We start from the raw sequence: 56,428 nt of genomic DNA, 5'->3' as shown, positions 1-56,428 counted from the left end.
CCCGTGGCCGCTCGCGCGGGGCCGCGCGGGCTCCGGCCCGTCCGGCCCGTCTTGGCCGCGGGGGCGCGCCGGCGACCACGCGAAGCCGAGCGCCCCGCCGAGCACGCCGAGCAGCATCCCGACGAGGAAGCCACCGAAGTTCGAGGTGAGGAACGACGCCAGCGACAGCAGCACGGCGAGGATGCCGAAGAAGCTGCGCTGCGCGGGCTGGAACCACATCAGCGCGCCGGCGGCGATCAGCAGCGCGCCGATCAGCCAGCTCGCCACTCCGGCGATGCCCTGGTGGACGACCAGCGGCATCGGGGCGAGGGGGATCGCGATGAGCTCCGCACCGCCGAGGACGGCGAACGCGCCGCCCCAGAAGGGGCGCGTCCGCCGCCAGCGGCGGAACCCGTGGGGTGTCGTGTCCTTCATGGCCTTTAGAAGCACTCCTTGCCGAGCTTCATGCTGAGGTCGCTCAGCTTGAAGGTGCCGGCGGTGGTCGCCCACGCGACCTGCTTGACGCCGGTCAGCTTGATCGAGTCGGCCTGCTGGCCGAACATGCCGGCCGTGCCCTTCGCGCCGTTCGGGCCCTTGTCGAGCGTGCTGGCGTCGCGGCCGATCTCGATGTTGGAGAACTCGGCGTCGGCGTTGAGCTGCTCGACGTCCAGCACCAGGTCGGACGCCTGGACGGGGGTGCCCTTGTCGCCCGCGGTCAGCCGCAGCGTGAACGGCCCGACCTTGACCGACTGGCACATGTTGGTGATCGTCGCGTTCTTGATCCCGGAGACCTGCACCGGGTGCTGCGACTTGTCCTTGGACGTGTCGACGTCGCCGTACTGGACGAAGCCCGTGCCGTCGAGGGAGGCGGCGCTGACCTTGAAGCTGCTGCCGGAGACGGCGAACGAGGAGGCGATGGCGCCCTGCGCGGTCATGAAGACCAGCGCGCCGGCGCCGACCGCGGCGGGGGCGGCGATGGCGGCGAAACGCTTCCAGCGGACGCGGCCGAGGCGGGCGTCGGCGGACTCGGCGGAGTCGGTCATGGGGGCTCCTGGGGGTCGGGGGCCGGGCGGGGGGCGCCCGGTGATGCGGGTCACGTGCGTGACGGTGAGTGCAAGTTACCCTCAAGTACTTACTTGCGGCAAACCGGTACAGAGAACTCGAAGGTAAAGAAATCGGGCCGGTGACCTGCGGAATCGATCACAGTGGACGCTGGCATCCCCGTCTCGGGACGGGCCGAAATCCACTACTATAAGTAACTACTGACGGGCGTCCGGAAGCCCGTCAGAGCAAGGGTTCGCGGGGCCTCGGGCGCCGCGGGTCCAGGTCCCCGGCGGAGTCAGGTCGCGGCCGGGTTCAGGTTCCGGCGGAGAACGCGTCGAGGGCGAGCCGCAGGTCGGCGACGAGCGCCTCCAGGTCGTCGGCCGGCTCCCCGGACCGCATCCGGGCCAGCGCGTCCTCGACCCGGGACAGCCGCTCGTCCAGCGCGGGCAGCAGCCCGCCGCAGCTCGCCGCGTCCGGCGCCTCGTCCGGCCCGGCGCCGTTCTCGGCGAGGGTGCGGCGCAGCAGCGCCGCCTGCCGCCGCAGCTCCAGGTTGCTGCGGTGCAGGTCCACGAAGACCGACACCTTCGCGCGCAGCAGCCACGGGTCGAACGGCTTGGTCAGGAAGTCCACCGCGCCCGCCGCGTAGCCGCGGTAGGCCTGCTCGCTCTCCCCGCCCGCCGCGGTCAGGAAGATGATCGGGATGTCCCGGGTGCGGGGCCGCGCCTTGATGTGCTGGGCGGTCTCGAAACCGTCCATCCCCGGCATCACGACGTCCAGCAGGATCAGCGCGAAGTCGTCGCTCAGCAGCTCCTTGAGGGCCGCCTGCCCGGACGAGGCGGGCACCACCTCGACCGGCAGCGCGTCGAGCACCGCCGCGAGGGCTGTGAGGTTCTCCTCGCGGTCGTCGACGGCGAGGATCCTCGTGTCGTGCGGCACCGGACTCCTTCGCTTCGGTGACGGCCTGTGCGTTCCACCTTGTCATGTCACCACGGACGGGAACAGTGAATCGCGACAGAGTGTGAATTTCCAGGGCAGGGGCCCTCCGGGGGAGGCCGGGCGCCCGCCCGTCCTTTCTAGGGCAGCCAGCCCGGCTTGACCAGTCCCGACTCGTAGGCGAACACCACGAGCTGCGCCCGGTCCCGCGCGCCGAGCTTCACCATCGTCCGGCTGACGTGCGTCTTCGCCGTCGCCGGGCTCACCACCAGGCGGGCCGCGATCTCCTCGTTCGACAGCCCCTCGCCGACCAGCGCCATCACCTCGCGCTCCCGGTCGGTCAGCGCGTTCAGCCGCGGTGACGGGGCCGGCTCCTTCGCCCGCGCCGCGAACTCGGCGATCAGCCGCCGCGTCACTCCCGGTGACAGCAGCGCGTCCCCCGCCGCGACCGCCCGCACCGCGTGGATCAGCTCGACCGGCTCGGTGTCCTTGACCAGGAACCCGCTCGCGCCGCCGCGCAGCGCCTCGAACACGTACTCGTCCAGCTCGAACGTGGTCAAGATCACGATCTTGACGTCGCCGAGCCGCTCGTCCGAGGCGATCCGGCGGGTCGCGGCGAGCCCGTCCAGGCCCGGCATCCGGATGTCCATCAGGATCACGTCCGGGCGCAGCCGGCGCGCCTGCGCCACGGCCTCCTCGCCGTCGCTCGCCTCGCCGGCCACCTCGATGTCGTCCTGGGCGTCCAGCAGCGCCCGGAACCCCGCCCGGACCAGCACCTGGTCGTCGGCGAGCAGCACCTTGATCATTGACCGCCCCTCTCCGCGGGAGTCCCCTCGCCGGCGCCGCCGCCGGAGCAGTCCGCCGCCTCCTCCTCGGTGCCCTCGGCATCGCCGGTGAGCGGCAGCGTCGCCCGGACGGCGAAGCCGCCGCCCGGCCGCGGGCCCGCGTCGAACGTCCCGCCGAGCGCGGCGGCCCGCTCCCGCATGCCGCGGATGCCGCTGCCGCCCGGATGGTCGTCGAGCAGCGACACGCCCCGGCCGTCGTCCTCGACCCGCACCTCGATCTCCCGCTCACGGTAGGCGATGCGGACCCGGGCCGTCACCGGGCCCGGTCCGGCGTGCCGGGTCACGTTGGTCAGCGACTCCTGGACGATCCGGAACGCGGCGAGGTCGGCGCCCGCGGGCAGCGGCCGGCGCTCCCCGGTGGTCTCGGCGTCCACCGCGAGCCCGGCGGAGCGGGCGCGGGCGAGCAGGTCGTCCAGCCGGCCGAGCCCGGCGGTGGGGGAGCGCGGCGCGGTCTCGCCCTGCGCCCGCAGCGCCCCGATCACCGACCGCATCTCGGTCAGCGCCTCCTTGCTCGCCTCCTTGATCGCGGCGAGCGCGGTGCGGGCCTGCTCGGGGTCGCCGTCCATCAGGTGCAGCGCGACGCCCGCCTGCACGTTGATCATCGAGATGTTGTGCGCCAGCACGTCGTGCAGCTCGCGCGCCATCCGCAGCCGCTCCTCGCTGGCCTGCCGGCGCTCCTCCTCGGCCCGGGTGCGGGCCCGCTCGGCGGCCCGCTGCCCCGTCATCCGGACGAGCTCGGCGGTGACGAGCACCGCGAGGGACCAGCCGACGACCACGCTGACGCCGCCGACGCTCGGCTCCTCCACCGGGAACGCCCGGCCGGACGCGCCGCGCTCCCCGAACGGCAGGCCGATCAGCGCGGTGATCCCGAAGTACACCGCGACCGACACCGCCGTCCCGGCCCAGGTCACGAGCCGGTGGCCGGCGACGATCGCGCCCAGCATCGCGACGCCGACGGCCGCGAACGCCGGCCCGTACGGGTAGGCGCGCAGGAAGTACAGCCCGGTGAGCAGGCCCGTCGCCGCGAGCGTCGGCACCGGGTACCGGCGGCGCAGCAGCAGCAGCGCCGGGCCGGCGACGACGATCGCGAAGCCGAGCGCGTCCAGGTGCGTGGTGCCGTAGCCGGAGGAGCCGTCGCCCCAGCCGGGCCCGTGCCCCCAGCCGTCGCCGCGGTTCCACGGCCGGTTCCGGGTCGCGCCGTGCTGCGCCGCCATCGTCCCGGAGAACTCGACGAACAGCACGAGCAGCGGGACGACCCAGGCGGGCCACGAGGACGGCCGCGGCCAGTGCGGCCGGACCGCCCCCGGCGGCGGCGAAGTGCTCATTCCTGCACGTTAGCCACCCGCGCGCGGCGGCACGTCGGCCGGGAGGAGGCAGCGCGCCTACTCCCCGGGAGGTAGCGCGCCCGTCCGACGCGCCGGGGTCCGGTCATTCGCCGCGCAGGCGGGCGCTGAGCCACTCCAGGACGGTCGGCAGCCGGTCGCGCCACTGCCTCAGCGTCGCCGGGGCGCCGGGCACCGGCATCGTGTCCACGCGCATCGGCGGCTTCGCCAGCGCCGCGAACCGCCCGGCCGCCTCCGCGTCGGGGCCGGTCTCCGGCGCGGCGGCCAGCACCGAGACGGGCGGCGGCGGGAGGTGCTGGAGCCGCCACGTCAGGTCCTGCTCGAGCCGGTAGGCCTCGCTGCCGCCGTACGGGTCGTCCGGCCGCGGCTTCGGCGCGGCGCCCGTCCGGCCGTGCGGCGCCCTGCCCGTCCCGGTCTTGAGCTTCACGACCGTCCGGGCGTCGGCGGGGGAGCCGCCGGCGGGCTGCCCGAACCGGCCGTTGAGGGCCGCGGCGGCGGTGAACCGGTCGGAGTGCAGCATCGCCAGCCGCGCGGCGCACTGCCCGCCCGCGCCGATGCCCGCGACGCCCCAGCCCGCGCGCGCCTCCGGCAGCCGGTACGTGCCGGCCAGCGCGAGCGGCAGGTCCTGCGCGAGGAACGTCTCGGCCTGCCCGCCCGCGACGCCCGGCAGGTCCAGGCACCCGGCCGGGCGGACGCCACGCGCCGCCGGGCCGGGCGCGAACCGGCGCACCGCCCCGACCGCCGCGTAGATCATCGGCTGGGCGCGGCCCGCCCGGACCGCGGCGACGGCCGCGTCGGCCAGCCGCGCCTGCCGCAGCCACACCGTCCCGGTGCCGGACCCGTCGCCGGCGATGGAGACCACGACCGGGAGCCGCCGGTTCGCGTACCGGGGCTGGAAGTACTGCGGCGGGAGGTACACGTACGCCTGCGCGCCGAGGCCGCTGCGCGCGCCCTCGACGTCCAGCCGGTCGACCCGCCCGTCCTCGGCCGGGTCGCGCTGGTGCCCGCGCCGCTTCGGGCCGAGCTCCGTCGTCACCCGGTGCGCGAGCCCCGCCGGCGCCGACTCCGCGCCGCGGCTCGGCTGCACCTGCTTCACCGTCGCGTTCGTGGTGGTGCCGCCGAGCAGGTCGTCCCAGGTCGCGTAGAACACGAAGTACCGGTTGACCAGCAGCACGACCGCCGCGGTCAGCAGCGCCTGCGAGCCGAGCAGCAGCCCCGTCCGGGCCGCCACCGGGCGGGCGCCGCGCCCGGCGAACCGCGGCCACAGCACCACCGCGGCGACGAGGCAGGCGGCGGCCGGAACGCACACCAGGGCGAGGAACGCCGCACTGACCGGCTCCATCATTCCCCCTTCAGGTGCGCGCTCAGCCACGCGATCGACGGCGGGATGTACCTGCGGAAGGTCTTGAAGTTGTGGCCGCCCGTCGGCAGCAGCAGCTTGTCGACGACCAGCGGCGGCCGCGCCGCCCTCATGAACCGCCGCGCCGACGGGAACGTCTTCTCGCCGACGTCCGCGGACGCCACCAGCACCGACACCGGCGGCTGCGGCAGGTTCCGCAGCCGCCAGACGAGGTCGTTGCCGCGCCGGATCGCCTTGCTGCCGCCGTACAGCTCGCGGGTGGTGCGGTCGAGCAGCGCGTCGAAGTGCCCGGCCATGCTCGCGGCGGCGGAGAACCGGTCGGAGTGCAGCAGCAGGAGCTTCGTCGCGCAGAACCCGCCGGTCGAGTAGCCGGCGAGGCCCCAGCCGGTGCGGGCCCGCGCCGTCCGGTACGCGCCGGAGACCGCCTCCGGGACGTCCTGCGCGAAGAACGTCTCGACCTGCGGGCCGCCGGGTACGTCGGCGCACTCGGTGTCCCAGCCCTCCTCGACGGTCGGCCGCATCATCACGTAGATCATCGGCTGGATCCGGCCGGCGGCGAGGGCCTTCGCGGCGTCCTCGGGGATGTGGCCCTTGTCGATCCACACCATCCGGTCGGCGGCCGGGTACCCGGCGATGAGCAGGACGACGGGGAAGCGGCGCGCGGCGTAGGCGGGCTGGAAGTACTGCGGCGGGAGGTACACGTAGGCCTCGGCGGAGATCCCGGTGCGGATGCCGCGGATGTCGAGATGCTCGACCTGCCCGTCCCGCGCGGCCGAGTGCCCGCCCTTGCCGCCCGGGTCGAGGTCGGCCCGCACCTTCCGGACGGCCTGGCTCGCGGCCGCCGCCCCGGTGCCCGCGGGCGGCGGATGCGGCATCTCCGTCGACGCGCCGCCCGCGGCGCTCAGCAGGTCGCGCCACGAGCCGTAGAACAGGTAGTAGGTGTTCACCGACGCCAGCAGCGTCAGCAGGACGGCGACCTGGCAGCCGAGCAGCAGCGCCGCGCGGCTCGCGACGGCGCGGACGCCGCCGCCCGCGGCGCGCGGCCACAGCCACACCGTCGCTCCCAGGCACACCGCCGTGAGCAGCGACAGCACGGCGAGCAGGCCCGAACTCGTCAGCCCCACAACCAGCCCCCTCCGGTTCCGCGCCCGGGGGTGCGGGCGCGCAGCGGGTCGCTCTGCCGACGTACGGCGGAGCTCCGGTCGAAGTTCAGCGCACGGCCACCGGCGGTGGACCGTTCCGGTGCGACCGCCGGCGGGGCGCGGGACCGCGGGTCGGCGGTCCGGGGCCGGTTCGGGGGTCGCTGAGGAGGCGGCGGGATGTCGCCGCGATCCGGTGAGATGGCGCACAGGGCGCTCGGGCCCGCCCTCAGCCGTTCCAGCGGATCGGCAGCCGCTCGAAACCGTGACGGGCACTCGACCGCGACATTACCGGTTCCCCCGCCGGTTGCGCGACCGCCGGCCGCTCCAGCAGCGCGACCAGGAACGCCCGCAGGTGTACCCGGGCGAGGCGCGCCCCCAGGCAGGCGCGCCGGCCGGTGCCGAAGCACAGGTGCGGCCGGCCGCCCTGCGCGAACCGCTCCGGCACGAACCGCCCGGGGTCGGCGAAGACGTCCTCGTCGTGGTTGGCCGACACCAGCCACAGCGCCACCCGCTCGCCCGGCAGCAGCGGCACCCCGCCGACCTCCGTCGCGCGCCGCACCCGCCGCCGCACCTGCAGCACCGGCGTCCACCAGCGCAGCATCTCCTCGACGGCGCTGTCGATCAGCCGCTCGTCGGCGCGGTCCGCGCGGAGCCGGGCGTACTGGTCCGGATGGCGCAGCAGCGCGTGCAGGCCGCCCGCGAGGGTGTTGCGCAGCGTCTCCGGCAGGTCGTGCGCGACCTGCCGGACGAAGTCCACCGCGTCGCCGCGCGGGATCCGGTCCAGCATCGCGGCCATGGGCGGGTCCATGTCGATCGGCGCGCGGCCCGGCGCGTCGTCCGGGATCGCGTCCGGATCGCCGCGGCCCGCCTGCCGGCCACCGCGCGGTCCCGCGCCGGGCGGTCCCGCGCCGGGCGGTTCCGCCGCGGGCCGTTCGGCGCCGTACGGCTCCGGCGTCCGCGGGCCGTGCAGGACGCCGTCGTCCTCCGGCGGGAACAGCTGCGGGCGCGTGAGGGCGTGCTGGACGTCGGCGTACCGCAGCACCGCCCAGGCGCCCGGCCGCTCCGCCGCGTCCGCGTCCTGCCAGACGACCGGCGTCCGCGAGCGCAGCCGGTCGAGCCGGTCGTGCGGCACGCCGCGCGCGAACGCGTCCGCGCAGCCGAGGACCGCGGCGTCCGAGACGGGCAGCGCGCCTCCCCGTCGAGGCATGGGAACCCCTCCCTCCCAGGTGGACGCTAACGCGTCCCGGCCGCACCCCGGCTGTCCGGATTCGGCCGTCCCCCGCCACGTGTCAGCCCGCCAGCCACTCACCCGTCTCGACGCTGACCAGCCCGTGCCGGGCCGCCTCGATGACGGCCTCCCGCTGCGAGTGCACGCCGAGCTTGCTCAGCACGCTCTGCACGTGGCTGCGCGCCGTGCTGCGGGTGACGCCCATCGCCTTCGCCAGCGCCTGGGTGGACTCGCCGCGGGCGAGCCGCGTCAGCACCTCCCGCTCGCGCGGGGTGAGGAACCGCGCCACCCGCTGCGCCTGGGTGCGCGGCCGGACGGCGTCGGCCCGGGCGGCCTGGTCGACGACGACCTCCCCGGCCGCGACCCGGCGCAGCACGGTGAGGATGTCGCCGGCCTGCTGGCCCTTGTGCGCGAACCCGCGCACGCCCGCCGCGACGCCCGCCTCCAGCACGTGCTGCTCCAGGAACCCGGTCAGCACCACGAACCGGGTCTGCGGCGCGGCGGTGCGCAGCCGCGGCATCCAGTCCAGCGCGGTGCCGGACGGGAACTGCAGGTCGATCAGGCAGACGTCGGCCTGCCGGCCGCGCAGCACCGGCAGCGCCTCCTCCGGCGAGTAGGCGACGCCGACCACCACGTGCCCGGCGTCCGACAGCACCAGCGACAGCGAGTCGGCGAAGACGGCGTGGTCGTCGCAGATGATCACTCTCATGGGTGCGGCCGCCAGTCGTCGGGGTGCGGATGCGCCTCATCGGGCGACGCCTGGTCGAGGGGCGCGGGCTCGCGCGGCGGCGGAGCCGACGGCAGCAGCATCCGCACCCGCGCCCCGCCCATCTCGCAGGTGCGGATCTCCAGGCTGCCGCCGTAGCCGGAGATGAGGTCGTGGACGATGCCGAGGCCGAGCGAGGCCAGCCCGCGCCGCGCCCCGGAGCCGTCCGGACCCGCGCCGAACCCGGGGCCGTCGTCGTCGACCTGGATGACGACCCAGCCCTGGTCGGCCTCGACGTGGACGTTGACGCGGCCCTCGGCGACGCGGCACGCGTTGTCGAGCACGTTGCGGACGGCCCGCCACAGCGCGACCGGGTCCATGTGCGCCCACGCCTCGCCGCCGCCGAAGCAGACCTCGTGCGGGGTGGCGAGCCGCATGCCGGTCACGACCTCGGCGGTCAGCTCGTCGACCCGGATCCGCTCGGGGCTCGGCATCGGCTGGTCGTCGTCGTCCTCGTCGAGCCGGCGGAGCAGGTGGTCGAGCCACCGGGTCTCGCCGAGCAGCTGCTCGATCCGCGCGCGGCTGCCGTCGCCGACGTCCTCGGCGACCACGACCGCCGACGCCAGCATGATGATCGTGCCGAGCTCGTGCCGGATGTCGTGCCGCAGCCGCCGCTTCCACAGGGCGTGCTCGCCGGCCGTCTCCGGCACGGCCGGCGGATCCGGCCGCACGGGTTCGCGCGCGGCCGTCCGCCCGTCCTCGCGCACCGGGGCGGCGGCGAGCGTCCCCACGCCCGCGCCGGCACCGGGGGAGGAACGTGACCGCCCGTTGATCATGAATGGACCCCCGTCCGTATTTACCAGCACCGCCTTCGACGGTCACCCCCCGTGCCGGGTCGTGTCCAGTCAATTGACCGCAACAGACCGGTGCCTGACCGGAAGTGGACATGCCTCGATCCGGGTAAACTCGGGTCTTTCTCCGAGCGTCTAAGTCAGGATTGTCAGTTCGCCTTGTGGCATTTCCTTCATGCCTACGGCGTAGCCGCTTTGCGCATTCGGGCGGGTGCGCCCGCGGGGCCGGCGAGGGACAGTCTCGGTATGCCGACGGTCACATTTACCGGACACGCGGGGGTGTCGGTGCACGCCCGGGCGTTCCACCTGCTCGCAGACCCGTGGCTCGCTCCGACGGGGGCCTTTATCGGGGCCTGGCACCAGTACCCCAGAAACGATCACCTCGACGTCGATCGGTTGCTCGCCGCGGACTGGGTGGCGGTCTCGCACGAGCACCTTGATCATTTCGACCCCTGGGTCATCGGCCGGCTTCCGCGGCGGACCCGGATCCTCATTCCGCGCTATCCGGGCCCGGCCTTCCGGGAACGGATGGCGGAAGCCGCGGGTTCCCGCCAGGTAATCGAGATAGAGCCCTGGGAGAAATTTCCGCTCGACAATCGGGGCTCCTGGATAACGGTCATTCCGGAACTCTCCCCTATGTGCCATGACGCGGCCTTTCTCGTCGTCGCGGACGGGCGCGGCATCCTGCACTGCAACGACGCCCGGCTCACCGCCGCGCAGGCCCGCCGCGCCAAGCACCTCGCCGGCGGCCGGCTCGACCTGATGGCGCTGCAGACCTCCGGCGCGTCCTGGCACCCGATCTGCTACGAGTACCCGCCCGAGGAGATGGCCAAGGTCTCGATGGACAAGCGGGTGTCGAAGCTGCGCGCCGCGCAGCGCCTCGTCCGGCAGACGCGGCCGGAGCTCGCCGTCCCGTTCGCCGGGCCGCCGTGCTTCCTGGACGGCGAGGTCGACCACCTCAACTGGGTGCTCGGCCAGCGCGACGGGGCGTTCTGCGACCCCGAGGCGTCCACCGAGTGGCTGCGCGAGCACCTGCCGCAGCAGCGCTGGGACTTCTTCAAGCCCGGCGACACCGTCGACCTCGACACCGGCGAGGTCGTCCGGGACCCCGTCTCGGCGGAGTTCTCCTTCGCCGACGACGAGCGCCCCGCCTACCTCAAGCAGTACGCCGAGGACCGCAAGGAGCTGATCGAGGGCGTCCTCGCCGAGTACCCGGAGCCCGGCCCCGACCTGTACGACCGGTTCGTGGCCCACTTCGCGCACCTCGGCACGCTCAGCGACTACTTCCTCCGGCAGATCGCGATGCTGGTCCGGTTCGAGATCACCGGCCCGAACGGCGGGGTCTGGGACGTGGACTTCTCGCCGGAGGGGCTGACGGCCGGGAAGGCGTCCCCGGACGCCCGCCCGCACTACCGGATCACCACGGCCGGCCGCTGGCTGGACTCCGTGCTGACCGGCCGGATGGCCTGGGAGGACCTGCTCATCTCCTTCCGGCTCAGCCTCTACCGGGACCCGGACGTCTACAACGACTACCTGGTGGGGCTGCTCAAGCACGCGAACGCGCCCGCGCTGAACGCCGTCGAGGCCTACGAGACGGGACGGGACGAGAGCGAGCGGATCACCGTGGAGTGGGCCGGCGGGTGCTACGACATCCCCCGGTACTGCCCGCACGCCGGCGAGGACCTGTCGGTCGGCGCCGTCATCCGCGAGGGCCAGGTGCACTGCCTGGCGCACAACTTCGCGTTCGACCTGGCGACCGGCGCGTGCGTGAACGCCCGCGCCGCGAACCTGACGAGCCGCCGGGTCTCCTGACCGGACGGCCGTCCCGGGCCCGGGCCGGACCACGCCGACAGGGGCGTGTCCGGCCCGGGTGTTGTGCCGGGTTGTGTTAGGTTTCTTGCGGTAACTGGGGGGTTGAAGTGGTGCGCGTGAACCGCGGTGGTCGGGCGGCATTCGGTGGGAAACTGGGCGGCAAGCTGACGATCGGGAAACCGAGCCGGGCGCAGCTCGGCCTGATCGCGGTGGTGTTCGTCCTGCTCGTCGCCGGCGGCGAGGTCCTGGCCCTGAAGATGGGGGCGTTCAACGTGCCGCTGGGCTCCGACGCGCATCCCGCGGTCGCCGACCACCCCAAGCACTGACGCCTCCGGGGGCCGCCGGCGCGGCTCTCACTTCGCGGTGTTGCGGGCCTTCATGATGCTCTGCAGGTCCGGATGGGCGCCGCCGGACGCGTCCGCCAGCGACGGGCACGCCCACTCGGACTGGTGGCCCCACGAGTAGGAGATCTCCAACGGGGGACGCGGCGCGAGCTTGTCCCAGCGGGCGAGGATCTTCCGGAACTGCGCCTGCGTCGGCAGCCAGTACTGCTTGTCGCCCTTGGTGCAGCTCTGCCCGAACGCCTGCAGGACGGGTGCGACCCGCGCGCGCGGGATGCCGGCGTCGTCGGCCATCCGGACCATCCGGTCGATCGCCCCGATGTTGCAGGAGTCCTGCACGTCCGACGAGCCCTTGCAGGGGTAGGGGTCGAGGCCGTAGATGTCGACGCCGACCCGCTTCGGCGCGAGCTGCTTCATCGGCCAGTCGGTCAGCGAGATGAACGAGACCTGACCGGGCGCATTCTGCCGGATGTAGTCGGCGCGGCGCCGGATCTCGCCGGCGACCTTCGGGCAGCGCCCGGTGTCCGGCTCGTCCGACAGGTACCAGCCGTACACCTTCGGGTTGTGCCCGTACCGCTGCACCGCCCGGGTGAACTCGTCGTAGTTCAGGTCGAAGTCGCCGCAGGTGAAGTTGCCGACCCACAGCAGCGCCTGCATCCCGTCGGGGACCCCTGCGACGAGCGCGTCGTCCGGCTTGGCGTCCACCAGGTTGTAGCCGAGCTCCTTCAGCCGCGGGTAGTCCGACGGCTGGGTGTTCAGCGCGATGCGGCGGGTCTGGCCCGGCCGCGCGGCGGGGCTGCCGGGCGTCGCGGGCGGGCCGGTGTAGGGCTCGTCCCCGCCGGACGACGACCTGTGCTGCAGGTAGAGGAGGAACCCGGCCACCAGCACCACCGCGGCCGCGACGGCCGAGACCTTGAACCGGACGTCCCGGATGTCCATGTCTGCCTTTCCTGACGCGGAGTCTCCCTTTCCCTGACGCGGATGTCTACGCCGCGGAACCGGGCTCCTCGGCGGGCGTGCGCGCGGCGGTGTCCGGCGCCGGCGCGGCCGTCGCGCCGGGCGCCTCCTCGACGGTCCCGTCCGGCGCGACCTGCAGCGGCGGGATCGTGAACCCGAGGATGTGCTTGACGGTGTCCCAGAGCGCGCGCAGCGTCTGCCGCATCGACGGGTCGCGCAGGTAGACCGCGTCCACCGCGACCCGCGCCGGGACGATCCGCTCGATGTAGTTGACGAGGTCGACCTCCTCGCCGGGGCCGAGCACGTCGAAGTCGCGGAACCGGACCTCCGACACCCCGGTCAGCCCCGGCCGGTGGTCGAAGATCCACCGCGAGTCCGCGTCGTAGTGCACGGCGAGGTCGTAGGTCTCCGGGCGCGGCCCGACCAGCGTCATCTGCCCGCGCAGCACGTTCACCAGCTGCGGCAGCTCGTCCAGCGACCACTGCCGCAGCAGCTTGCCGATCCGGGTGAGGCGCGGGTCGCAGTTGGCGGTGACGGTGAGCCCGCCGACGCCCTGCCGCATCGTCCGGAACTTGTACATGGTGAACGGCCGCCCGCCCTGCCCGACGCGGGTCTGCCGGAACACCCCGGGGCCCGGGCTGGACAGCCGGACGAGCAGGTAGATGAGCGCGAGCGGGACGCTGAGCAGCAGCAGCCCGGTGACCGCGCCGGCGATGTCCAGGGCGCGGCGCGCCGCCGACGGCGCGACGCCGTCGGACGGGTCGACGGGCCGGGTGGCGAGTTCGGTGTGGTCCTCGGACATGGTCACCCCTTGCTGTGCGGAGCAGGGTCGTCGGCCGCGGCGAGGCCCGCGCCGGGCGCGTCCGGCACGGGCCCGGCCGCGGGTTCGCGGGCGGCGGTCTTGCGGACGTGCTGGAACCAGGCGAGCAGCGCGGCGGTGGTCGCGACGAACGAGACGGACGTGGCGATCGCCGCGCCGACCGCGCCGTGCCGGGGGATGAGGATCGCGCCGAGCACGACGACGACCACCAGGCCGATGCCCTGCCCGGTGGACGCGGCGCCGGGCCGCCCGACCCCGTACAGGTACGCCATGATGAGCCCGGTGACGCCGAACGTGACGACGCCGGCGAGCCGGATGTAGGTCGGCACGACCGCGTCGTCGAACACGTCCCCGAAGATCCACGGCAGCGCGGTCCCGGCGATGAGCGCGAGCGGGACCGCGGCGAGCGCCGACACGCCGAGCGCGGGCAGGATGAGGCGGGCGGTGCGGCGGGTCGCCTTCGCCCGGTCCTCCTTGGCGAAGTCGGGGTACAGCACGTAGTTCACGGCGAGGCCGGGCAGCTGCACCAGCTCGGCGAACTTGCTCGCGACCGTGTAGACGCCGAGGACCTTCGGGCCGGCGAGCGCGCCGAGCAGCGCCATGTCGAACCGGAGCTGCAGCAGGTCGATGAGCTGCCCGACGTAGCCGCGCACCCCGTACCCGGCGATCGTGCGGCCGAGGCGCCGGTCGGGCCGTCCCCAGCCGCGGAAGAACCCGCGGGTGGCGAGGCGCCGCGCGATCCACGCGGCCGCCGCGACGTCGGCGAGCACGAGCCCGGCGATCAGCGCGCCCGGCCCGTACCAGCCGGTGAGCAGCACCAGGTAGATCGGCACGAAGACGAACTCCTCGACCGCGATGGCGAGGCTCGCGCCGGGCTGGTCGTCGGTGCCCTGCAGCAGGCCCTTGCCGACCGACACGAACCCCTGCGTGAACGACGGGGCCGCCGCGGCGATCGTGATCCAGATCCCGAACGACTTGAAGAACACCAGGTAGGCGAGCGGGCTGAGGGCGAGCCAGCCGACCCCGCCGAGCACCGCGCCGATGACGGTCAGCCACGCCAGCGTGGGCCGCACCCGGCTCTGGTCGTAGGAGTCGCGGGCCAGGAAGTACGGCGCGGCGCCGGGGAGCCCGGCGCTGGACAGCTGGCACAGCAGCCCCGGCAGGATCCGCACGAGCGTGAACGCGCCGACGAGCTTCGGCCCGCCGATCCGCGCGACCAGGATCGTGGCGATGCCGAGCGAGCCGAGCGCGCCGATCCGTCCCGCCATGTTCCCCGCGACGAGCGCGAGGAGCCGCCGCCGCAGCCGTCCGGCGTCGGCTTCGGCGGCCGGCACCGCCGCCGGCTGCTGAGTGTCGGTCATCGGGCTCCCTCCGGGGCGGGGTCGTCCGGGGTTCCTGGGGGCCGCCGCTCGGCGGCGGTGCGCCTTCCGAAGAGGTCGAGGGCGGCGACCAGGCCGAAGAAGGCCCAGCCGTGCCGGTAGTGCAGCGTCTGGTAGAAGAGCGCGGACACCAGGAACACCGCGAGGAGCGCGCCGAACATCTCCGGGCGCGGGACGAGCGCGGCGTACTCGGCGGTGAGGGCGCCGCGGCGGGCGATCCGCACGCACCGCATGATCAGCACGAACAGCAGCGTGACCAGCGCGATCCCGCCGAGGAACCCGCGTTCCAGCACGGCCGCGATGTAGTCGTTGTGCGCCTCGCGGACGTACCCGTACTGCCGCGCGAGCATCTGCGGGCGCGTCTGGTTGGGGCCGATGCCCCACGGGTGCGGCTGCTCCTCCAGCATCTGCATCGTCGCGGCGTTCACCGAGCTGCGCGACTCGGTGCTCTCCCCGGTGGTGCGCCCGATCGAGTCGCGCAGCACCGGCGACATCTGGGACGCCTGGTCCAGGTAGGGCTGGATGTCGACGGTGGTGACGACGGCGACGCCCGCGCCCGCGACGAAGAACGCCAGCGAGCCGACCGCGATCGCGTGGTGCGCCCTGCCCCTGCGGACCAGGCCGAACAGGTAGCCGAGCAGCAGCGCGACGCACAGCGCGAGGAGCCCGCCGTTGGAGCCGGTCAGCCCCTCGGCGGTGAGCAGGACGGCGCAGACCGTCCAGCGGTGCCAGGTCTTGCGCGGGTACCGGGCCGCGCGCGTGATGAAGAAGACGCAGATGAACCAGTTGGAGGCGTAGTTGGCGTCGCCGAAGGTGAACATGGCGCGCTCGCCGTCCAGCTGCTTGCCGGACATCGCCTCGATCCCGAGCACCATCCCGAGGATCTCGATGACGGCGTAGAGCGTGCCGATCACGATGAACGCGCGCAGCGCGAGCCGCAGCATCCCCGGCTCGCGGCCGAGGTTGGCGATGCACACCGCCCACATCAGCACGAACAGGTCCTTGACCAGGGTCAGCGTGCCCGCGTCGTTGACGACCGCGGCGATCCCGCCGGCGATGATCGTCATCAGCGTGGGGATCAGGAACGGCCACCGCACCGGCAGCTTCCGCGTGCCCGCCCACAGCAGCGTCACCGCGGACAGCGCGATGAGCGCGAGGTCGGGCAGCCCGGTGTTGCCGGGGCCCGGTGGCAGGCCCGCCGGCATCAGCATCGGCAGCGACGCGATGCCCGCCACCAGCGCCACCGACGTCAGCGGCCACCGCCGCCGGAGCGCCGGGAGCTCCGGCTCCGCGGCCGCTCCGGCGTCCGGCGGCGCGTCCTGCGCCGCCTCGGCCCGCGGTGCGTCCGGTGGCGCCTTGGTCAGTGCGGTCATGGGCGCTTGGAGCTTCCTCGGTAGGTCTCGTCCAGGACGGTCCCGAGATGCGCGGGCGAGAACCAGTCGCCGATCCGGCCGCGGGCCCGCTCGGCCATCCGCGCGGCGGCGGCCGGGTCGTCGAGCAGCGCGCCGATCGCGGCGGCGAGCTGCTCGGGGTCCTCCGGCGGGACGAGCATCCCGGTCTCCCCGGCCAGCACCAGGTCCTGGTTGGACGGGACGGCCGTCGCGACCAGCGGGATCCCCGCGCCGATCGCCTCGACCAGCACGCACGGCAGGCCCTCCCAGCGGGACGGCATCGCCATCAGGTCGAACGCGGGCAGCACCTCGGCGACGTCGTCGCGGTGCCCGAGCCAGCGCATCCGCTCCCCGATGCCGAGCTTGGCGGTCAGCGCGGCCAGCTCGTCCGCCATCGGGCCGCCGCCGACCCACAGCCCGAACACGTCGTCGGGCAGCCGCGCGAGGGCCTTCGCGAAGATCTCCGGGCCCTTCTGGAACGTCAGCCGGCCGATCGCGCCGACGACCTTCACGCCGAGCGGCAGGTCGAGGCGGCGGCGGGCCTGCGCGCGGGACCCGGCCGCCGCCGCGTATCTCTCGACGTCCACGGCGGGCCACGACAGCCGGACCCGCTCCGGCGTCGTGAGCCCGAGCCGCAGCGCCGTCGTCACCGTCTCCGACCCGATCGCGAGGAACGCGTCGGTGCGCTTGGCGGCGATCCGCTCGAGCCGGATGTACACGCTGCGCCGCGCCCACGACTGGAACTCGTTGAACGGGAACCCGTGCCAGGTGTGCACGATCCGCGGGACGCCCGCGCGCGCCGCCGCGACCCGCCCGATCACGCCGCCCTTCGCGCTGTGCGTGTGGACGACGTCGTAGCGCCCCTCGGCGAGCACCCGCGTCAGCGTCCTCAGCGCGGCGAGGTCGTCGCGCGGCGAGATCTGCGGGACCAGCGGCCCCACCTGCACGATCTCCATCCCGGCGGCGTGCGCGCGGGGCGTCAGGTCGCCCGCCGCCGCGTTCGCCACCGCCTCGTCCCCGTACAGGACGGTGTCGCGTGTCGCTCGCGCCTCACTGTCCATCCCGACGCCGCCGGTCACGATCGCGCGCTCGTACTCCCCGTCCGGCAGCGCCAGCGCGCCGTTCAGCGCGACCTGACCGGCGCCGCCGTTGAACCGGGTGATCACCGTGGCGACTCGGAGCTTCCTGCTCGTACTCAACGCGCACCTCACAGGCCGGGAGGGTCGGGGCTGCACCCTGTGTGGAAAGAACGGGCATCACATAGACAAGAAGGCCCGGGCGGCGGCGGGTCGCCGGCCGGCAGCGGGCGCCGCACCGGGTGGTACTCCGGGAGCAGCCGGCGCAGCAGCAGCCGGACCCGGCCGTCGTCGCCGTCGCCGGCCGCCGCGGCCAGCTCGTCCAGCAGCTGCGGCAGCCCGGCGGGCGGCGGCGCGGGGCGGGTCGCCCAGATCTTCGGATGCGCGGTGCGGATCCGCCGCTCGGAGTCGGCGAACGCCTTCTCCGCGAGCTTCTCGCCGGGCCCGAGCCCGCTGAACCGGATCGTCACCTCCGGCAGCCGCAGCTGCTCGGCGTACCGGTGCACCAGCTCCACCACCGGGACGGGACGGCCCATGTCCAGCACGAACGTCTCCGCCTCCTCCGCCAGCGCCGCCGCCTCGATCAGCAGCCCCGCCGCCTCCGCCACCGTCATGAAGTGCCGCGCCACCTCCGGATGCGTGATCGTCACGACCTCGCCGGAGGAGATGCGGTGCGCGAGCAGGCTGAGCAGCGCGCCCGCCTCGCCGATGACGTTGCCGACGCGGACCGCCGCGAAGCACGTCGGGCCGCCCGTCGCGGTCTGCAGCAGCAGCTCGCCGAGCCGCATCGTCGCGCCGAACACCGACGTCGGCTCGGCGGCCTTGTCGGAGGAGACGAACACCATCCGCTGCACGTCGTGCCGGACCGCGCTGTCGACCGCGTGCCGGGTGCCGACGACGTTGTCGGCGACGCCCCGGCACGGGTCCTGCTCCACCTTCGCCAGCTCGTTCTGGCCCGCGGTGTGGAACAGCAGGTCGGGCCGCGCGTCCCGGACCGCCCGGTCGACCCCGTCGCGGTCGCGCACGTCGACCTCGGCGAGCGTGACGCCGGCGTCCCCGCCGGCCTCCGCGGCGAGCTCCCGGCCGAGCCGGGCGAGCCCGGCCGCGTCCTTGTCGACCAGGCACAGCGCCTCCGGCTCCAGCCGCCGGACCTGCCGGCACAGCGCCGACCCGACCGTCCCGCAGGCGCCGGTGACCAGCACGCGCCGGCCCCGGACGAGGCGCCGCCCGCGCAGCCCGGCGAGCGCCACCTCGTCCCGCCCCATCAGCAGCGCGAGCGGGCTGACGGGGACGGGCGGGGGCGGCGCGGCGGCCCGGCGGTTCGGGCGCGGCGGGAACCATCGCACGGTCAGCTCCGGGTCCGCAGCGCCTCGGTGAGTGCGGCGATGACGCGGTCCTGGCCGTCGGGCGTCAGTCCCGGGTACAGGGGGAGGGACAGCAGTTCCTCGCCGACCCGGTCGGTCACCGGCACCCGCGCGCACTCGTCGGCGCCCAGGATGTCCCGGTACGACGTCATCTGGTTCGCGGGGATGAAGTGGACGGACGTCGACACGCCCGCCGCCTCCAGCTCCGCGCTGATCGCGTCCCGGTCGGGGACCCGCACCTGGTAGAGATGCCACGCGTGCTGGATCCCGCCGAGGTTCCGCTGCGGCAGCGTCAGGCCGGGCAGGTCGCGGAACGCCGCGTCGTAGGCGGCGACGATCTCGGCGCGGCGCCGCTGCCATTCGGGCAGCGCGGCGAGCTGCGCCCGCCCGATCGACGCCTGCACGTCCGTCATGTTCGCCTTCAGACCGACCTGCTTCACGTCGTACCGCCAGCTTCCGCCCGGCAGGTACCGCTTCCACGAGTCCTTGCTCATCCCGTGCAGCCGCATCGCGCGGACCTTCTCCTGGAGGCCCTCGTCGCTCGTCGCGATGGCGCCGCCCTCGCCGATCGGCATGTTCTTGGTGGCGTAGAAGGAGAAGCACGCCGCGAACGACTCCGCCCCGACGGGCTTCCCGCCGCGCGCCGCGCCCGGGCCGTGCGCCGCGTCCTCGACGACCCGCGTCCGGTCGAGCCCGGCCGCCTCCGCGAGCGCCGCCACGTCCACCGGGTAGCCGCCCTGGTTCTGGACGATCATCGCCGCCGGCTTCACCCGCGCGGCCGCCGCGGCGACCGTCTCCGGGCTCGGCACCAGCGTGTCCTCGTCGATGTCCACCAGCACCGGCCGGTGCCCCGCGTGCAGGATCGCGTTGATCGCGCCGCAGAACGTCAGGCTCGGCGTCAGCACCGCCGACCCCGGCGGCAGCTCCAGCCCGCGCAGGCACAGCTCCAGCGCGGTCGTGCACGAGGCGACCGCGACGACGTGCGCGGCGCCCAGATAGTCGGCGAACTCCTGCTCGAATGCCGCCGTCTGCGGCCCCGTGGTGATCCACCCCGAGTCGAGCACCTTCACCACGGCGTCCGACACCTCGCCGGACACCGACGGGATCGTGAACGGAACGGTGGACTGACCGGCTGAACTCATCTGCTACCCCTTGATCTTGCGGGACGTGGCGATGACACCGAGGAGCGGCCAGCCGGACGCGGCGACCAGGTCCCGGACCGTCTCCAGTCCCGACACCCGCGTCACCGGACCGACCACCACGACCACCCCGACCTCGTCGTCGGAGCCCGGATCGATGTCCTCGAACGCGTGCACGTGGCACACCGCGCGCACGGGCACCGGGACCGGCTGGGTGATCTCCGAGGGGGAGACCGCCTCGCCGGACTTCTTCGTCATCACGGCGGTGCCGCCCCCGGCGCGGACCACCGACGTGCTCTTCCCCGTGCCGGGACCGGAGCTGTTCAGCGACGGGCCGTCGCCCGGCTCGTCGCCGGACCCGTCGTCCTTCTTCGGCTTGCCGGGCTTGGCCTTCGCGGCGCCCGTGACGGTGCCGCCGTCGCCGCCGTCGCCGTCGCCCGGGCGCTGCCGGACGGGACGGGTGCCGACCACCTTCGTCCGGTCCCCGTACACCGCCGACGCCACCGACGACACGAGGTCGGCGGGCAGCGGCCCGGGCGCGCCGACCAGCGTGACCTGCCCGACCTCCTCCTTGCGGGCGGCGAGCCGGACCCGCCGGCCGAGGTCGGCGAGCTCCGCCGGGCCCTTGTCCGCCCAGCCGAGCAGCGGGACGCCGAGCCGCCGCGCGACCCGCCGCTGCCCGGGGATCGTCGGGCGGGCCATCTCGTTCACCACCGCGATCAGGATCCCCGCGACCAGCCCGACCAGGCCCGCGACGACCGCCATCATCACCGCCGGGTCGCTCTTCGGCGCGATCACCGCCGGCTGCACCACCGAGGCGTTGCCCGCCGTCAGCAGCTGCGCCTGCAGGTCCGACCGGTTCGACCGCAGGTCGGTCAGCTCCGCCTGCACCCGCTCCCGCTCGTTCGCGGCGCCGATGTCGGGGTTCGGCTGCGCGCCCGCCCGCCGCGACAGCGGCCCGAGCTTCTTCTCCAGGTCCCGCACCCGCTTGTCGATGGAGGAGAGCTGCTGGTTGATCGCGCCCTGGTTGGAGTCGTTGATCTCCTTCACCACGGCGGCGCCGATCGCGTCGGTCAGCTTCCGCGCGGCCTGCGGGTCCTTGTCCTTCACCGACAGCTCGACGACCGTCGAGGTGCCGAGCCCGGCGACCCCGATGTCCTTCGCGAGCTTGGTGGTGGACCGCTGCAGGTGCAGCTGCCCCAGCACCCCGGCGAGCAGGTTGTCGCTGGTCGCGAACGCCTTCACCTGGCTGACCTCGGTGCTGACCCCCGCGTCCCCGGCCGCCGCGTCGGCGGCCTTCGCGGTGGCCTGCAGGCGCGTCTTCGCGACCGCGGGCGGGTCCTGCCGGCTCATCACGCCGCCCACCAGCACGAGCGGGACGACCGTCATGAGCAGCAGCAGCGCCCAGTAGCTGCGGGCGACGCGCGCCGCGACCTCATCGATCTCCACGGGTCTCCCCTCCGGCCTCCGGCTTCGTACGGCCGAGCGTAGGAAGGCCCGATGCCGCCCGAATCGCCCAAACGACGACCCCCCACTACGCCGTTTGCACCAGGCCTCCCGCGTCGGCGGTGGTCAGGCGCCGGGGCGCATGCCGGCGCGCATCGCGAGGGTGATCGCCTCCAGCGCCGAGTGCATGTCGAGCTTCGCCAGCAGGTTCTGCGTGTGCGTGCGGACGGTGTTGGCCGACAGCCCCAGCCGCTCGGCGATCTCCGCGCGGCCCAGGCCGTCGACCATGCACTGCAGCACCTCGCGCTCCCGGGGCGTCAGCTCCGCCAGCAGCCGCGCGCCGCCGGCGTCCCGCGGGTCGCCCGCGACGAGCCGCCGCAGCACCTCGCCCAGCACGTCCGGCGGGATCCAGCCGCCCTGCCGCGCCGCCGACCGGATCACCCGCGCGACGAGGTCCGCGCCCTCGGTCTTCGACAGCCAGCCGACCGCGCCGCGCCGCACCGCCTGCACCAGCGTGTCGAGGTCGCTCATCGCGGTCAGCACCACCACCCGCACGTCCGGATGGTCCTCGCGGACGCGGTCCAGGACGTCCAGGCCGCTCTCGGCGCCCAGCGTCATGTCCAGCACGACCACCTGCGGGCGCTCGGTGCCGGCGAGCGCCAGCGCGCGCCGCACGTCCGCGGCGATCGGCAGGATCACCAGATCGGGCTCGCGGGCCAGCCGGGCGGCGAGCGCCTCGGCGAACAGCGCGTGGTCGTCCACGATCAGGACCCGGATCGGTTGCATCCACCGACGATGACCGGTGCGGACGCGATCCGGATCCTGCAAACGCTGTAGTCGTTTCGGACATGCCGCGGCGGGCGGCGCACCGGGCACCGAACCCGGCCCGCGCGCCCGCCCGGGGATCTCCGCAGGTGGCGGGCGCGCGCGGGAGGGAACGTGCGCGGACGCCCCGACCCGCGCGCCGGTTGACCGCCGTCCGGACCCGGACACCTGGAGGGCGGTCCGTTGACCATCCGCGACCGCCTGCTGATCCTGTGCGTGACCGAGCAGGGACGCACCGGCGCAGGGGATGCCATATGAAAGTCCTGATCACAGGGGGAGCCGGGTTCATCGGCAGCACGATCGCGTCCGCGTTCGCCGAACGCGGGATCACGCCGGTGGTGCTCGACAGCCTCATCACCGGCCGGCAGGAGTTCACCGACGGGAAGATCTTCTACCAGGGCGACATCGGGGACGGGGAGCTCGTCGACGCGATCTTCCGGGAGCATCCGGAGATCGGCGTCGCGGTGCACTGCGCGGCGCTGATCGTGGTGCCCGACTCGATGAAGGACCCGCTGCGCTACTACCGGGTCAACCTCGGGCGCACCCGCGACTTCGCCGAGCACCTGGTCCGCAACGGCTGCGACCGGATGATCTTCGCGTCGACCGCGGGCATGTACCGGCCGGAGGCCGACCTGTCGGTGACGGAGACCTCGGCGCTGGAGCCGCAGAACCCGTACACCCGCTCCAAGATGATGGCCGAGCTGATGCTCGAGGACGTCTGCCGCGCGACCTCGCTGCGGGTCGTCTCGCTGCGCTACCTCAACCCGATCGGCGCGGACCCGCAGCTGCGCACCGGCCTGCAGAGCAGCAAGCCGACGCACGCGCTCGGCAAGATGATCGAGTCGTACGAGCTGGGCGTCCCGTTCAAGATCACCGGGGTGGACTGGGACACCCGCGACGGCACCGCGATCCGCGACTACATCCACGTCTGGGACATCGCCCGCGCGTTCTGCGCGGCGGCGGACCGGTTCGACGCGATCGTCCCGCCGCTGCGCCCGGCCGGGGAGGGCTCCGGTTACGAGGTGATCAACCTCGGCACCGGCGACGGGACCACCGTCCGGGAGCTGGTCGACGCGTTCCGCGAGGTCGTCGGGGAGGCGTTCGTCGCGGAGGAGGCGCCGGCGCGTCCCGGCGACGTCGTCGGCGCGTTCGTCCGGCCCGACAAGGCGTGGGAGCTGCTGCGCTGGAAGCCCGAGTACACGATCGAGGACGCCATCCGGCACTCGCTCCAGTGGGCCGAGCGGCGCCGGGAGCTCGACGTCGCCTGACCACCGGCCCGCCCGCCCGGGGCTCGCCCGGTCCCTCCACCCTTCCGCCGGAGGGACCGGACGAGCCGGGGCGTGCCGGCGTCAGCCGCGGGGCTGCTCCGTACCGGCACGCCCCGCGCGGAACCGGCGGACGAGCGGCAGCACGACGAGCATCTGGACCGCCGCTGCCGCCGCAACGACGACCATCGCCAGGCCCATGCCCGCAACCTGGTGCCGGAAGCTCCCGTCACCGCTGCGCAGCATCGTCGCGTGCGACGCCTGGTAGGCCCACAGCGCCGCGACGGCCAGCGCACCCACGATCCAGACGACGGCCGGACGCAGCACGCGCACGTTCACCCAGCGCCCGCTGACCAGCCCCGCACCCCACCTGACCAGGACCAGCAGCGCTCCCGGCACCACCGCGAACGCGAGCGGGTTGTAGTGCCACGCGGTGGCGACGTCCCCGCGCATCAGCGCCTGCACCGCCCGCGTCCCGCCGCACAGCGGGCACACCATGCCGATCAGCCGGAGCGGGCTGTGGAGGGCGATCGGCGGCAGCCCGAACACCGCCATCAGCGCCCCGGCCACCAGCCCCGCCACTGCCACCGCACGCAGCCGGCGGTGCCGATCGTCCCGGTCCCAGCTGAACCGCACGGGCACCCACCCGGTGCCGCGCTCCCGCATGCCCTCACGTCCTCCCGCCATCCCTTCGTTCTACCCTGCCCGAGCCCCTCCCGACGTCCCGCCCTTTCCTCACGCGCGGCCGGGAACATCCGGCCCCGGAGCAACGCGCCGACCCGCTCCGCCTCCCGCCGCGCGTCCCCGAGAAGGCTCTCGCACCCGTAACCGACCAGGTGGTAACACCAGGTGTCGCGCTTGCTCAGGGCGCGTAGCGGGCCCACACGGCCTTGCCCCCTTCGTCCAGCGGCCGAACACCCCACTCCCGGACAAGCTCAGCCATCAACCGCAGCGAGGCCGGACGGGGGGTCCGGCCTCGCGGGGGTCAGCTCATGCCGACGTATTGGTGGTCGGTGCGGATGCGGTGGTTCTCGTCGAGGGTGATGATCTCGAGGCCGCCGCCGACGGTCTCGCCGGTGGCGATCACGACCATCGACCAGCGGAACGCGATGATGTTGGGCATGAGGACGGCGGGTTCGTCGGCGGCCTGGAAGATGTGCTCGCCGGGCTCGATGAACAGCTCGTAGGCGCGGGACACGCGGGCGTTCAGGCTCTCGTGGCCGCGGACCTCGAGCGACGGGTGTGGGATGCCCAGGTTCGCGGCGGCGTCCCGGGCCGCCTCCGGCGGGTTGACCAGGACCTGGAGGCCGTCCGGCGCCCACAGTTCCCGGATGAGGGCCGACCGCGCTTCGGGGTCGGGCTCGTTCCACTGCGCCATGTATCGGTCGGTCCACTGCTTGAGTTCGAGTGTTTCGTTCATGGGCAGCAGTCTGCGGGCCCGCGTGCGGGGATGCGATTCCCTGGAGGGAATGACGGGTCAGAGGCCGAGGCGCTTCAGCAACCCCGCGAGCGGGTTGGGCGGGGTGGGTTTCGCGGAGACGGAGAGGGACCATTTCGCGTGCCCGTGGGCGTCGACCACGATGTATCCGGGGCCGCAGATGGGAGCGCTTTTGAGCGCGTCGGACGTGCCCCACATGATCTGGCTCATGGTCTTGTACGGGCAGTACTCCCTGCGGCGGTGCTTCTTCAGGCAGCGGTACTGGACGGTCCACGTCCGTTCGGTGTCGATGTGGATGCCCAGCGTGGCCGGCGAGTCCGCGTGGTGGACGAGCACTTCCGACCCGGTTCCCGGGTATTCCCGGAACAGTTCGATCGTGTCGTCGATCGGCCGTATCCGCAGCGACCACGAACCCTTTCCCGACTGGAGTGACCAGGGGCCGACCTTGAAATGCGTCGGGCGGCGTCCGGTCTCGGACGGCGCGGGGAGATAGGACCGCTTCCGCGAGGTGTCGTGCAGGACGAAGGTGTAAAGGGGATCGTCCGGCGTTTCCGTGGAGGTGATGGACACGGCCTTGAATTCGGTGCTGCCGGACCCGTTCCTGGTCATCTCCAGGATCGCGGGCCCTCCGGGGCGCGGCCAGTCGATCGGGAAGAGGTAGGAGCGGGTGAGGGCGCCCGAGTAGGAGAAGCGGCCGTCCAGGCGCGGGTCCGGCGCGGGCTCGCCGCGGCTGCGTGCGGCCCGTGAGACGTCGATGGGCACCGGGAGGCCGTGGGTGCGGGCGTCGAGCCTGGTCAGCGCGTTCCTGGCGGTGGCCAGGGCGAGGTTCGCGCGCTCGGTGTCCTGCGCAGTGAGGGCCTCCGTGGCCTCGCCGTAGGCGTCGAGCGCGCGGCGGTAGTCGGCCACGGATTCGGCGGGGACGCCCGGTGCCGACGGGTCGAACGCGAGCGCGGCGAGTTCTTCGCCGAGCTCGGTGGTGAACCCGTCCAGCTCGGCCAGGCGGCTGGCCCGCCCGGCGAGGGCGGGCGGTCCGGGGCGGCGCCGCCGGACGGCGCGGGCGGCGAGCAGGGCGAGCAGGGCGCTGGCGGCTCCGAGCAGGTAGGCGACGACGAACGCCACGGCGGCCCCCGGATGAGCGGATCACTTGCGGCGACTCTACGTCTCGGAGGCGAAGGCCGCTCTGGTGAGGGTCGCGGCGGTGTCGACGGCGGTGGCGATCGCGTCGTCGGGGGAGAGGCCGCACAGGTCGGTGAGGACGAAGAACGCCTCGGCGCCGCAGGCCAGGGCGAGGGAGTGCTTGAGGCGGGCGAGGGCGCCGGGGGACGGGTCCGCGAAGGGCGCCAGGGCGTGGTCGATCAGCGCGAACCGCATGCCGGGGCGGGCGCCGGAGCGGGCCGGCGCGGTGATCGTGGTGGAGATCATCGCCCGGACGGCGCCCTGGTGGGCGTGGACGTGGCGGAGCAGGTAGCCGGTGGCGAAGGCGACCCGCTCGGCGGGATCGGCCGAGGCGGCGACGGGGGCGAGGGCCTCCTCCGGGCCGGGCCAGACGGCCACGAGGGCCTCCTGCAGGAGCGAGGTCAGGTCGGGGAAGTAGCGGTAGGCGGTGGCCTCGGAGACGAGGGCGGCCTTCGCCACCCGCGGCATCGTCACCTCGGCGCCGGACCGGGCGAGGTCGCGGCAGGCGTCGACGATCGCCTTGCGCGTCCGGGCCTTCTGGTTCGCGCGCCCGGTGACGGTCTCGGCCTCCATCGTCCGGCTCCTTCCTGATAGGTGACTTTCTTCGTGAGAGTGTACTTGCATGAACTCGTGCAGGCAGCCTATCGTCATGAGAGTTCACTCTCATGAGAGAAGGGATCGCCATGAGCGGAGTCGCGATCGTCCGGCCGGACGAAGGGGAGAGCGTCCGGCTGGGGACGACCACGATGCGGATCCTCGAGGACGGCACCACGACCGGCCACCGCCTGGGGATCGGTGAGATCACCGTCGCCCCGCGCACGGCGGGGCCGCCGCAGCACCGGCACGCGCGGCACGACGAGGGGTTCTACGTGGTCTCCGGCACCGCCCGGTTCACGGTCGGCGAGACCAGTTACGACGTGCCGGCGGGGACGCTCGCGATGATCCCGCCGGGCGCGCCGCACACGTTCGCCAATCCCGGGGACGAGCCGCTGGTGTTGCTGAACACCTTCACCCCCGACCTGTACGTCCAGTACTTCCGCGACCTGAAGGTGATGATCGAGTCGGGCGTGGAGTTCACGCCGGAGGCGAGCATCGAGGTCATGAAGCGCTATGCCACCGAGCCGGCGACCGAATACGAGAAGTAGGAGTCCGATGTCCGAGCATTTGCTGTCCACGCCTTTCGGGGACGTTCCGCTGACCATTGACGAGGGCGGGGAGGGGAAGCCCGTCCTGCTGCTGCACGGTGGAGCCGGGCCCGTTTCGGTGAGCGGGTTCGCCGAACTTCTCGCCGGCCGGGGCAATCGTGTTCTCACGCCCGTCCACCCCGGGTTCGGCGGTACGGCGCGTCCGGAGAAACTCGATTCGGCCCGGGGGCTCGCCGAGGTCTATGCGCGGTTCCTGGAGGAACGGGAAATCGAGAACGCGACCGTCATCGGCAGTTCCGTCGGCGGGTGGGTGGCAGCGGAACTCGCCCTCGCCGCGCCAGAACGCCTCGAAGGGCTGGTGCTGCTGGACGCGGTCGGCCTGGAAAGCGCCGAGCACCCGGTCGCGGATTTCTTCTCGCTGACGTTCGACCAGGTCGTCGACCTGAGCTATGCCGACCCGGACGCGTACCGGATCGACCTTTCGGCGCTTCCGGACGAGCAGAAGCGCATCGCGGCCGGCAACCGGGACGCGCTGCGCGTCTACGGCGGCGAGTCGATGGCCGACCCGACCCTGAAGGGACGGCTCGCGGCCGTCTCCACGCCGACGCTGGTCGTGTGGGGAGAGGCCGACCGGATGGTGACGCCCGCATACGGCCGGGAGTACGCGGACGCGATTCCCGGGGCCGGTTTCCGCGTCATCGAGCGCGCCGGGCACCTGCCGCAGATCGAGGCGCCGGACGCGCTGCTGGCGGTGTTCGAGGAGTTCGCGGCGTCCGCCGGGGCCTGAGCGACGGGGGAGGCTCGGAAGGGCGCGGTGGGCAAGGCATGAGACTGCTGTCTAAACTGGCGTCACCACCAAGCAAGCGATAGGTGACAGAAGCGGAGGACCGGCCGCACCCGGCCGCCGCTCCGGGCCGCCCGCGGGCGGCCCGGCGGCGCGAAAAGGCCGAACGTGCGGGAGAATGGGGGACGGTCACAGCGAGGAGGCGCTTTGAGCGGCGATGTGCGGTTCACCGTCACGCGGACGCTGACCAAGGACCAGCAGGCCAGGCGCGAGCGGCTGATCGACGCGGCGCGCGATCTCGCGCGCGAGGGCGGCTACCCGGCCGTCACCATGCACGACGTGGCGGACCGCGCCGGGGTGGCCCGCGCGACCGTGTACCGCTACTTCGCCACCAAGGACCACCTGCTCACCGAGGTCGCCGCGACCTGGGCGCACCGCATCACCGGCGACATCGACGCGCTCGCGGTCGGCGACACGCCGGTCGAGCGGCTCACCGCGCTGCTGGAGCGGATCGTCGAGGTGGCGGCGCAGGAGCGGACCCTGACCTCGGCCATCATCCAGGCGGTGACCTCGGACGACTCCAGCGTGGACGACGCGCGCACGGTGCTGTTCCTGTTCGTCCGCGACCGGCTGTCGGCCGCGATCGGCGAGCCGGTGCCCGCGCGCGACGACGTGGAGGTCGTGCTCGGGCACATCCTGCTCGCCGCCCTCGTCAGCCTGGCCTCGCTGCGCCGGCCCACGGAGGAGATCGCGGACATGGTCCGCACGTCCGGACGGCTCGTGCTGGCCGGGGCGCTGGCGGGTGCGACGACGGCCTGATCGGGCCATATTGGTCCATCTTCTGCGCACCCCATTGGCCCTGTGGCGAGGACCATCGGGGCCGTAGCGTTCGACGGGTGACGAACCCACCGCTGTTCCTGCTCGCCGCGCTCACGCTCGTCGCGATCCCCGGGCCCAACCACCTGTACATCACCGCGCGCAGCATCGGGGAGGGGCGCCGCGCGGGCGTCGTCTCCGCGCTCGGCGTCGAGTCCGGCATGCTGGTGCACATCGGCGCCGCGGCGGCCGGGCTGTCCGCGCTCGTCGCCGCGTCCGCCACCGCGTTCGGGGTCCTGCGCTACGCGGGCGCCGCCTACCTCGTCTTCCTCGCCTGGCGGACGCTCCGCGCCCGCGACGCCCACGACGCGCCGCTCCTGCGGCCGCGGCCGCTGCGCCGCGTCTACCTCGACGGCGTGCTGGTGAACGTGCTGAACCCGAAGGTCGTGCTGTTCTTCCTGGCGTTCCTGCCGCAGTTCGTCGACCAGCGGGCCGGCGCCGTCCCGCTGCAGATCGCGGTGATGGGCCTGGTCACCGCGCTGATCGGGCTGTCCGCCGACCTCGTCTACGCGGTCGCCGCCGGGTCCCTCGGCGGATGGCTGCGGGCCCGTCCCGGGTTCCGCCGCCGGCAGCGGTACGCGACCGGGCTCGTCTACCTCGGCCTCGGCGCCGCCGCCGTGCTCGCCGGGCCGGGCGCCCGGCGTGCATAGGTTTCCGATGAACGCTTTGTCAGTCGCCTTATAAGCGGCCGACCGCAATGCGTCCCCGATCGTGCAGCCCGCCGCCCGCCGGCTCGGTAACTTCCGGAACGACCCATCGGGGGCGGGAGGTGCGAAGGTGACGACGAGCCTGAAGGCTTTCGCCGGCGGGGCGGGGGCGTCCGGAGGGCCCGGGGGGACGGGCGGGGAGCCCGCCGCGGGCGGCGGCGACCGCTCGCCGCTGAAGCCGTGGGCGGGGGTGCCGAGCGAGCTGTCGGAGATGTTCCGGCCGCACCTGGAGGCCCTCGCCGAGGAGATGATCGAGGAGATCCTCGCCGGGATCCCCGAGTACTCGCGCCCGCAGGACGAGGAGTACGCGCGGCTCGTCCGGCTCGCCGTCGAGGGCGCGCTGCGGCAGTTCGTCGACCTGATCATGGACCCGGAGAGCTCCTGGGAGGCCGTCGCCGCCGTCTACCGGGAGATCGGCTGGGCGGAGGCCCGCGAGGGCCGCAACCTCGACATCCTGCAGACCTCGCTGCGGCTCGGCGCCCGCGTCGCCTGGCGGCGGCTCGCCTCGGAGTCCGAGCGGTACAACATCTCCCGCCGCACCCTCGCCAGCATCGCCGAGGCGATCTTCGCGTTCCTCGACGAGATCGCCCGCGCCGCCACCGAGGGGTACACCAAGGCCCGCGAGCAGGAGGCCGGCGAGCTGGAGCACCGCCGCCGCCGGCTGCTGGACATGCTGCTCGCCGAGCCGCCCGCCGCGCCGCAGGCCGTCGCCGACCTCGCCCGCCTCGCGCAGTGGCGCGTCCCCCGGACGGTCGCCGCGGTCGTCCTGTACGAGCGGGGCCAGCAGCCGTTCTCGCACCCGTCGCTGCCGCCGGACGTCCTCGCCGACGTCAACCGGCGCGAGCCGTGCCTGCTCGTCCCGGACCCGGAGGGCCCCGGCCGCGGCCGGATGCTGGAGTCGGCGCTGCGCAACTGGGTCGCCGCGCTCGGCCCGACCGTCCGCACCGAGGACGCCGCGAAGTCGCTGCGCTGGGCCCGCGAGGCGCTGCCGCTCGCGCGCCGCGGCATCCTCGCGTCCGACCGGCTGATCCGCTGCGCCGACCACATGCCGGCGCTGGTGGTGTTCAAGGACGAGGAGCTGGTGCGCGCCGTCGCCGACCTGCGGCTCGCGCCGCTGAAGACGGTCCGGCCGCGGCACCGCGAGCGGCTCATGCGGACGCTGCTGTCGTGCCTGCAGAACGGGTTCAACGCCACCGAGGTCGCGACCCGGCTGCACGTCCACCCGCAGACCGTCCGGTACCGGCTGCACCAGCTCGAGGAGCTGTTCGGGGAGCGGCTGTACGACCCGGAGACGCGGCTGGAGATGGAGATGGTGCTGACCGTCTGGCTCACCGGCCCGCCGGAGGACCGGCCGGGCGCGGACGTCATCCCGCTGGACGGCCCGCGCCGCCGCGGGCAGGACACCGCCACCGCCGACTAGCGGCCCGCCGTCGCGCGTTGCGGCGCCGGTGGCGGGATTTCCATCAAGCGATTGACCAAGCGCCGGGCGGGACCCTACGGTTGCTGCCCATGACCAGCGACTCCGGCCGGGAGCGCATCCTCGACGTCGCGACCCGGCTGTTCGCCGACCTCGGCTATGACGGCACCTCCACCCGCCAGATCGCCGACGCGGCCGGCCTCAACATCGCCACCGTCGCCTACCACACCGGCGGCAAGCGCGACCTCTACCTCGCCGTGATGGAACGCGCCCACCAGGCCGAACGCGCCGCCCTCGAGACCGCCCTCGCCGACCTCACCCCCGACGCCGCCGGGATCCTCGCCCTCGTCGACCGCTACGTCGACTTCTGCGCGGCCCACCCCGAGATCCCCGCCCTGTGGATGCACCGCTGGCTGTCGGACGCCTCCGACATCGCGGACCTGGAGGCCCGGTACGTCGAACCGCTGATGGAGGCGGTCGTCCGCGAGGTCGGCGGGATCGTGGGCGACGACGCCGACGTCGAGTACGTCACCTGGAGCGTCATCTGGTGTACCCACGGGTTCGCCCAGGGCGGCGTCCTGCGCGGCGACGGCCGGCGGCACGGCATGGAGGACCCCGCGGCGCTCGCCCGCTTCCGCGCCAACCTGCACCGGCTCGTCCTCGCGGGACTGAACCTCGACGCCCGGGCCGCGCTGTGACGGCGCGCACCGCGACCGCGAGCGCGGCGCTGCCCCGGCGGCGGCTCCTCGGCTACGGCGTCGGATCCGTCGGCACCGGCGTGTTCTCCGCGGTCCCCGGCCTGCTGCTCCTCTACTACCTGACCGACGTCCTCGGCGTCTCCGCCGCGATCGCCGGCGCCGTCCTGGTCGTCCCCAAGGCGTGGGACGTGGTGCTCAACCCGATCGTCGGCGCCGCCAGCGACCGCGAGGCCGTCCGGACCGGCCGCCGCACCCGGCTGCTGCTGATCGGCGGCGCGACGCTGCCGTTCCTGTTCGCCGCCATGTTCGCCGTCCCGGTCGACTCGCCGGGCTTCGGCGCCGGCTGGGCGGCGGTCGCGTTCCTGCTGGCGGCGAGCGCCTTCGCCTGCTTTCAGGTGCCGTACGTGGCGCTGCCCGCCGAGATCTCCGACGAGCCGTCCGAACGCGGCCGGGCGATGGCGTGGCGGGTCGTCTGCCTCACCCTCGGCATCCTCGTCGCCGGCGGCCTCGCGCCCGCCCTGTCGGACTCCGCCGGAGGAGGACGCGCCGGATACGCGCTGATGGGCGCCGTCATCGGGGCCGTCATGGGCACCGCGCTGATCACCAGCGCGCTCGCCAACCGGTGGATCCCGTCCACCCCCGGCCCGCGCCCGCTCGGCCTGGCCGCCGCGCTGCGCGCCGCCCGCGGCAACCGCCCGTTCTTCGCGCTGCTCGGCGGCTACGTCGCGCACACCCTCGCCGTCGCCATCATGCTGGCGGGCGCCCCCTACGTCGCGACCTACCGGCTCGACGACTACGGCCTCACCTCCGCGATGTTCGTCTGCATGGTCGGGCCGAGCGCGTTCGCCGTCCCGCTGTGGCGGAAGATGTCCGTCCGGTACGGGATCGTCCCCTGCTACGTCACGGCGCTCGCGATGTTCGCCGTCACCGGCTTCGCGTCCTACCCGGCGATCTCCGCCGGCTCGCGGCCCGGCGTGCTGCTCCTCGCCGCGCTGACCGGCGTCTGCTACGCCGCCGTGCAGCTGTTCCCGCTGTCGCTGCTGCCCGAGACCGTCCACGCCGACAAGGGACGCACCGGGCAGGCCCAGGCCGGTGCCTTCACCGGCCTGTGGACGGCCGCCGAGACCGGCGCGCTCGCCCTCGGCCCCGGCGTGTTCGCGCTGGTGCTGTCGGTGTCGTCGTTCCGGTCGTCCGACCTGGACGAGCCCGTCCACCAGACCGGCTCCGCCCTCACCGGGCTGACCTTCGGGTTCACGATCGTCCCGGCCCTGCTGTTCCTGCTGGCCGTCCCGCTCCTGCTGGCCTACCGCCGGCTCGCCGCCGCCCACCGAACCACCGAGGAAGCGCAGCCCCATGCCGTCTGAGACCGCTCTGCCCGAGCACGGCCGCCCGGCCGCCGACCTGCTCGCCGAGCTCGCCCGGCTCCGCGACGCCGACCTGCCCGTGCGCGGCGGCCACGTCACCGCCTACGTCTACGACACCGGACGCGAGGCCGTGCACGACCTCGCCGCCACCGCCTTCCAGGAGATGCTCGAGGTCAACTGCCTCGACCCGACCGCGTTCCCCAGCATCGTCGCGCTGGAGCGCCGCATCGTCTCCGCCGTCGCGGCCAAGCTCGGCGGCGGCACCGGGATCTTCACCAGCGGCGGCACCGAATCGATCATGCTGGCGGTGAAGGGCGCCCGCGACGCCCGGCCCGTCGCCGGACGCCCCCGGATCGTCCTGCCGGCAACCGCGCACCCCGCGTTCCACAAGGCCGCCCACTACCTCGGCCTCGACGTCGACCACATCCCGGTGGACGCCGCCTTCCGCGCCGACCCCTCCGCTGTCGCCGCCGCGATCACGCCCGACACCGTCCTCGTCGTCGCGTCCGCGCCGTCCTACCCGCAGGGCGTCATGGACCCGATCGAGGAGATCGCCGCCATCGCCGCGTCCGCCGGGGTGCTCTGCCACGTCGACGCCTGCGTCGGCGGCTGGGTGCTGCCCTGGCTCCGCGACCTCGGACGCCCCGTCCCGCCGTTCGACCTGTCCGTCCCCGGCGTCACGTCCATCTCCTGCGACCTGCACAAGTACGGGTACGCGCCCAAGGGGGCGTCCGTCGTGCTGTTCGCCGACGAGTCCGTCCGCCGCGCCGCCTACTTCGCGTCCGCCGAATGGCCCGGCTACACCGTCATCAACGCCGGCGTCCAGAGCAGCAAAAGCGCGGGCCCGCTCGGCGCCGCCTGGGCCACCCTCAACGCCGTCGGCGCGCAGGGCTACCGCGACCTCGCCGCCACCGCCATGGACACCGCCGAACGGTTCATCGCGGGCGTCGCCGAGATCCCCGGCCTCCGCGTCCTCGGCGACCCCGCCGTCCCGCTCGTCGCCGTCGCCTCCGACGACCCCGCCCTCGACGTGTTCACCATCGCCGACGAGGCCCGCGCCCGCGGCTGGTTCTTCCAGCCGCAGCTCGCCTACCAGGGCATCCCGCCGAACCTGCACTTCACCCTCACCGGCGTCAGCGACGTCGACGCGCTGCTGTCCGCGCTCGCCGACGCCGCCAAGGCCGCCCGCGCCGCCGGACCGCCCGACGTCCCGGCGGACCTGCTGGACGCCCTCGCCGGGCTCGACCTCGACAGCCTCGACGACGCGGGGTTCACCGGCCTCCTCGCCGCCGTCGGCGTCGACCTCGACGGCGGCGGCCCCGAGATGGCCGTCGTCAACACCGTCCTCAACGGGCTGCCGCCGGCCACCCGCGAGGCCCTCCTCGTCCGGTTCCTGTCCGCCCTCTACGCCGGCTAGTTCACCCGGATCAGCCGCTTCAGGTACGACGGCTCGTCCAGCTCCGCGCCGAGCACCAGCGGCACCTTCGCGGCACCCGCCGTCACCTCGCCGACCCGCTCACCGGCGCCGCCCTGGTGCGGCGGGTCGCCCTCGATCCCGACCGGAACCCGCAGGCCGGGCCACCCCACGACGGTCACCGGGGACGCGGCGCGCAGCGGCGTCGTCCCGCCGAGCCCGTCGTCGACCGCCCCGACCCTGGCGCCCTTCGGCGCCAGGGTCGCCGCCGTCAGCGCGCCCTCCACAGCCTGGATGAGCTGCCCGGCCGCCTCCACGGCCCCCTGCGCGCTCGGCGACTTCTGCGCCATCACCGCGCCCAGGATCAGCGTCGGCACGCCCCCGACCCGCTTGCGCGCCGCGAACACGAAGTTCCCGCCGGCCGCGTCGGTGTAGCCGGTCTTCCCGCCGACCACCCCGTACTGCCCGACCAGCACGTTCCCGCCCGGCCGCGCCGGGCTCCCGTCGTCCGGCACGTACGCCCGCCGGTTCACGATCTCCGTGAACGCGGGCACCTTCATCGCCGCCCGCAGCAGCTTCACCTGGTCGGCCGCGGTGCTGACCGTCCCCGAGTCGTAGCCGCTCGGGTCGGTGTAGCGGGTGCTCGTCATCCCGAGCTCCCGCGCCGCCGCGTTCATCTTCGCGACGAACGGCTGGTCGCCGCCCGAGTCCCAGCGCGCCAGCTCGTGCGCCAGGTCGTTCGCCGAGATGATCAGCAGCGCCTCCAGCGCCTTGCGCTCGGTCAGCCGCTGCCCCGCCGTGATGCCGAGCAGCGACTCCCCGCGCTTCTTGCGCGCCGGGATCTCCGCCACCCCCTGCGGCGACACCGTCAGCACCGGCCCCGCCTCGCCGGTCTTCAGCGGATGGTCGCGCAGGTACACGTACGCCGTCATCACCTTCGCGACGCTCGCCGTCGGCGTCGGCGCGGACCCGCCGGACGACCCCATCGTCCCCAGCCCGTCCACGTACACCGTCGACTGGCCCGCCGCCGGCCACGGCAGAGAGGGCGCCGCGCCCTGGAACACGTGGCTGGACGCCAGGCTCAGCTTCACCGTCGGATCCGGGACGGGCCGGATCAGCTGCCCGGCCGCCACGCCCACGATCAGCACCAGCGCCGCGACGAGCACGATAGCCAGCCGCCGACGCTTGGGCCGCCTTTCCGCCTCGGCGATCGGCTGCGGCGGCGCGGGCGCCTGCGGCGCGGCGACCTCCCAAGGCCCGCTCTGCCCGGGCCGCACCGGCACCGCCGCGCCCTGCTGCCCCGCGCCTTGCTGGCCAGCGTCCTGCTGCCCCGCGCCCTGCTGCCCCGCGTCCCAGCGGACGGACTCGGGCCGGAACTCGCCCGCAGGCGCCTGCCGCCGCGCCTCCCACGCCCCCGACGCGGGCGCCTGGTGCGGCGTCTCCCACCACTCCTGCCCGCCCGGCCGCGCCGGCGCGGCGGGCCTCTGCGCAGCGGGCGGCGCGGCGTTGTGTCCCGGCGCGGGCGCCTCCCAGGAGACGGGCAGCCGCTCGACCCGCGTCACCGCGGCCGGAGGCCCCGCCCACGGCTCGGGCGCCGGCGCCTCCGCAGCGCTCTGCGGCTCGCCGGGCCGCTCCTCGTTCGTGTTCGGCGCCTCGCCGGTACGCGGCTCGTCCTCTTCGGACGCCGCGCTCCCGTCCGGCTCGTCCTCCGACGAAGGCTCCGGCTCGTCGACGGTGTCCCGGGCGGCCTCGGCGCCGTCCGCCGGAGCAGGGGACGGCCCCGGCACATGCCCGGCCTCGGCCGGCGCGGCGCGCTGCTCCGAAGCACCCTGCGCGGCTTCCGTTTCCGGTTCTTCTTCTTCCGCTTCCGCGATTTCCGGCGCCTCTTCGGGACTTTCTTCTTCGTCCGTACTCTCGGCCTCCGACGGCGCGCCTTGATCGGACGCCTCCCCGGGAGCCTCGTCCTCCTCCGGGGCGGGCGCGTCCGCTTCCTCCTCGGGCGCCGGCTCGGCGCCGTCCTCGGCGGGCTTGGCCGGGCGCCGGATGTCGGGCCTGGTCAGCGAGGCGTTCTTGGCCGGGGCGGGCGCGGGGATGCGGAACTCGGCGGTGGCGGTCCGGCCGGGCTCGTGTTCGGCGTCCTCCGGGCGGTCGGCCGGCTCCGGTTCCTTCGGGACGTCGTTCACGGGCCTGCCCCCTCATAGGCTCGGTGATCACGCATGCGGACGAGGGTGGTCCTTCGGCGTGGATCCCCCGTGCACATTGAAAGATGTCCACTTTAGCGGCGAGGTTCGCTCTGTTATGCATCAGTGATCTGCGGCGGCATGGCGCGCCCCCGCCCGAAGCCCCCGAACACCCGTGAACCCGGGGGCGCGGTTGCGGAGATACACCGCTGACACTGTCCCCCACCAGAAGGCCGGGTCCGCATGCCATGGTGTCCGAGATGACCGCGCCGCCGACCGTTCCGGCGTGCGATGCCGATTTGATCGGGCGGTCGTTCGACGAGCCCGAGGCGTTCGCCGCGTTGTTCGACCGTTACTCCGCCATGCTCTACCGGTACGTGTCGCGCCGGCTGGGGCCGGAGGCGGCCGAGGACGTCGTCGGTGAGACGTTCCTCGTCGCCTTCAGCAAGCGGCACCGCTACGACCTGGCGCAGCGCGACGCGCGGCCGTGGCTGTTCGGGATCGCGACGAAGCTCGTCGCCCGGCACCACCGGTCGGAGGCGGCGCGGTACCGGGCGCTGCGCCGCAGCCCGGTGGACGGCCCGGCCGAGGGCCCGGCGGACCGGGTCGCGGCCGGGGTGACGGCGTGGGCGTCGCGCCCCGCGCTGGCGGAGGCGCTGGCCGGGCTGCCGCGCCGGGACCTGGACGTGCTGCTGCTCGTGGCGTGGGGCGACCTGGCGTACGAGGAGGTCGCGCGCGCCCTCGGGATACCGGTCGGCACGGTCCGGTCCCGCCTGAACCGGGCGCGGCGCAAGGTGCGCTCGGCGCTCGGCGACACCAACCCGATGGACGAGGAGGAGTGACCGTGGACGATCTGGAACTGCTCCGCGACCTCGGCCGCGAGCTGGGCGACGAGCCGCCGGCGACGCTGGCGCGGCAGCGGGGGCGGCTGCTGGACGCGGCGCGGGCCCGCCGGGGGTTCCGGCTGCCGGGGGGGCGATGGACGCTGCTCGGCGTGGTCGCGGCGGTGACGGCGGCGGCGATCCTGGTGCCGGCGTTCATGCTGCACGGGCGCGGCGCGCCGCCGGTGGCGGCGAAGACCCCGGCCGCCGCGAAGGCGATGAACATCCTGCTGGTGGGGTCGGACGCGAGGGGCGGCGGCCCGGCGAGGTCGGACACGATCGTGCTGGTGCACCTGCCGGCCGACCGCGCGCGCGCCGAAGCGGTGAGCATCCCGCGCGATTCGCTGGTGGACGTCCCGGCGTGCAAGTCCCCGAAGGGGAAGACGATCCCGGCGTACCGGGGGCTGATCAACGGGGCGTACAGCGTCGGCGGGGTGCCGTGCCTGGTCAAGGCCGTCGAGAAGGCGACGCTCGTGCCCGTCGACACAGCGGTGGAGATGGACTTCCGCGGGTTCAAGGGCATCGTGAACGCGCTGGGCGGCGTGCCCGTCACCGTCCCGAAGACGATCCTCGATCCGCAGGGGCGGCCGCTGCTGCCCGCGGGGCGGCAGATCGTGAACGGGGAGGGGGCGCTGGCGTTCGTGCGGGCCCGGCACGGGCTGGGCGACGGCTCGGACCTGGACCGGATCAAGCGGCAGCAGCAGTTCATGGCCGCCGTGGCCCGCAGGGCGAAGAGCGGGGTGCTGGCCGACCCGGTGCGGTTGGCGCGGTTCCTGGCCGCGGTGGCGGGTTCGGTGCGGACGTACCCGCGGATGGGGCCGGGGGAACTGGAGGCGTTCGCCGGGAGCCTGCGCAAGCTGGACCCGGGTGCCGTCCGGTTCGTGACGGTGCCGGTGCGCCCGGCGCCGGAGGATCCGAACCGCCTCGTCTTCGACGAGGCGCGGGCGCGGACGGTGTTCGCACCGTTCCGGAACCGAGGGATGTAAAGCACGCTTGACACCGCTTGGAGATGTAAAGCATGCTTGACACATGCGGAACGATGTCCGCGCGCTGAGGCTCTCCGGGGGCCTCTCGCAGGCGGAGCTGGCGGTGGCGATGGGCGTGTCGCGGCAGACGGTCAACGCGATCGAGACCGGCCGCTACAGCCCGTCCCTGACGCTGGCCGTCCGGCTGGCGCGGTACTTCGAGCGGACGGTCGAGGAGGTCTTCCATGTCGACTGCGACTGACGGGGTCAGGGGGCGCTGGGGCGTCCCGCTGACCGGGGTCGTGGTGGGCGCGGCGATGTGCGTCGCGTCCGGGCTGAACGGCCGCTGGGGGCTCGGCCTGGCGATGCTGGCGATCATGGTCGCGTACGGGGCGCTGCTGCTGGTGTTCGGCGGCCGGGAGCCGGTCGCGATGCTGGCCCGCGAGGACGGCGACGAGCGGCAGCGCGCCATCCAGGCCCGCGCCTCGCACATCTCCTTCAACCTCGTGGCGGTGTTCGTCGTCGGCGGGTTCGTCGTCGACCTCGCGCGCGGCGGAGACGGGATGCCGTGGGCGGTGATCGCCGCGGTCGGCGGCGCCGCCTACATCGCCACCGTGGCCGTCCTGTCGCGGCGGGGGTAGCGGGACGCGCCGTCGGGCCCCATGAATGCCCGCCGTCCTGCCGGGTAGGGCCGCAAACTCCCGGCAGGACGACCACGAGGGGTGTGTGCAAATGGCCACGAAGATCCGCGACATCATGACCGGTTCGCCGACGTCGGTGTCCCCGGAACTCGACATCGTCACGGTGGCGCGGGCGATGCGCGACGAGGACATCGGCACGGTGCTGGTCGCCGAGGGCGACGACCTGCTGGGCGTCGTCACCGACCGGGACCTGGTGGTGCGCGGGCTCGCCGCGGGCGGCGACCCGGCCCAGGCCACGATCGGCGGGCTCGCCAGCAGCGTCACCGCGACGGTCGGGCCGGACGACTCGCTCGACAAGGCCGCGCAGATCATGCGGGAGCGGTCCGTGCGGCGGCTGCCCGTCCTGGAGGACGGGCGCCCCGTCGGCATCGTCTCCATCGGCGACCTCGCGATCGAGCGGGACTCCGCGTCGGCCCTCGCCGACATCAGCGCCGCCCGCCCCAACACCTGACGGCGGCGCGCCGGCGCTAGGGGAGGGCCGCGAGCAGGCGCTCCAGGTCCTCCTCGGTGTTGTAGTAGTGCACGGAGGCCCGCACGGCCGCGTCGAGGCCGTGCGGGTCGTATCCGTGGGTCCTCGGCTGCGCCACGCTGACGTTGACGTCGCGGGCCCGCGCCGCCGCCTTGACCGCCTCCGGGGCGTGGCCGTCCACGGTGAACGTGACGATGCCGGACGGGTGCTCGCCGCGGTCGAGGACCGTGACGCCGGGCCGGCCGGCCAGCATCCGGCGCAGTGACGCCGCGAGGCCGGTGACGCGCTCCTCGATGGCGGCGATGCCGAGCGCGGACGCGTAGTCCGCGGCGGCGGCGAGCCCGATCTGCCCGGCGACGTACCGCTCCCAGGTCTCGAAGCGGCGCGCGTCGTCCCGGATCTCGAAGCCGTCGGGCGCCTTCCACTCGGCGGCCGTCAGGTCGAGGAACGGCGGTTCCAGCGTCCGGACGATCTCCCGCCGCACGTACAGGAACCCGGTGCCGCGCGGCCCGCGCAGGTACTTGCGGCCCGTCGCGGACAGCATGTCGCAGCCGATCTCGGCGACGTCCAGGGCGAGGTGCCCGACGGACTGGCACGCGTCCAGCAGGTAGAGGACGCCGTGCTCGCGGCAGAGCCGCCCGACCTCCGCGACCGGGTTGACGAGCCCGTTGTAGGTCGGGATGTGGTTGAGCGAGACGAGCCGGACGCCGCCCTTGGCGAGTTCGGCTTCGAGCGCGTCCAGGGCGAGCGTGCCGTTCGCGTCGTCGGGGATCACCTCGACCCGGGCGCCCTTGGCCGCGGCGACCTGCTGGTAGGCGATCGCGTTGCTGGAGTACTCGCTGGTGGTGGTGAGGATGCGGTCGCCTTCGGCGAACGGGATCGCGTAGAAGGCCATGTCCCAGGCGCGCGTCGCGTTCTCCACGTAGGCGATCTCGTCCGCGCGCGCGCCGATCAGCCCTGCGACCGCGCCGTAGAAGTGCTCGACGGCGTCCGCGTTCTGCTCGGCCGCCTCGTAGCCGCCGATCGTCGTCTCCAGCGCGAAGTGCTCCGCGACCGCCTCGATCACGGGTGCGGGCGGCAGCGCCGCGCCCGCGTTGTTCAGGTGCGCCACACGCGCGCAGCCCGGTGTGTCCGCCCGAGCCTTCTCCACGTCGATACCGATGCCGGTCCCCACGTTCGCCCCCCTCTGTCGCCGATCACTCGGATTATCGGTGATCGACACCGGATTGTCGTACCCGCGCGCGACGATGGCCTCGCCGACGACTTGACCTCAACATTCGTTGAGGTTTCAGGATGGGGCCCCGAGCCGACGACGACCGAGGACCGCCCGACATGGACATGGAAGTCACCGCGTGGATGTCGCTGCACCACGCCATGAACGCGCAGGACGACCGCCGGCCGTTCTCGAAGGCGACGCTGCGCCGGATCGCCGCCTTCGCCCGCCCCCACCGCCGGCCCCTGTACGCGTTCCTGCTGCTCAGCGTGGTGATGGCGGTGCTCGCCGTCGCGACGCCCGTGCTCGCCGGACGGGTGGTGAACGCGATCGTCGACCGGTCCGCGACGTCCACCGTGGTCGGGCTGGCGGTGCTGATCGCGGTGCTCGCGGTCGCCGAGGGCGGGCTCGGCCTCGCCAACCGGTGGCTGTCGGCCCGCATCGGCGAGGGCCTCATCCTCGACCTGCGCACCGCCGTGTTCGACCACGTCCAGCGGATGCCGGTCGCGTTCTTCACCCGCACCCGCACCGGCGCGCTCGTCAGCCGGCTCAACAACGACGTGATCGGCGCGCAGCGCGCGTTCAGCGACACGCTGTCCGGCGTGGTCAGCAACCTCGTGACGCTGCTGCTGACGCTGGCCGTCATGGTGAGCATCTCCTGGCAGGTCACGCTGCTCGCGCTGGTGCTGCTGCCGGTCTTCGTGCTGCCCGCCCGCCGGATGGGCACCCGCCTCGCCGGGCTGGAGCGCGAGGCCGCCCGGCACGACGCCGCGATGAGTACCCAGATGACCGAGCGGTTCTCCGCGCCCGGCGCCACCCTGGTCAAGCTGTTCGGCAGGCCCGACCGCGAGTCCGCCGAGTTCGCCGCGCGCGCCCGCCGCGTCCGCGACATCGGCGTCCGCACCGCGATGGTGCAGCACGTGTTCATCACCGCGCTGACGATGGTGTCGGCCCTGGCCCTCGCCCTCGTCTATGGGCTCGGCGGCTGGCTGTCGCTGCGCGGCCACCTCGACGCCGGCGCCGTCGTCGCCCTCGCGCTGCTGCTCACCCGGCTGTACGCGCCGCTGACCGCGCTCGCCAGCGCCCGCGTCGAGGTGATGAGCGCGCTGGTCAGCTTCGAGCGCGTCTTCGAGGTGCTCGACCTGCGCCCGCTCGTCGCCGAGAAGCCCGAGCCGCGCGACGTCCCGGACGGCCCCGTCGCGGTCGAGTTCGACGGCGTCACCTTCGCCTACCCCGCCGCCGACAAGGTCTCCCTCGCCTCGCTGGAGGAGGTCGCGACGCTCGACACCCGCGGCGGCGTCGACGTCCTGCACGACGTGTCGTTCCGCGCCGAACCCGGGCAGATGGTCGCGCTCGTCGGCTCGTCCGGCGCCGGCAAGTCCACGATCGCGCAGCTGCTGCCGCGGCTGTACGACGCCGACGCCGGCGCCGTCCGGCTCGGCGGCGTCGACGTCCGCGACCTGTCGTTCGCCTCGATCCGCGCGACGCTCGGCATGGTCACCCAGGACGGCCACCTGTTCCACGAGTCGATCCGCGCCAACCTGCTGCTGGCCCGCCCCGAGGCGACCGAGGACGAGCTGTGGGACGTGCTGCGCCGCGCCCGCCTCGACGCGCTGATCGCGGGGCTGCCGGACGGCCTCGACACGATCGTCGGCGAGCGCGGCTACCGGCTGTCGGGCGGCGAGCGGCAGCGGCTCACCATCGCCCGGCTGCTGCTGGCCCGGCAGCGCGTCGTCATCCTCGACGAGGCGACCGCGCACCTGGACTCCACGTCCGAGGCCGCCGTCCAGGAGGCCCTCGCCGAGGCCCTCGACGGGCGCACCGCCGTGGTGATCGCGCACCGGCTGTCCACCGTCCGCGCCGCCGACCTGATCCTGGTCGTGGAGGAGGGCCGGATCGTCGAGCGCGGCACCCACGACGAGCTCCTCGCCGCGGGCGGCCGCTACGCCGACCTGTACGAGACCCAGTTCGACACCCGCCCGCCCCTGGAACCCGTCGCCTGAACCCGGCCCGCGCCGATGAGTTCCGGGCCGCTGGACGGTCATAACCGCAAGAGCCGACCTACCTGCAAGAGCCGACCACGAGGAGCGACATGAGCGACGACGGCGGGTTCTCCGCGGCGGGGCTGGACCGGATGCGCCGGGTGATGACCGGTTTCGTCGACCGCGGCGAGCTGCCCGGCTTCGTCGCGCTCGTCCACCGGCGCGGGCACACGCACGTGATCGAGGCGGGCGCCCTCGAAGCGGGCGGCGACGCCCCCATGCGGCGCGACACCCTCTTCCGGATCGCGTCGCTCACCAAGGCGGTCACCGCCGCCGCCGCGATGATCCTGGTCGAGGAGTGCCGGCTCCGCCTCGACGACCCGCTGCACCACCTGCTGCCGGAGCTCGCCGACCGCCGCGTGCTGCGCCGCCTCGACGGCCTGCTCGACGACACCGTCCCCGCCGAGCGGCCGATCACCCTGCGCGACGCGCTCACGTTCACGCTCGGCTACGGCGTGTCGTTCCTCCCGGAGGGCCTGCCGCCGATCACGCAGGCGATGCTCGACACCGGCGTGGACAACGGCCCGGACGGCCCGCCCTGCGGCCCCGACGAGTGGCTGAAGCGGCTCGGCGCGCTGCCGCTCGCGCACCAGCCGGGCGCCGGCTGGCTCTACAACACCGGCGCCGACGTGGCCGGCGTGCTGATCGCCCGCGCCGCCGGCCGCCCGCTGGAGGACTTCCTCCGCGAACGGATCTTCGAGCCGCTCGGGATGCGCGACACCGGCTACACCGTGCCGGCCGCCGACACCGGCAGGATCGCCGCGTCCTACACCACCGACCCCGGCACCGGCGCGCTCGTCCGCCGCCCCGACCCCCGCGACGGCGCCTACGACCGCCCGCCGGTCTTCCCCGGCGGCAGCGGCGGCCCGGGCCTGCTCTCCACCGTCGACGACTACCGCGCGTTCCTGCGGATGCTGCTGGACGGCGGCCGCTACCCGGGCGGGCGGCTGCTGTCCCGGCCGTCCGTCGAGCTGATGACCACCGACCGGCTGACGCCGGAGCAGAAGGCGGGCAACGGGATGTTCCTCGGCTCCGGCGGCTGGGGCTTCGGCCTCGCCGTCGACGGCCGCCGCGACGACCTGTTCGTCCGCCCGGGCCGGTTCGGCTGGACGGGCGGGCTCGGCACGTCCGCCTACGCCGACCCCGGCGAGGACATGATCGGGATCGTCTTCACCCAGCGCGCCATGACCTCCCCGGAGCCGCCGCACCACTTCCAGGACTTCTGGACCACCGCCTACGCCGCCATCGACGACTAGAAAGCGCCGGCCCCTCCCAGGGACCGGCCGTGACCCCGCCCAGGTCACGGCCGGTCCCTTCGCTTTTCCCAGGCCGTGCCCAGGCCCGTGCCCCCCGGCCGCCCCCTGGCCGCGCCCGGCCGCGCCGCCGGCCGGAGGGGCCGCGCGGCCGATGTGAGGGTGCGGCCAATGATTAACGCGTTGGCGCAACGATCCTGTTCAGTCGCCTACCCTGCGCCTAGTGTGAGCGCACCGGCGACGCCCGTCCGCGGTGGACGCGGGGTCGGCCGAGGACCGCCGGACGGCCGGCCGGTGCGCCGGACAGCCGGTGGACGCCGTGAGATCGGAGCGAGTGTGAGCGACTTCCTGCATACGTTCTTCGACTGGTCGGAGATCCGTGGCGCACTCCCGACGCTGCTGACCGAGGGGCTGCGCAACACGCTGCTGATCGCGGTGCTGGCCATCCTGTTCGGCCTGGTCGTCGGCGTGCTGCTGGCGGTGCTGCTGCTGTCGCGGCGGCGGCTGGTGCGGCTGCCCGCCCGGCTCTACGTGGACGTCTTCCGGGGGCTGCCGGCGATCGTGACGGTCAGCCTGATCGGGCTCGGGCTGCCCGCCGCGGGGGTCCGGCCGTTCGGCCGCAACCCGCTCGGCTACGCGGTGATCGCGGTCGGGCTGATCTCCGCGGCGTACTGCGCGGAGATCTTCCGGTCCGGGATCCAGGCGGTGCCGCCCGGGCAGCTGCAGGCGGGCCGCAGCCTCGGGATGTCCTACCTGAAGACGATGCGGCTGGTCGTGGTCCCGCAGGGGATCCGGAACGTGCTGCCCGCCCTCGCCGGGCAGTTCATCGTCGACATCAAGGAGAGCTCGCTGGTCTACCTGCTCGGCCTCGGCGTCGGGCAGCGGGAGCTGTACTTCATCGCGCAGGAGCGGCAGGCCGCGAGCTACAACGCGTCGGCGCTGGTCGCGGCCGGGCTCTGCTACCTCGTGATCACGATCCCGCTGACGTACCTCGTCAACTGGCTGGACCGGCGGATGCGCGAGGGCGGCGGGCGCGGCGCGCGGCGGCCGGCGGCGGCCCTCGTCCAGGAGGACGGGACCGGCGCCGCGGGCATCGCGGGCGGGACGACCACGGGCGAGCTGACCGCGGGCACCGCGGTGAAGGAGCGGGCATGACGACGGCGACGCAGACGCAGACGGCGATCAGCGTCCGGGACCTGCGCAAGTCCTACGGCGACACCGAGATCCTGCGCGGGGTGAGCTTCGACGTGGCGCCGAGCGAGGTGCTGTGCGTGCTCGGCCGGTCCGGGTCCGGCAAGTCGACGATGCTGAAGTGCCTGAACCTGCTGGAGCAGCCCACGTCCGGCAGCGTGGTCGTGTCCGGGACGACGCTCACCGACCCGAAGGTCGACGTCGACGCCGCCCGCGCGAAGATCGGCATGGTCTTCCAGCACTTCAACCTGTTCGGGCACCTGAACGTGCTGGACAACGTCACGCTCGCGCTGCGGCACGTCCGCGGGATGGGCAAGGCGGAGGCGGAGGAGATCGGGCACGCGCAGCTCGCCCGGCTCGGGCTCGGGCAGCTGGCCCGGCAGCGGCCGGGGAACCTGTCCGGCGGGCAGCAGCAGCGCGTCGCGATCGCCCGGAGCCTCGCGATGAGCCCCGAGGTGATGCTGTTCGACGAGGCGACCTCCGCGCTCGACCCGGAGCTGGTCGGCGACGTCCTCGCGGTGATGCGGGAGCTGGCCGGCACCGGGATGACCATGGTCGTCGTCACGCACGAGATCGGGTTCGCCCGCGAGGCCGCCGACCGCGTGATGTTCATGGACGACGGGCTGATCGCCGAGGAGGGCGAGGCCCGCGCGGTGCTCGACGCCCCGTCCAGCCCGCGGTTCCGCGAGTTCCTCTCCAAGGTCCTCTGACACCCCCACGAAAAGGCAGGACAAGCACATGAACAAGGCTTTCGGCGTCCGCTTCGCGGCGGGCGGCGCGGTCGCCGCGGCGGCCCTGACGCTCGCCGGCTGCGGCGGCGGCTCCGGCAAGGACAACCCGTACGGGCTGGAGGAGGCCGGCACCGTCCTCGCGGCGGTCTCCACCGACCAGCCCCCGTTCGCGGCCGCCGACAAGGGCGGCAAGCCGCAGGGCTTCATCGTCGACCTCACCGACGAGGTCGCCAAGCGGCTGAAGCTGAAGGTGGAGTACAAGGCGAGCGCGGTCCCGGCGGCGCTGCAGGGCCTGTCGTCCGGCCAGTACGACCTGGCGGCGAGCGGGCTCGGCGTCACGGCGGAGCGGCAGAAGCAGGTGTCGTTCACCAAGGGCGTGTACTGGAGCACCACGACCGTCCTGACCCGCAAGAACTCCACCGCCACGAAGCTGACGGACTTCTCCGGCAAGCGGGTCGGCGACATCACCGGCGCCGTCCAGCAGGAGTTCGTGAAGTCGAAGATGCCGGGCGCGAAGCAGGTCCAGTTCCAGAACCAGAACACCGCGGTCACGCAGCTGCTGTCGGGCAACCTGGACGCGTTCGTCGTCGGCGGCCCGGACGCGGACGCCTACCTGAAGAAGTACAGCGCGCTCAAGCCCGCGGTGTCGGCGCCCGTCGACCACGCGACCGCGATGGCCGTCCAGAAGAAGAACACCAAGTTCCAGCAGGCCTTCGACGGGCAGCTCGGCGCGATGGTGCAGGACGGCACCTTCCTGAAGATCTACAAGAAGTGGTTCGTCGAGGCGCCGCGTCCCGAGCTGGTGAAGATCTGGCCCGCGCTCGGCTCGCAGGTCGGCCAGGACGGCGGGAACGGTCAGGCCGGCGGGAACGGGCAGGGCGCCGAGGGCACCCAGGGCGGCTCCTCTTCATGACGGTGATGGAGTCGGGGGCCGTCGCCGAGGAGGCGGAGGAGATCGCGCTGCCGGACGGCGGCTCGGTGTGGCGGCGCGTCGTGCGCACCGCCATGCGCGACGGCGCCGTCCTGGTGGCGGACCTGTACAGCGCCGACCGCGAGCTGGAGGCGCGGCCCGTCCTGCTGGAACGCACCCCGTACGGGCGGCGGGCGCGGCGCGAGTCCGACGGCCTGGACCGGCACGGCGAGCCGGTGTTCCCGGACCGGTCCGCGGCGATCTTCGTCGGCCGCGGGTACAACGTCGTCCGCCAGGACTGCCGGGGCAGGGGCGACTCGGAGGGGCAGTTCGTCAAGTACCTCGGCGAGGCCGAGGACGGCTTCGACACCGTCGAGTGGATCGGCGCGCAGCCGTGGTGCGACGGCCGCGTCGCCACCACCGGGGTCTCGTACTCCGCGCACGTGCAGACCGCGCTGGCCGCGCTGTCGCCGCGCCACCTCGCCGCGATGTTCGTCGACTCCGGCGGGTTCGCCAGCGCGTACGAGGCGGGCATCCGGATGGGCGGCGCGTTCGAGCTCAAGCAGGCGACGTGGGCGTACCGGCACGCGCTGAACAGCCCCGCCGCGCACCGCGACCCCGTCGTCCGGGCGTCGCTGCAGTCGCAGGACCTGCCCGCCTGGTTCCGCGCGATGCCGTGGCGGCGCGGCGCGTCCCCGCTGCGCGCCGTGCCCGAGTACGAGGAGTACCTGCTCGAACAGTGGGAGCACGGCGCGTTCGGCGAGTTCTGGCAGCGGCTCGGCCTGTTCGGGCGCGGCTCCTACGACCGGTTCCCGGACGTGCCGAGCCTGCACATGGTCAGCTGGTACGACCCGTACGTCCTGACCGCGGTGGAGAACTTCCGCGCGCTCACCGAGGCGAAGTCGAGCCCGGCGTACCTGGTCGTCGGGCCGTGGACGCACGGCGCCCGCAGCGTCCGGTACTCCGGTGACGTGGACTTCGGGCCCCGCGCCGTCCTGGACGGCAACCTCGCCCCCGACTACTGGGAGTTCCGCGCCCGCTGGTTCGCCCGCCACCTCGGCGGCGGCGACGGGTCGGGAGACGGCGCCGGGGAGGACTTCCCGCGCGTCCAGTACTTCCTCATGGGCGGCGGCAGCGGCCGCCGCAACGAGGAGGGGCGGCTGGACCACGGCGGCGAGTGGCGCACCGCCGCCACCTGGCCGCCGCAGGAGGCGACCGCCGTCCGGCTCTACCTGCGGCAGGACGGCTCCCTCACCGCGGAATCGCCGCAGGACGGCGCCGACGACCGGCTCGAATACGACTTCGACCCGGCGAACCCCGTCCCGACGATCGGCGGGCAGATCACGTCTGGCGAGCCCGTCATGCACGGCGGCGCGTTCGACCAGTGCCCGACCGACGGCACGTTCGGCTGCGAACCGCCGTACCTGCCGATCGCGGCCCGTCCCGACGTGCTCGTCTTCCAGACCGAGCCGCTGGAACGCGACGTCGCGATCGCCGGGCCGGTCCGGGTGCGGCTGTCGGTGGCGTCGAGCGCGCCGGACACCGACTTCACCGTCCGGCTCATCGACGTCCACCCGCCGAACGCCGACTATCCCAACGGCTACGCGATGAACCTCACCGACGGGATCCTGCGCTGCCGGTACCGGAACTCGTTCGCGAACCCGGAGCCGATGCGGCCCGGCACCGTCTACGAGATCACCGTGACCGCGCCCGACACCGCGAACCTGTTCGCCAAGGGCCACCGCATCCGGCTGGACGTGTCGTCGAGCAACTTCCCGCGCTTCGACGTCAACCCCAACACCGGCGGCCCGGAAGCGGCGGCGCGGCGGCGCGTCGTGGCCGTCAACGAGGTGCACCTGTCGCCGGAGCACCCGTCGTGGCTGTCGGTGCACGTCCTGGACGACGGGCCCGGGCGCGGCCCCGGCCGCGGTTAGGATTCGGGCCATGGTCGTCACGCTCGACGTGGACGGGGCGCAGGCATCGCACTTCGCGGTGGGGACGTCGCCGCTGGCCGAGCTGATGGCGTGCCTGCACACCCTCGCCGAGCCCGAGCACCATCCCGAGTCGCGGGCGTGGCTCGCCCGCACCCGGGAGGCGCTGCCGGAGCCGCTCGTCCAGGAGCTGAACCGGTTCGCGCCGCTGTGGGCCCGGTACCGCTGCCGGCTGTTCCTGCCGATGCGCAAGCCCCTCGACCTCGAACTGTCCGCCGAGCTGGACGGCCTCGCCCGCCTCGACGCGGACGAGTTCACCCGGCTCGCGGCGTTCGCGATCCGCGGGCTGACGTTCCCGGGCGCGGACCAGCTGCGGGACGCGGACGTGCGGCGCGCGTTCGTCAAGGCCAGCGAGCGCCGCTCGTTCTCCCGCGGCGAGCTGGCCCGCGCCCTGGTCGAGGACCCGGACGGCTTCCGCGAGCACCTCGCCGACACCCTCGAACGCTGCGCCGCCGCGTTCTTCGACGCCGAATGGCGCCGCATCGGGCCGCGCCTGAAGGACACCGCCGCGCCCGTCCGGGAGCAGCTGCGCAAGGAGTCCGCGCTGACCGTGCTCACCTCGGTCAGCCCGACCGCCACCGTCACCGAGCGGCCCGCCCGCGTCCACTACGACAAGCTCCAGTCGGCGACGGGCAAGGTCGCCGAGCGGGGCTGCTTCCTCGTCCCGACCCTGCACGGCTGGCCGCACCTCATCCTCAAGACCGGGGACGACGGGCTGCCGCTCGTCGTCCACTTCATCGCCGGGGACTGGGAGCAGCGCCCGTCCGCCCGCCAGTCCCTCATCCGCGACCGGCTCGCCGCGATCTCCGAGCCGGGCCGGTTCGAGATGTGCCGGCACCTGCTCGGCGAGCCGATCACCACCTCCGAGCTGGCGCAGCGGACGGGCATCTCCGAGCCGCAGGTGTCCCGGCACCTGCGGCGGCTGCGCGAGGTCGGGCTCATCACGTCCCGCCGCGAAGGCCGCATGATCTACCACCGGCTGCACGCGCAGCTCCTGCTGTCGCTCGGCTCCGACGTGCTGACCACCGTCATGCGCTGACCTGCCCGGGGTCAGCGGGGGATGAGGGTGAGCGCGGTGAGCGCGACCGTCCCGACCAGCAGGGTCGACAGCGCGCCGAGGACGAGCCCGCGCCGTCCCGTCCGCACCAGCTCCTTGACGCGCACCGCCGACCCCAGGCCGAACATCGCCGCCGCCAGCAGCACCGTCGAGACGTCCTTGGCGCCCGCCAGGACCGGGCCCGGGACCACGCCGGCGCTGCGCAGCGCCAGCATCACCAGGAACCCGACGACGAACAGCGGCACCACCGGCGGCCGCTTCCCCTCCGCGTGGACGCCGCCGCGCCGCTCGACCAGGCCCATCCCCGCGACCATCGGCGCGAGCAGCACCACCCGGGTCAGCTTCACGATCACCGCCGTGCCGACCGCCGCGGCACCGGCCGGCGACGCCGCCGCCACCACCTGCGCGACCTCGTGGACGCTCAGCCCCGCCCACATGCCGAGCGACTCGCGGCTCAGCCCGAACACGTGCGTCCCGAGGAACGGGACGACCACGATCGCCGCGCTGCCGTAGATCGTCACGAGCGTCACGCCCGTCGCGACGTCCTCCTTGCGGCTGCGCGCGACGCTGTCCATCGCCACGATCGCCGACGCCCCGCAGATCGAGAACCCGGTCGCCACCATCAGCGCGAGCCCCTTCGGCACCCCGACCAGCCGGCCGAGAACCAGCGTCCCGGCGAACCCGGCCAGGACCGTGACCAGCACCACCGCCAGCATCCCCGGCCCCAGCCGCAGCACCTCGCCCACGCTGAGCTGCAGGCCCAGCAGCACCACACCGACCCGCAGGAACTTGCGCGTCGCCCACTGCAGCCCGTCCGCCGCGGACTCGGGCAGCGCCCCGCCGACCAGCACGCCGAGCAGCACCGCCATCGTCAGCGCGCTCAGCGCCGGCACCCACCCGTTGATCACCATCGCCGCCGCCGCGCCCGCTCCCGCCACCGCGACGCCCGGCCCCGTCCGCCTCGTCCACGACCGCACCCGCTCCGGCCGCACCGCCTCCACCGTTGTGCTCATGCATCCGACCCTCGGGGACCCGGGACCACGCCGGAAGCGGGCGATCCGGCCTCACGTCATAACCTGAGGGCATGGCACAACCCCCGGACCTGGAATCGCTCCAGCTGCTCGTACACGTCGCCGACCAGGGCAGCCTCACCGCCGCGGCCGCCGAGCTCGGCATCAGCCAGCCCTCGGCCAGCAAGCGGCTGTCCCGGCTGGAGCGCCGGCTCGGGCTGCGCCTCCTCGACCGCACCCGCCGCGGCTCCGCCCTCACCGCCGACGGGACCCTCGTCACCGGATGGGCCCGCCGCGTCCTCGACGACCTCACCGCCCTCACCGACGGCGCCGCCGCCCTGCACCGCGCCCGCACCGCGCAGCTGTCCGTCGCCGCCAGCCTCACCGTCGCCGAGTACCTGCTGCCCGCCTGAATCGGCGACCTCCGCCGCGCCGACCCCGGCCTGCACGTCGGCCTCCAGGTCACCAACTCCTCCCGCGTCTGCGAACTCGCCCGGCACGGCGAGATCGACCTCGGCTTCATCGAGTCGCCCGGCCGGCCGGCCGGGCTCCGCTCCCGCGCCGTCGCCGGGGACCGGCTCGTCCTCGTCGCACCGCCCGGCCACCGCTGGACGCGGCGCCGCCGCCCCGTCGACCCGGCCGAGGTCGCCGCCACCCCGCTGATCACCCGGGAGGCCGGCTCCGGCACCCGGCAGGCCGCCGCGCAGGCGTTCGCCGCGCACGGCCTGGAACCCGTCCCGCCGCTGCTCGAACTCGGGTCGAGCACCGCCGTCCGCAACGCGGTCGTCGCCGGCGCCGGACCCGCCCTGATCAGCGAGCTCGTCGTCGCCGCCGACCTCGCCGCCGGCACCCTCACCGGGATCGAGATCGCCGGCATGACGGTGGAGCGGTCCCTGCGCGCCGTCTGGCGCACCGGCGCCGACCCCACCGGCCCCGCCGCCGCGCTCCTCGCCCGGGCCCGCCGCCCGCCCGCGAAGGCGTAACCTGCCGGACGTGGTCGCCTACGACGTGTTCCTCGCCGACTGTCCCGCCCGCACCACCCTCGCGCTGATCTCCGACACCTGGTCCGTCGTCGTGATCACCGCCCTCGGCCGCGGCCCCGCCCGGTACGGCGAGCTCCGCGCGAAGATCGGCGGGATCAGCAACAAGATGCTCACCCAGACGCTGCGCCGCCTCGCCGACAACGGCCTCGTCGAGCGCCGCGAGCTGCGCACCGCCCCGCCCGGCACCGAGTACCGCCTCACCGCCCTCGGCCGCAGCCTCCTCGACCCCGTCTGCGCCCTGTCCCGCTGGGCGGAGGAGAACACCGACGCGCTCCTCGCCGCCCGCCCCGCCTAGGAACCGACTGGTTCCCCACGGGCTCCTACATTCCTTCGCAGAACCCGACAGGTCCATGGGAGGCCCTCATGAAGATCGGTGTGCTCGGCGCGGGAATGATGACGGAGTCGCTCGCCGCCGGCTGGATCCGCGCCGGACACGACGTCCTGATCGGCGGCCGCACGCCCGAGAAGGCCGAGGCGCTCGCCAAGCGCATCGGCGCCCGCGCCGGAACCCTCCGCGACGCCGCCGAGTTCGGCGACTCCGTCCTCGTCGCCGTCCGCCGCGAGGGCCTGGAGGAGACCCTCGCCGCCGCCGGCGGCGCCCTCGCCGGCAAGCCCGTGATCGACTGCGGCAACGCCGTCGACGTCAGCGACTTCTCCCAGGTCACCTACCAGGACGGCGCGTCCATGGCCGAGGAGATCGCCCGCCTCGCCCCCGGCGCCCACGTCGTCAAGGCGTTCAACCAGGCCCACGCGTCCGTCTGGGCGATGACCCCGCCCGCCGTCGACGGCCGCCCCCTCGCCGTCCCGTTCGCCGGCGACGAGGAGGCCAAGCCCGCCGCCCGCACCCTCATCACCGACCTCGGCGCCGAACCCCTCGACGCCGGCGACCTCCGGCAGGCCCGCAACCTGGAGGCCATGGCCATCGTGGTCATCCGGCTGCTGTTCTCCGGCTACGACCCGCACTCCGTCTTCGCCTTCGCCAGCCCCGGCCGCACCGCCGAAGCGTTCACCTCACGCTGAGCCGCGTTCGCCCTCAGCCGAGGATGAGCGGGACCTTCGCGGCCAGCTCGCCCAGCGCTTCCTTCTCCGCCCCGGCCGCGGCCCGCCGTCCCGTACCGACCAGCAGCGCGTCCGTGTCGGAGAACGAAGCCGGGAAAGCCGCCCCGGCGATCCCCTCCAGCAACGCCCGCGTCGCCGAGAGCGCCTCCACCGAAGGCCCCGTGACGGACGGCAGATGCGCGACCAGATCGAGGTGATGCATCGTCCATTCGAGGACATAAGCCGAAAGGAAGTCCGCCACCGTCAGCACCTTCCCTTGCGTGCTCACCCGCGCAGCCCGATCCGCGAGCCCCGCCGCACGCCCCGCCGCGGACCCGACGTCATCGAGATGGAACTTCAGCCACCGCGGCTCCCCGTACGCCGCGGCGAGCCGCGGAATCAGCGCGTCGAGCGGATCGTCGCCGGTCGGCGGCTCGTCCGCGACGTCCCAGTAGGTGACGGCGTCCGCGGTCGGCTCCGTCGCTGCGGGCGTCACCAAGGTGATCAGGACGTCCTGCGCGTCGATGACCAGATGGCACGCGAGGTCCCGCACGAGCCACCCGGCGCACCCGGACGGCCGCTCGAAGTCCTCGTCGGAAAGACCGGCGACCGCGGCGAGCAACGCCGCCCACGACCGTTCGAAGAGATCCACCCGCCGCACGCTAGCCGCGCCCGCCACCCCGGACCAACCCCTTAACGAGAGGACGAAGACCATGGCCCCGCGAACGCTCGCAGGGCGTCGGGCGGTATTCCGGAGCTTTGGTGGCGTCCCTTTGGGGTGTGGCGTGTAGGGGGGTGGTCGAGTGTTCGTCATCCGGGGGTGTTCGGGGGTTCATCAAGAGGAGCGTTCGGGCCCATCACCAAGAGTGGTGTTCGGGTGCCTCGACGAGGGGGGTGTTCGAGTGACCCTGGATGAGGGTGATGGTGTGCCTCGGCAAGAGTGGTGTTCAGGTGCCTCGGCAAGAGGGGTGTTCGAGAGACCGGAAAAAAGGTTGTTCGGGTGGTGGGGTGGCGCTTGCGTACGGGGCCGCCCCTCCAAAGTCAAGGGCGCCTTCGGCGTCGCTTCGCGATGGACTTCGTCCACCCTTGACTTTGGAGCCTCTGCGGCCCCTGGGCAGGTGATGGGGGCAGGCTCCGCCTGCCCCGCCCCCGGGTCGCGCCACCCCACCACCCCCTTCCGTAAGGGGTGTCGAGCGGCTCTACATCATCGACCGATGTAAAGCTCATCAAGTGCGGCGCGGACATCCTCCCCAGGCGGTTCGACCGCACAACGCCCACCCAATTCCACCTGCACATCGTCCACCGGCCGCGTACGGATGATGGCCCGGTGGCGACCGTGCAGAACCTCAAGGCCACGGCCGAGTTTCAAGGTCAGCAGCATGGATGCGCTGCCGCACGCCTCGTCCTCGCCCTTGCCGATCCGAGGTGCCCACAACCGCGCCCGCACCCGCCCGGCCTCCTGGTCCTCCCAGGCCCACACCTGCGTGAAGTCCTCACCTTCGGGAAGGCCGGTCAGCGCGTCGATCTCGGCGGCGCTCTCCATCTGGTAATGCCGCCACGGCTTCGACCATCGCGCCGGCGCTGTGAGCCAAACCGTGCCGTCTTCGTCCCGGCGGCACGACACCGGCCCGGCGTCCGGAACCAGCTCTTTCGGAACCTTTCCGATCCGGTGCAACGCCTCCACAGTGGCCAGAAGCGGGTGACCGCCGAACCGGATCGACTGCCCGTAATTGCTGTGAATGCTGACCCGTCCAGCCGTTGTGTCCTGGACGAATACGTTGGCGGGAACGCCCAGCCGCGTCGCCAGTTCTTGGCGTTGCACAGCAGTGACCGAGTTCCCCTCCGGCTCCACCACGACGAGCGCCGGATTGCCATGCGCACCCTCAGCGTTGACGAACGCCCGCACAAGCCAACAGTTGATCATGCCGACGACGCTACCCGCCCACCACCCGACCCCGGTCACGATGGATCCACTGAGGAGGTGGTGGTGATGCTGGCTGATCGTTACGCGGCCCAGTCGAGGGCGCTATCGGGTGGCCCGTCGCCGCCTGGTGGCCCGTTGCCGCCGGGTGGTCCGGTTGCCTCTCGGGCGTCTGGTGGCGGTAGCAGCCGGTAGACGTACCGCCCGTCTCGATCCTTGGTGATCTGGATCTGGTCAGGGCTCGTGTGTTTGAACCGGTTGTGCCATCCGCAGGTGAGGGCGAGTTGGTCGATGTCGGTGGGTGAGTGTCCGAGTGCCCATCCGTTGACGTGGTCGACTTCGCAGAGTGTGCCCGGGGTCTCGCATTCCCGCACCGCGCAGGTCGGGTAGAGGGTTTCGAGGACTTGGCGTTGGGCTGCGGAGGCGAATCGTTCCCGGTGGCCCAGGTAGAGCGGGGTGTTTCCGCGTCCGAGGAGGAGGGGTGAGACTCCGGCGGCCAGGGCGATGCGGCGCGCCTGCGGGGCGGGGATCGGGGTTCCGTCGGTGAGGCGGGCGGGGGCGTTGCCTCCGGTCAGTGTCTCCAGGTCGCAGATGACGGTGACCTTGGTGGCCTTGTGACCACCGGACAGCACGCTGGAGAGCGCGGCGGCGGTGCGCTCGGAGAGGTCGCGGCGGTCGTCGGGCCCGGCCGGCTTGGCCAGCGGAGCGAGCGTGCCGTCGAAGATGGCGGCGTCTTCGGGGTTCAGCCAGCCCTTCACATACCGGCCGCCGTCCAGGGAACGCGTCGTGGTCAGCCAGGACTTGGCGTAGCCGCGTTTGGTGTCCTCGTCGGGTGCGGTTTCGGTGTCGTCGCGTTCGGCGATGAGGTCGCGGATGCGGCGCCCGAACGCGGCGACCTTCCCGGCGGAGAAGCCTTGGTCGATGAAGCCGAGCAGGGTTGTCTCGGCTTCTGCGCAGTCGGTGTCGTCCAGGCGGGCGACCGAGTCGGCGACCGTGGTCGCGTAGCCGAAGGACAGGTCGCCGGAGGCGAGTGCGGCGGCGACGTGGGGCAGGCGGTGGCGCTGCCGGGCGAGAGTGAGGCGCTCCTTGGCGCGGTTGTCGCGCATGCCCAACCGGGAGCGAAGCCACGCCTGGGTGGAGGGATAGCCCCACCGGGCCTGTTCTCCGGTGGCGTCAACTCGGCCGATGAATCCAGCCAGCGCGCTTTCCTGCATATCGGACGCGGCCGCGAGGGTTTCAGTGAGTTCCAGGCAGGCGGCCGCCGACTCGGGGACGTCTCTGGTGGCGAGTTCAGTGGCGATGGCGGAGAGCGCGTTCACCAATTCCATGGTGGACGCGGCCCCGAGCTCGACCGTCACTGAATGCATACCTAAATAGTACCCTGCGTGACTGACATTCGAGGCCGTTCGAGGCACATTCTTCCCGGTATTTTTGGGCGGGAAAGGCCACCGAGCCTCGTGGCTTCTCGCCGATCTTCTTGCCGCTCTTGGCGTCATGCACGCAGGGGAGTTTCGCCCCTTACGGAAGGGGGTGGTGGGGTGGCGCGACCCGGGGGCGGGGGCCGGCG

The 56,428-nt window shown here is 73.7% G+C and carries 56 protein-coding genes; 27 read left to right on the top strand and 29 right to left on the bottom strand.

Annotated features, from left to right (window positions below; genetic code table 11):
• The 10 genes from F9B16_RS17250 to F9B16_RS17205 form a co-directional block, all read right to left on the bottom strand.
• Positions 1-414: DUF6114 domain-containing protein (locus tag F9B16_RS17250; protein ID WP_151541102.1), on the bottom strand; the 414-nt coding region annotated here is incomplete at its 3' end.
• 5 nt (positions 415-419) lie between these two features.
• Positions 420-1,022 (bottom strand): DUF6230 family protein, encoded by a 603-nt coding sequence (locus F9B16_RS17245; RefSeq protein WP_151541101.1) that lies wholly within the window; start codon positions 1,020-1,022, stop codon positions 420-422.
• A 313-nt stretch (positions 1,023-1,335) separates the two neighbouring features.
• Complete coding sequence (locus tag F9B16_RS17240; RefSeq protein ID WP_151541100.1) at positions 1,336-1,959, bottom strand: response regulator; 624 nt, start codon at positions 1,957-1,959, stop codon at positions 1,336-1,338.
• 137 nt (positions 1,960-2,096) lie between these two features.
• Positions 2,097-2,762 carry a response regulator transcription factor gene (locus tag F9B16_RS17235; protein ID WP_151541099.1) on the bottom strand — a complete coding sequence of 222 codons (666 nt, stop codon included), beginning with the start codon at positions 2,760-2,762 and terminating at the stop codon, positions 2,097-2,099.
• On the bottom strand, positions 2,759-4,126 hold the full coding sequence (locus F9B16_RS17230) for a sensor histidine kinase (RefSeq protein ID WP_151541098.1): 1,368 nt from the start codon (positions 4,124-4,126) through the stop codon (positions 2,759-2,761). The genes F9B16_RS17235 and F9B16_RS17230 overlap by 4 nt, the downstream gene beginning before the upstream one ends.
• Positions 4,127-4,229: 103 nt before the next feature.
• Positions 4,230-5,486, bottom strand: coding sequence for a hypothetical protein (locus tag F9B16_RS17225; RefSeq protein WP_151541097.1), 1,257 nt, complete (start codon positions 5,484-5,486; stop codon positions 4,230-4,232).
• Entirely contained in the window at positions 5,486-6,628 is a 1,143-nt protein-coding gene (locus tag F9B16_RS17220) for an alpha/beta hydrolase (RefSeq protein ID WP_151541096.1), read from the bottom strand. The genes F9B16_RS17225 and F9B16_RS17220 overlap by 1 nt, the downstream gene beginning before the upstream one ends.
• Positions 6,629-6,872: 244 nt before the next feature.
• Positions 6,873-7,853 carry a cytochrome P450 gene (locus tag F9B16_RS54140; RefSeq protein ID WP_151541095.1) on the bottom strand — a complete coding sequence of 327 codons (981 nt, stop codon included), beginning with the start codon at positions 7,851-7,853 and terminating at the stop codon, positions 6,873-6,875.
• An 82-nt stretch (positions 7,854-7,935) separates the two neighbouring features.
• A complete protein-coding gene (locus F9B16_RS17210) occupies positions 7,936-8,583 on the bottom strand; it encodes a response regulator (RefSeq protein ID WP_151541094.1) in 648 nt (215 codons plus the stop codon).
• On the bottom strand, positions 8,580-9,416 hold the full coding sequence (locus F9B16_RS17205) for a sensor histidine kinase (protein ID WP_151541093.1): 837 nt from the start codon (positions 9,414-9,416) through the stop codon (positions 8,580-8,582). Before F9B16_RS17205 ends, F9B16_RS17210 begins: the two co-directional genes overlap by 4 nt.
• Before the next feature lie 651 nt (positions 9,417-10,067).
• Here F9B16_RS17205 and F9B16_RS17200 point away from each other — a divergent pair.
• Entirely contained in the window at positions 10,068-11,243 is a 1,176-nt protein-coding gene (locus F9B16_RS17200; RefSeq protein WP_225991696.1) for a Rieske (2Fe-2S) protein, read from the top strand.
• Positions 11,244-11,359: 116 nt separating this feature from the next.
• Entirely contained in the window at positions 11,360-11,569 is a 210-nt protein-coding gene (locus F9B16_RS17195) for a hypothetical protein (protein ID WP_151541091.1), read from the top strand.
• 27 nt (positions 11,570-11,596) lie between these two features.
• Here F9B16_RS17195 and F9B16_RS17190 read toward each other — a convergent pair whose 3' ends face one another.
• The 9 genes from F9B16_RS17190 to F9B16_RS17150 all read right to left on the bottom strand — a co-directional run bounded on the left by F9B16_RS17190 (position 11,597) and on the right by F9B16_RS17150 (position 21,942).
• Complete coding sequence (locus tag F9B16_RS17190; protein ID WP_151541090.1) at positions 11,597-12,523, bottom strand: hypothetical protein; 927 nt, start codon at positions 12,521-12,523, stop codon at positions 11,597-11,599.
• Between the two features lie 46 nt (positions 12,524-12,569).
• The gene (locus F9B16_RS17185) at positions 12,570-13,343 is read right to left on the bottom strand and encodes a sugar transferase (protein WP_151541089.1); all 774 of its coding nucleotides are present in this window, start codon (positions 13,341-13,343) and stop codon (positions 12,570-12,572) included.
• Positions 13,344-13,345: 2 nt separating this feature from the next.
• A complete protein-coding gene (locus F9B16_RS17180) occupies positions 13,346-14,722 on the bottom strand; it encodes a lipopolysaccharide biosynthesis protein (RefSeq protein ID WP_151541088.1) in 1,377 nt (458 codons plus the stop codon).
• Entirely contained in the window at positions 14,719-16,113 is a 1,395-nt protein-coding gene (locus tag F9B16_RS17175) for an O-antigen ligase family protein (RefSeq protein ID WP_151541087.1), read from the bottom strand. The genes F9B16_RS17180 and F9B16_RS17175 overlap by 4 nt, the downstream gene beginning before the upstream one ends.
• Positions 16,110-17,330 carry a glycosyltransferase gene (locus F9B16_RS17170; protein ID WP_192808833.1) on the bottom strand — a complete coding sequence of 407 codons (1,221 nt, stop codon included), beginning with the start codon at positions 17,328-17,330 and terminating at the stop codon, positions 16,110-16,112. Before F9B16_RS17170 ends, F9B16_RS17175 begins: the two co-directional genes overlap by 4 nt.
• Positions 17,331-17,338: 8 nt before the next feature.
• A complete protein-coding gene (locus F9B16_RS17165) occupies positions 17,339-18,553 on the bottom strand; it encodes an SDR family NAD(P)-dependent oxidoreductase (RefSeq protein WP_151541085.1) in 1,215 nt (404 codons plus the stop codon).
• Between the two features lie 2 nt (positions 18,554-18,555).
• Positions 18,556-19,713, bottom strand: coding sequence for a DegT/DnrJ/EryC1/StrS family aminotransferase (locus tag F9B16_RS17160; RefSeq protein ID WP_151541084.1), 1,158 nt, complete (start codon positions 19,711-19,713; stop codon positions 18,556-18,558).
• 3 nt (positions 19,714-19,716) lie between these two features.
• Positions 19,717-21,159 carry a YveK family protein gene (locus F9B16_RS17155; protein ID WP_151541083.1) on the bottom strand — a complete coding sequence of 481 codons (1,443 nt, stop codon included), beginning with the start codon at positions 21,157-21,159 and terminating at the stop codon, positions 19,717-19,719.
• 123 nt (positions 21,160-21,282) lie between these two features.
• On the bottom strand, positions 21,283-21,942 hold the full coding sequence (locus F9B16_RS17150; protein ID WP_151541082.1) for a response regulator transcription factor: 660 nt from the start codon (positions 21,940-21,942) through the stop codon (positions 21,283-21,285).
• A 293-nt stretch (positions 21,943-22,235) separates the two neighbouring features.
• On the opposite strand from F9B16_RS17150, the gene galE reads away from it, so the two are divergent.
• Positions 22,236-23,249 carry a UDP-glucose 4-epimerase GalE gene (gene galE / locus F9B16_RS17145; protein WP_151541081.1) on the top strand — a complete coding sequence of 338 codons (1,014 nt, stop codon included), beginning with the start codon at positions 22,236-22,238 and terminating at the stop codon, positions 23,247-23,249.
• An 81-nt stretch (positions 23,250-23,330) separates the two neighbouring features.
• On the opposite strand, the gene F9B16_RS17140 is transcribed toward galE, so the two are convergent.
• The 4 genes from F9B16_RS17140 to F9B16_RS17125 all read right to left on the bottom strand — a co-directional run bounded on the left by F9B16_RS17140 (position 23,331) and on the right by F9B16_RS17125 (position 26,433).
• Positions 23,331-23,933: a DUF2752 domain-containing protein gene (locus F9B16_RS17140; protein WP_151541080.1), complete on the bottom strand. Its 603-nt coding sequence runs from the start codon at positions 23,931-23,933 to the stop codon at positions 23,331-23,333.
• A 298-nt stretch (positions 23,934-24,231) separates the two neighbouring features.
• Positions 24,232-24,666, bottom strand: coding sequence for a hypothetical protein (locus F9B16_RS17135; RefSeq protein WP_151541079.1), 435 nt, complete (start codon positions 24,664-24,666; stop codon positions 24,232-24,234).
• A gap of 57 nt (positions 24,667-24,723) precedes the next feature.
• Positions 24,724-25,803, bottom strand: a complete 1,080-nt coding sequence (locus F9B16_RS17130; RefSeq protein WP_151541078.1) for a hypothetical protein — start codon at positions 25,801-25,803, stop codon at positions 24,724-24,726.
• A 36-nt stretch (positions 25,804-25,839) separates the two neighbouring features.
• Complete coding sequence (locus tag F9B16_RS17125; RefSeq protein WP_151541077.1) at positions 25,840-26,433, bottom strand: TetR/AcrR family transcriptional regulator; 594 nt, start codon at positions 26,431-26,433, stop codon at positions 25,840-25,842.
• Between the two features lie 110 nt (positions 26,434-26,543).
• Here F9B16_RS17125 and F9B16_RS17120 point away from each other — a divergent pair, with 110 nt between their 5' ends.
• The 8 genes from F9B16_RS17120 (at position 26,544) to F9B16_RS17085 (ending at position 34,268) form a co-directional block, all read left to right on the top strand.
• Positions 26,544-27,005, top strand: a complete 462-nt coding sequence (locus F9B16_RS17120) for a cupin domain-containing protein (RefSeq protein ID WP_151541076.1) — start codon at positions 26,544-26,546, stop codon at positions 27,003-27,005.
• A 7-nt stretch (positions 27,006-27,012) separates the two neighbouring features.
• Positions 27,013-27,792, top strand: coding sequence for an alpha/beta fold hydrolase (locus F9B16_RS17115; RefSeq protein WP_151541075.1), 780 nt, complete (start codon positions 27,013-27,015; stop codon positions 27,790-27,792).
• Positions 27,793-27,996: 204 nt separating this feature from the next.
• On the top strand, positions 27,997-28,608 hold the full coding sequence (locus F9B16_RS17110) for a TetR/AcrR family transcriptional regulator (RefSeq protein WP_151541074.1): 612 nt from the start codon (positions 27,997-27,999) through the stop codon (positions 28,606-28,608).
• Positions 28,609-28,685: 77 nt separating this feature from the next.
• Positions 28,686-29,315 (top strand): LysE family translocator, encoded by a 630-nt coding sequence (locus tag F9B16_RS17105; protein WP_151541073.1) that lies wholly within the window; start codon positions 28,686-28,688, stop codon positions 29,313-29,315.
• A gap of 268 nt (positions 29,316-29,583) precedes the next feature.
• Positions 29,584-30,792, top strand: a complete 1,209-nt coding sequence (locus F9B16_RS17100) for a PucR family transcriptional regulator (protein ID WP_404800502.1) — start codon at positions 29,584-29,586, stop codon at positions 30,790-30,792.
• Positions 30,793-30,881: 89 nt separating this feature from the next.
• Entirely contained in the window at positions 30,882-31,487 is a 606-nt protein-coding gene (locus tag F9B16_RS17095) for a TetR/AcrR family transcriptional regulator (RefSeq protein ID WP_151541072.1), read from the top strand.
• Positions 31,484-32,851 (top strand): MFS transporter, encoded by a 1,368-nt coding sequence (locus F9B16_RS17090; protein WP_151541071.1) that lies wholly within the window; start codon positions 31,484-31,486, stop codon positions 32,849-32,851. Before F9B16_RS17095 ends, F9B16_RS17090 begins: the two co-directional genes overlap by 4 nt.
• On the top strand, positions 32,841-34,268 hold the full coding sequence (locus F9B16_RS17085; protein WP_151541070.1) for a pyridoxal phosphate-dependent decarboxylase family protein: 1,428 nt from the start codon (positions 32,841-32,843) through the stop codon (positions 34,266-34,268). Before F9B16_RS17090 ends, F9B16_RS17085 begins: the two co-directional genes overlap by 11 nt.
• Here F9B16_RS17085 and F9B16_RS52725 read toward each other — a convergent pair.
• Positions 34,265-36,448 (bottom strand): hypothetical protein, encoded by a 2,184-nt coding sequence (locus F9B16_RS52725; protein ID WP_225991694.1) that lies wholly within the window; start codon positions 36,446-36,448, stop codon positions 34,265-34,267. The genes F9B16_RS17085 and F9B16_RS52725 overlap by 4 nt on opposite strands.
• 257 nt (positions 36,449-36,705) lie before the next feature.
• Here F9B16_RS52725 and F9B16_RS17075 point away from each other — a divergent pair, with 257 nt between their 5' ends.
• The 5 genes from F9B16_RS17075 to F9B16_RS17055 all read left to right on the top strand — a co-directional run bounded on the left by F9B16_RS17075 (position 36,706) and on the right by F9B16_RS17055 (position 39,443).
• Positions 36,706-37,287: an RNA polymerase sigma factor gene (locus tag F9B16_RS17075; RefSeq protein ID WP_151541069.1), complete on the top strand. Its 582-nt coding sequence runs from the start codon at positions 36,706-36,708 to the stop codon at positions 37,285-37,287.
• Positions 37,288-37,289: 2 nt separating this feature from the next.
• Positions 37,290-38,312, top strand: a complete 1,023-nt coding sequence (locus F9B16_RS17070; protein ID WP_151541068.1) for an LCP family protein — start codon at positions 37,290-37,292, stop codon at positions 38,310-38,312.
• Between the two features lie 43 nt (positions 38,313-38,355).
• Entirely contained in the window at positions 38,356-38,553 is a 198-nt protein-coding gene (locus F9B16_RS17065) for a helix-turn-helix transcriptional regulator (RefSeq protein ID WP_151541067.1), read from the top strand.
• Entirely contained in the window at positions 38,537-38,932 is a 396-nt protein-coding gene (locus F9B16_RS17060; protein ID WP_151541066.1) for a hypothetical protein, read from the top strand. Before F9B16_RS17065 ends, F9B16_RS17060 begins: the two co-directional genes overlap by 17 nt.
• 91 nt (positions 38,933-39,023) lie before the next feature.
• Positions 39,024-39,443, top strand: coding sequence for a CBS domain-containing protein (locus F9B16_RS17055; RefSeq protein ID WP_151541065.1), 420 nt, complete (start codon positions 39,024-39,026; stop codon positions 39,441-39,443).
• Between the two features lie 16 nt (positions 39,444-39,459).
• On the opposite strand, the gene F9B16_RS17050 is transcribed toward F9B16_RS17055, so the two are convergent.
• Positions 39,460-40,635, bottom strand: coding sequence for an aminotransferase class V-fold PLP-dependent enzyme (locus F9B16_RS17050; protein ID WP_225991693.1), 1,176 nt, complete (start codon positions 40,633-40,635; stop codon positions 39,460-39,462).
• A 158-nt stretch (positions 40,636-40,793) separates the two neighbouring features.
• Between F9B16_RS17050 and F9B16_RS17045 the strand changes: the two genes are divergently transcribed.
• From F9B16_RS17045 to F9B16_RS17015, 7 genes are all read left to right on the top strand, one after another.
• On the top strand, positions 40,794-42,677 hold the full coding sequence (locus tag F9B16_RS17045) for an ABC transporter ATP-binding protein (protein WP_151541064.1): 1,884 nt from the start codon (positions 40,794-40,796) through the stop codon (positions 42,675-42,677).
• 89 nt (positions 42,678-42,766) lie between these two features.
• Entirely contained in the window at positions 42,767-43,972 is a 1,206-nt protein-coding gene (locus tag F9B16_RS17040) for a serine hydrolase domain-containing protein (protein ID WP_151541063.1), read from the top strand.
• Positions 43,973-44,305: 333 nt separating this feature from the next.
• Positions 44,306-45,124, top strand: coding sequence for an amino acid ABC transporter permease (locus F9B16_RS17035; RefSeq protein ID WP_225991692.1), 819 nt, complete (start codon positions 44,306-44,308; stop codon positions 45,122-45,124).
• On the top strand, positions 45,121-45,870 hold the full coding sequence (locus tag F9B16_RS17030) for an amino acid ABC transporter ATP-binding protein (protein WP_151541061.1): 750 nt from the start codon (positions 45,121-45,123) through the stop codon (positions 45,868-45,870). The genes F9B16_RS17035 and F9B16_RS17030 overlap by 4 nt, the downstream gene beginning before the upstream one ends.
• Before the next feature lie 28 nt (positions 45,871-45,898).
• Positions 45,899-46,804, top strand: a complete 906-nt coding sequence (locus F9B16_RS17025) for a substrate-binding periplasmic protein (protein WP_151541060.1) — start codon at positions 45,899-45,901, stop codon at positions 46,802-46,804.
• Positions 46,801-48,735 carry a CocE/NonD family hydrolase gene (locus F9B16_RS17020; protein WP_225991691.1) on the top strand — a complete coding sequence of 645 codons (1,935 nt, stop codon included), beginning with the start codon at positions 46,801-46,803 and terminating at the stop codon, positions 48,733-48,735. Before F9B16_RS17025 ends, F9B16_RS17020 begins: the two co-directional genes overlap by 4 nt.
• A 10-nt stretch (positions 48,736-48,745) precedes the next feature.
• Positions 48,746-49,831: a DUF5937 family protein gene (locus tag F9B16_RS17015; RefSeq protein WP_151541059.1), complete on the top strand. Its 1,086-nt coding sequence runs from the start codon at positions 48,746-48,748 to the stop codon at positions 49,829-49,831.
• An 11-nt stretch (positions 49,832-49,842) separates the two neighbouring features.
• On the opposite strand, the gene F9B16_RS17010 is transcribed toward F9B16_RS17015, so the two are convergent.
• Positions 49,843-50,862, bottom strand: a complete 1,020-nt coding sequence (locus F9B16_RS17010; RefSeq protein WP_151541058.1) for a YeiH family protein — start codon at positions 50,860-50,862, stop codon at positions 49,843-49,845.
• A gap of 71 nt (positions 50,863-50,933) precedes the next feature.
• Between F9B16_RS17010 and F9B16_RS52720 the strand changes: the two genes are divergently transcribed.
• From F9B16_RS52720 to F9B16_RS16995, 4 genes are all read left to right on the top strand, one after another.
• Positions 50,934-51,272 carry a LysR family transcriptional regulator gene (locus F9B16_RS52720; protein ID WP_225991690.1) on the top strand — a complete coding sequence of 113 codons (339 nt, stop codon included), beginning with the start codon at positions 50,934-50,936 and terminating at the stop codon, positions 51,270-51,272.
• The gene (locus tag F9B16_RS52715) at positions 51,273-51,842 is read left to right on the top strand and encodes a LysR substrate-binding domain-containing protein (protein WP_225991697.1); all 570 of its coding nucleotides are present in this window, start codon (positions 51,273-51,275) and stop codon (positions 51,840-51,842) included.
• A gap of 10 nt (positions 51,843-51,852) precedes the next feature.
• Positions 51,853-52,197: a winged helix-turn-helix transcriptional regulator gene (locus F9B16_RS17000; RefSeq protein WP_151541057.1), complete on the top strand. Its 345-nt coding sequence runs from the start codon at positions 51,853-51,855 to the stop codon at positions 52,195-52,197.
• A 68-nt stretch (positions 52,198-52,265) separates the two neighbouring features.
• Positions 52,266-52,922, top strand: coding sequence for an NADPH-dependent F420 reductase (locus F9B16_RS16995; protein ID WP_151541056.1), 657 nt, complete (start codon positions 52,266-52,268; stop codon positions 52,920-52,922).
• A gap of 13 nt (positions 52,923-52,935) precedes the next feature.
• Here the strand turns inward: F9B16_RS16995 and F9B16_RS16990 are convergent, their stop codons facing one another.
• The 3 genes from F9B16_RS16990 to F9B16_RS16980 form a co-directional block, all read right to left on the bottom strand.
• Positions 52,936-53,592, bottom strand: a complete 657-nt coding sequence (locus F9B16_RS16990) for a maleylpyruvate isomerase N-terminal domain-containing protein (protein WP_151541055.1) — start codon at positions 53,590-53,592, stop codon at positions 52,936-52,938.
• Positions 53,593-54,144: 552 nt separating this feature from the next.
• Positions 54,145-54,864: a PhzF family phenazine biosynthesis protein gene (locus F9B16_RS16985; protein WP_151541054.1), complete on the bottom strand. Its 720-nt coding sequence runs from the start codon at positions 54,862-54,864 to the stop codon at positions 54,145-54,147.
• A gap of 80 nt (positions 54,865-54,944) precedes the next feature.
• A complete protein-coding gene (locus F9B16_RS16980) occupies positions 54,945-56,228 on the bottom strand; it encodes an HNH endonuclease signature motif containing protein (protein ID WP_192808832.1) in 1,284 nt (427 codons plus the stop codon).
• Positions 56,229-56,428 lie beyond the last annotated feature (200 nt).

The organism is Actinomadura montaniterrae (assembly GCF_008923365.1).
Lineage (GTDB): Bacteria > Actinomycetota > Actinomycetes > Streptosporangiales > Streptosporangiaceae > Spirillospora > Spirillospora montaniterrae.
The sequence above is the reverse complement of the archived record's forward strand: the minus strand, read 5'-3'. Positions and strand labels throughout refer to the sequence as shown.

Bases quoted from the DNA above. Each gene is read 5' to 3' on its own strand.
- F9B16_RS17245 (WP_151541101.1), bottom strand. From the start codon at position 1,022: ATGACCGACTCCGCCGAGTCCGCCGACGCCCGCCTCGGCCGCGTCCGC.
- F9B16_RS17235 (WP_151541099.1), bottom strand. From the start codon at position 2,762: ATGATCAAGGTGCTGCTCGCCGACGACCAGGTGCTGGTCCGGGCGGGG.
- F9B16_RS17230 (WP_151541098.1), bottom strand. From the start codon at position 4,126: ATGAGCACTTCGCCGCCGCCGGGGGCGGTCCGGCCGCACTGGCCGCGG.
- F9B16_RS17225 (WP_151541097.1), bottom strand. From the start codon at position 5,486: ATGGAGCCGGTCAGTGCGGCGTTCCTCGCCCTGGTGTGCGTTCCGGCC.
- F9B16_RS54140 (WP_151541095.1), bottom strand. From the start codon at position 7,853: ATGCCTCGACGGGGAGGCGCGCTGCCCGTCTCGGACGCCGCGGTCCTC.
- F9B16_RS17210 (WP_151541094.1), bottom strand. From the start codon at position 8,583: ATGAGAGTGATCATCTGCGACGACCACGCCGTCTTCGCCGACTCGCTG.
- F9B16_RS17205 (WP_151541093.1), bottom strand. From the start codon at position 9,416: ATGATCAACGGGCGGTCACGTTCCTCCCCCGGTGCCGGCGCGGGCGTG.
- F9B16_RS17200 (WP_225991696.1), top strand. From the start codon at position 10,068: ATGTGCCATGACGCGGCCTTTCTCGTCGTCGCGGACGGGCGCGGCATC.
- F9B16_RS17190 (WP_151541090.1), bottom strand. From the start codon at position 12,523: ATGGACATCCGGGACGTCCGGTTCAAGGTCTCGGCCGTCGCGGCCGCG.
- F9B16_RS17185 (WP_151541089.1), bottom strand. From the start codon at position 13,343: ATGTCCGAGGACCACACCGAACTCGCCACCCGGCCCGTCGACCCGTCC.
- F9B16_RS17180 (WP_151541088.1), bottom strand. From the start codon at position 14,722: ATGACCGACACTCAGCAGCCGGCGGCGGTGCCGGCCGCCGAAGCCGAC.
- F9B16_RS17175 (WP_151541087.1), bottom strand. From the start codon at position 16,113: ATGACCGCACTGACCAAGGCGCCACCGGACGCACCGCGGGCCGAGGCG.
- F9B16_RS17160 (WP_151541084.1), bottom strand. From the start codon at position 19,713: ATGAGTTCAGCCGGTCAGTCCACCGTTCCGTTCACGATCCCGTCGGTG.
- F9B16_RS17150 (WP_151541082.1), bottom strand. From the start codon at position 21,942: ATGCAACCGATCCGGGTCCTGATCGTGGACGACCACGCGCTGTTCGCC.
- galE (WP_151541081.1), top strand. From the start codon at position 22,236: ATGAAAGTCCTGATCACAGGGGGAGCCGGGTTCATCGGCAGCACGATC.
- F9B16_RS17140 (WP_151541080.1), bottom strand. From the start codon at position 23,933: ATGGCGGGAGGACGTGAGGGCATGCGGGAGCGCGGCACCGGGTGGGTG.
- F9B16_RS17135 (WP_151541079.1), bottom strand. From the start codon at position 24,666: ATGAACGAAACACTCGAACTCAAGCAGTGGACCGACCGATACATGGCG.
- F9B16_RS17125 (WP_151541077.1), bottom strand. From the start codon at position 26,433: ATGGAGGCCGAGACCGTCACCGGGCGCGCGAACCAGAAGGCCCGGACG.
- F9B16_RS17120 (WP_151541076.1), top strand. From the start codon at position 26,544: ATGAGCGGAGTCGCGATCGTCCGGCCGGACGAAGGGGAGAGCGTCCGG.
- F9B16_RS17115 (WP_151541075.1), top strand. From the start codon at position 27,013: ATGTCCGAGCATTTGCTGTCCACGCCTTTCGGGGACGTTCCGCTGACC.
- F9B16_RS17100 (WP_404800502.1), top strand. From the start codon at position 29,584: ATGTTCCGGCCGCACCTGGAGGCCCTCGCCGAGGAGATGATCGAGGAG.
- F9B16_RS17095 (WP_151541072.1), top strand. From the start codon at position 30,882: ATGACCAGCGACTCCGGCCGGGAGCGCATCCTCGACGTCGCGACCCGG.
- F9B16_RS17085 (WP_151541070.1), top strand. From the start codon at position 32,841: ATGCCGTCTGAGACCGCTCTGCCCGAGCACGGCCGCCCGGCCGCCGAC.
- F9B16_RS17075 (WP_151541069.1), top strand. From the start codon at position 36,706: ATGACCGCGCCGCCGACCGTTCCGGCGTGCGATGCCGATTTGATCGGG.
- F9B16_RS17065 (WP_151541067.1), top strand. From the start codon at position 38,356: ATGCGGAACGATGTCCGCGCGCTGAGGCTCTCCGGGGGCCTCTCGCAG.
- F9B16_RS17060 (WP_151541066.1), top strand. From the start codon at position 38,537: ATGTCGACTGCGACTGACGGGGTCAGGGGGCGCTGGGGCGTCCCGCTG.
- F9B16_RS17055 (WP_151541065.1), top strand. From the start codon at position 39,024: ATGGCCACGAAGATCCGCGACATCATGACCGGTTCGCCGACGTCGGTG.
- F9B16_RS17045 (WP_151541064.1), top strand. From the start codon at position 40,794: ATGGACATGGAAGTCACCGCGTGGATGTCGCTGCACCACGCCATGAAC.
- F9B16_RS17040 (WP_151541063.1), top strand. From the start codon at position 42,767: ATGAGCGACGACGGCGGGTTCTCCGCGGCGGGGCTGGACCGGATGCGC.
- F9B16_RS17030 (WP_151541061.1), top strand. From the start codon at position 45,121: ATGACGACGGCGACGCAGACGCAGACGGCGATCAGCGTCCGGGACCTG.
- F9B16_RS17025 (WP_151541060.1), top strand. From the start codon at position 45,899: ATGAACAAGGCTTTCGGCGTCCGCTTCGCGGCGGGCGGCGCGGTCGCC.
- F9B16_RS17020 (WP_225991691.1), top strand. From the start codon at position 46,801: ATGACGGTGATGGAGTCGGGGGCCGTCGCCGAGGAGGCGGAGGAGATC.
- F9B16_RS17015 (WP_151541059.1), top strand. From the start codon at position 48,746: ATGGTCGTCACGCTCGACGTGGACGGGGCGCAGGCATCGCACTTCGCG.
- F9B16_RS17010 (WP_151541058.1), bottom strand. From the start codon at position 50,862: ATGAGCACAACGGTGGAGGCGGTGCGGCCGGAGCGGGTGCGGTCGTGG.
- F9B16_RS52720 (WP_225991690.1), top strand. From the start codon at position 50,934: ATGGCACAACCCCCGGACCTGGAATCGCTCCAGCTGCTCGTACACGTC.
- F9B16_RS16995 (WP_151541056.1), top strand. From the start codon at position 52,266: ATGAAGATCGGTGTGCTCGGCGCGGGAATGATGACGGAGTCGCTCGCC.
- F9B16_RS16985 (WP_151541054.1), bottom strand. From the start codon at position 54,864: ATGATCAACTGTTGGCTTGTGCGGGCGTTCGTCAACGCTGAGGGTGCG.
- F9B16_RS16980 (WP_192808832.1), bottom strand. From the start codon at position 56,228: ATGCATTCAGTGACGGTCGAGCTCGGGGCCGCGTCCACCATGGAATTG.